This window comes from Limosilactobacillus vaginalis (assembly GCF_025311515.1).
Lineage (GTDB): Bacteria > Bacillota > Bacilli > Lactobacillales > Lactobacillaceae > Limosilactobacillus > Limosilactobacillus vaginalis.
The window spans coordinates 1,093,777-1,151,447 of sequence record NZ_CP104399.1; the positions used below are offsets into that span (position 1 = coordinate 1,093,777).

At 41.6% G+C, this 57,671-nt stretch carries 56 protein-coding genes and 2 pseudogenes (2 of these 58 only partly in view); 8 read left to right on the forward strand and 50 right to left on the reverse strand.

The genetic code is table 11. The features are described 5' to 3' along the window. The 5 genes and pseudogenes from tnpC to N4627_RS05395 form a co-directional block, all read right to left on the reverse strand. A pseudogene (gene tnpC, locus N4627_RS05375) lies at window positions 1-888 on the reverse strand (IS66 family transposase) (its annotated part extends 537 nt beyond the left edge of the window); the annotation flags it as partial. 375 nt (window positions 889-1,263) lie between these two features. Next, window positions 1,264-1,764, reverse strand: coding sequence for a hypothetical protein (locus tag N4627_RS05380; RefSeq protein WP_003717468.1), 501 nt, complete (start codon window positions 1,762-1,764; stop codon window positions 1,264-1,266). Window positions 1,765-1,801: 37 nt separating this feature from the next. Next, entirely contained in the window at window positions 1,802-3,307 is a 1,506-nt protein-coding gene (glpK, locus tag N4627_RS05385; RefSeq protein WP_260964090.1) for a glycerol kinase GlpK, read from the reverse strand. A gap of 84 nt (window positions 3,308-3,391) precedes the next feature. Beyond that, complete coding sequence (locus N4627_RS05390) at window positions 3,392-3,577, reverse strand: 2-hydroxymuconate tautomerase (RefSeq protein WP_124031687.1); 186 nt, start codon at window positions 3,575-3,577, stop codon at window positions 3,392-3,394. Window positions 3,578-3,646: 69 nt separating this feature from the next. Continuing rightward, on the reverse strand, window positions 3,647-5,479 hold the full coding sequence (locus N4627_RS05395) for a monovalent cation:proton antiporter family protein (protein WP_260964095.1): 1,833 nt from the start codon (window positions 5,477-5,479) through the stop codon (window positions 3,647-3,649). A 192-nt stretch (window positions 5,480-5,671) separates the two neighbouring features. On the opposite strand from N4627_RS05395, the gene N4627_RS05400 reads away from it, so the two are divergent. After that, window positions 5,672-7,075, forward strand: coding sequence for a C69 family dipeptidase (locus N4627_RS05400; RefSeq protein WP_260964097.1), 1,404 nt, complete (start codon window positions 5,672-5,674; stop codon window positions 7,073-7,075). 15 nt (window positions 7,076-7,090) lie between these two features. Here the strand turns inward: N4627_RS05400 and N4627_RS05405 are convergent, their stop codons facing one another. From N4627_RS05405 to N4627_RS05475, 15 genes are all read right to left on the reverse strand, one after another. Then, complete coding sequence (locus tag N4627_RS05405; protein ID WP_003717463.1) at window positions 7,091-7,222, reverse strand: hypothetical protein; 132 nt, start codon at window positions 7,220-7,222, stop codon at window positions 7,091-7,093. Between the two features lie 337 nt (window positions 7,223-7,559). After that, window positions 7,560-8,417, reverse strand: a complete 858-nt coding sequence (locus N4627_RS05410) for a transporter substrate-binding domain-containing protein (RefSeq protein WP_260964099.1) — start codon at window positions 8,415-8,417, stop codon at window positions 7,560-7,562. A gap of 15 nt (window positions 8,418-8,432) precedes the next feature. Beyond that, window positions 8,433-9,173: an amino acid ABC transporter ATP-binding protein gene (locus N4627_RS05415; RefSeq protein ID WP_260964101.1), complete on the reverse strand. Its 741-nt coding sequence runs from the start codon at window positions 9,171-9,173 to the stop codon at window positions 8,433-8,435. Between the two features lie 17 nt (window positions 9,174-9,190). Continuing rightward, window positions 9,191-9,868 (reverse strand): amino acid ABC transporter permease, encoded by a 678-nt coding sequence (locus tag N4627_RS05420; RefSeq protein WP_003717460.1) that lies wholly within the window; start codon window positions 9,866-9,868, stop codon window positions 9,191-9,193. After that, window positions 9,849-10,508 carry an amino acid ABC transporter permease gene (locus tag N4627_RS05425; RefSeq protein ID WP_260964105.1) on the reverse strand — a complete coding sequence of 220 codons (660 nt, stop codon included), beginning with the start codon at window positions 10,506-10,508 and terminating at the stop codon, window positions 9,849-9,851. Before N4627_RS05425 ends, N4627_RS05420 begins: the two co-directional genes overlap by 20 nt. 334 nt (window positions 10,509-10,842) lie before the next feature. Next, window positions 10,843-11,028 (reverse strand): hypothetical protein, encoded by a 186-nt coding sequence (locus N4627_RS05430; protein WP_003717458.1) that lies wholly within the window; start codon window positions 11,026-11,028, stop codon window positions 10,843-10,845. Then, complete coding sequence (locus N4627_RS05435) at window positions 11,012-11,446, reverse strand: glycosyltransferase family protein (protein ID WP_199160736.1); 435 nt, start codon at window positions 11,444-11,446, stop codon at window positions 11,012-11,014. The genes N4627_RS05430 and N4627_RS05435 overlap by 17 nt, the downstream gene beginning before the upstream one ends. A 25-nt stretch (window positions 11,447-11,471) precedes the next feature. Beyond that, window positions 11,472-12,305, reverse strand: coding sequence for an accessory Sec system protein Asp3 (gene asp3 / locus N4627_RS05440; protein ID WP_260964108.1), 834 nt, complete (start codon window positions 12,303-12,305; stop codon window positions 11,472-11,474). Next, a complete protein-coding gene (locus N4627_RS05445; protein WP_260964110.1) occupies window positions 12,269-12,772 on the reverse strand; it encodes a glycosyltransferase family 2 protein in 504 nt (167 codons plus the stop codon). Before N4627_RS05445 ends, asp3 begins: the two co-directional genes overlap by 37 nt. Continuing rightward, complete coding sequence (locus N4627_RS05450) at window positions 12,765-13,325, reverse strand: nucleotide sugar synthetase-like protein (protein WP_260964111.1); 561 nt, start codon at window positions 13,323-13,325, stop codon at window positions 12,765-12,767. The genes N4627_RS05445 and N4627_RS05450 overlap by 8 nt, the downstream gene beginning before the upstream one ends. Before the next feature lie 248 nt (window positions 13,326-13,573). Continuing rightward, on the reverse strand, window positions 13,574-13,792 hold the full coding sequence (locus N4627_RS05455; protein WP_003717451.1) for a hypothetical protein: 219 nt from the start codon (window positions 13,790-13,792) through the stop codon (window positions 13,574-13,576). Window positions 13,793-13,937: 145 nt separating this feature from the next. Beyond that, window positions 13,938-15,602, reverse strand: coding sequence for an FAD-dependent oxidoreductase (locus N4627_RS05460; RefSeq protein ID WP_260964114.1), 1,665 nt, complete (start codon window positions 15,600-15,602; stop codon window positions 13,938-13,940). Between the two features lie 19 nt (window positions 15,603-15,621). After that, window positions 15,622-16,185, reverse strand: a complete 564-nt coding sequence (gene ahpC / locus N4627_RS05465; RefSeq protein WP_040531529.1) for an alkyl hydroperoxide reductase subunit C — start codon at window positions 16,183-16,185, stop codon at window positions 15,622-15,624. A 669-nt stretch (window positions 16,186-16,854) separates the two neighbouring features. Next, window positions 16,855-17,124, reverse strand: coding sequence for a 30S ribosomal protein S14 (gene rpsN / locus N4627_RS05470; RefSeq protein ID WP_003717448.1), 270 nt, complete (start codon window positions 17,122-17,124; stop codon window positions 16,855-16,857). Between the two features lie 266 nt (window positions 17,125-17,390). Further along, complete coding sequence (locus N4627_RS05475) at window positions 17,391-18,245, reverse strand: metallophosphoesterase family protein (RefSeq protein ID WP_003717447.1); 855 nt, start codon at window positions 18,243-18,245, stop codon at window positions 17,391-17,393. An 87-nt stretch (window positions 18,246-18,332) separates the two neighbouring features. Here N4627_RS05475 and N4627_RS05480 point away from each other — a divergent pair, with 87 nt between their 5' ends. From N4627_RS05480 to ubiE, 3 genes are all read left to right on the forward strand, one after another. After that, window positions 18,333-19,745: an MFS transporter gene (locus N4627_RS05480; protein ID WP_224758338.1), complete on the forward strand. Its 1,413-nt coding sequence runs from the start codon at window positions 18,333-18,335 to the stop codon at window positions 19,743-19,745. Window positions 19,746-19,808: 63 nt separating this feature from the next. Then, entirely contained in the window at window positions 19,809-21,020 is a 1,212-nt protein-coding gene (locus N4627_RS05485; RefSeq protein ID WP_251951101.1) for an MFS transporter, read from the forward strand. A gap of 13 nt (window positions 21,021-21,033) precedes the next feature. Beyond that, the gene (gene ubiE, locus N4627_RS05490; protein WP_260964121.1) at window positions 21,034-21,738 is read left to right on the forward strand and encodes a bifunctional demethylmenaquinone methyltransferase/2-methoxy-6-polyprenyl-1,4-benzoquinol methylase UbiE; all 705 of its coding nucleotides are present in this window, start codon (window positions 21,034-21,036) and stop codon (window positions 21,736-21,738) included. Between the two features lie 332 nt (window positions 21,739-22,070). Here ubiE and N4627_RS05495 read toward each other — a convergent pair whose 3' ends face one another. Beyond that, window positions 22,071-22,970, reverse strand: coding sequence for a prenyltransferase (locus N4627_RS05495; RefSeq protein ID WP_260965079.1), 900 nt, complete (start codon window positions 22,968-22,970; stop codon window positions 22,071-22,073). Window positions 22,971-23,043: 73 nt separating this feature from the next. On the opposite strand from N4627_RS05495, the gene N4627_RS05500 reads away from it, so the two are divergent. From N4627_RS05500 to adhP, 3 genes and pseudogenes are all read left to right on the forward strand, one after another. Next, window positions 23,044-24,021, forward strand: a complete 978-nt coding sequence (locus N4627_RS05500) for a polyprenyl synthetase family protein (protein ID WP_098045180.1) — start codon at window positions 23,044-23,046, stop codon at window positions 24,019-24,021. A 21-nt stretch (window positions 24,022-24,042) separates the two neighbouring features. Further along, a complete protein-coding gene (locus N4627_RS05505) occupies window positions 24,043-24,759 on the forward strand; it encodes an ion transporter (RefSeq protein WP_040531460.1) in 717 nt (238 codons plus the stop codon). Between the two features lie 119 nt (window positions 24,760-24,878). After that, window positions 24,879-25,904 (forward strand): annotated as a pseudogene (gene adhP / locus N4627_RS05510) (alcohol dehydrogenase AdhP). 89 nt (window positions 25,905-25,993) lie between these two features. Here the strand turns inward: adhP and N4627_RS05515 are convergent. The 3 genes from N4627_RS05515 to N4627_RS05525 are packed head-to-tail and all read right to left on the reverse strand — an operon-like array spanning window position 25,994 to window position 29,162. Continuing rightward, window positions 25,994-26,911, reverse strand: coding sequence for a dihydroorotate dehydrogenase (locus tag N4627_RS05515; RefSeq protein WP_098045178.1), 918 nt, complete (start codon window positions 26,909-26,911; stop codon window positions 25,994-25,996). Further along, complete coding sequence (locus tag N4627_RS05520; protein WP_003717438.1) at window positions 26,911-28,206, reverse strand: dihydroorotase; 1,296 nt, start codon at window positions 28,204-28,206, stop codon at window positions 26,911-26,913. Before N4627_RS05520 ends, N4627_RS05515 begins: the two co-directional genes overlap by 1 nt. Then, window positions 28,206-29,162, reverse strand: a complete 957-nt coding sequence (locus tag N4627_RS05525; protein WP_098045177.1) for an aspartate carbamoyltransferase catalytic subunit — start codon at window positions 29,160-29,162, stop codon at window positions 28,206-28,208. Before N4627_RS05525 ends, N4627_RS05520 begins: the two co-directional genes overlap by 1 nt. Window positions 29,163-29,455: 293 nt before the next feature. On the opposite strand from N4627_RS05525, the gene N4627_RS05530 reads away from it, so the two are divergent. Further along, window positions 29,456-31,273 carry a heavy metal translocating P-type ATPase gene (locus N4627_RS05530; RefSeq protein WP_260965080.1) on the forward strand — a complete coding sequence of 606 codons (1,818 nt, stop codon included), beginning with the start codon at window positions 29,456-29,458 and terminating at the stop codon, window positions 31,271-31,273. Between the two features lie 83 nt (window positions 31,274-31,356). Here N4627_RS05530 and N4627_RS05535 read toward each other — a convergent pair whose 3' ends face one another. From N4627_RS05535 to N4627_RS05660, 26 genes are all read right to left on the reverse strand, one after another. Further along, window positions 31,357-32,076 (reverse strand): matrixin family metalloprotease, encoded by a 720-nt coding sequence (locus tag N4627_RS05535; RefSeq protein ID WP_373369910.1) that lies wholly within the window; start codon window positions 32,074-32,076, stop codon window positions 31,357-31,359. A gap of 70 nt (window positions 32,077-32,146) precedes the next feature. Further along, the gene (locus N4627_RS05540) at window positions 32,147-32,974 is read right to left on the reverse strand and encodes an exodeoxyribonuclease III (protein ID WP_260964126.1); all 828 of its coding nucleotides are present in this window, start codon (window positions 32,972-32,974) and stop codon (window positions 32,147-32,149) included. Between the two features lie 13 nt (window positions 32,975-32,987). After that, entirely contained in the window at window positions 32,988-33,308 is a 321-nt protein-coding gene (locus N4627_RS05545; protein ID WP_040531457.1) for a MazG-like family protein, read from the reverse strand. Window positions 33,309-33,373: 65 nt separating this feature from the next. Next, the gene (locus N4627_RS05550; RefSeq protein ID WP_260964128.1) at window positions 33,374-34,396 is read right to left on the reverse strand and encodes a serine hydrolase domain-containing protein; all 1,023 of its coding nucleotides are present in this window, start codon (window positions 34,394-34,396) and stop codon (window positions 33,374-33,376) included. Window positions 34,397-34,987: 591 nt separating this feature from the next. After that, entirely contained in the window at window positions 34,988-36,184 is a 1,197-nt protein-coding gene (locus tag N4627_RS05555) for a hypothetical protein (RefSeq protein ID WP_260964130.1), read from the reverse strand. Window positions 36,185-36,349: 165 nt separating this feature from the next. Continuing rightward, the gene (locus N4627_RS05560) at window positions 36,350-37,603 is read right to left on the reverse strand and encodes a GH25 family lysozyme (protein WP_390893927.1); all 1,254 of its coding nucleotides are present in this window, start codon (window positions 37,601-37,603) and stop codon (window positions 36,350-36,352) included. Further along, entirely contained in the window at window positions 37,584-37,850 is a 267-nt protein-coding gene (locus N4627_RS05565) for a hypothetical protein (RefSeq protein WP_225356899.1), read from the reverse strand. The genes N4627_RS05560 and N4627_RS05565 overlap by 20 nt, the downstream gene beginning before the upstream one ends. Next, window positions 37,847-38,155, reverse strand: coding sequence for a hypothetical protein (locus N4627_RS05570; RefSeq protein WP_260964134.1), 309 nt, complete (start codon window positions 38,153-38,155; stop codon window positions 37,847-37,849). Before N4627_RS05570 ends, N4627_RS05565 begins: the two co-directional genes overlap by 4 nt. A 50-nt stretch (window positions 38,156-38,205) precedes the next feature. Further along, window positions 38,206-38,562 carry a hypothetical protein gene (locus N4627_RS05575; RefSeq protein WP_260964136.1) on the reverse strand — a complete coding sequence of 119 codons (357 nt, stop codon included), beginning with the start codon at window positions 38,560-38,562 and terminating at the stop codon, window positions 38,206-38,208. Between the two features lie 248 nt (window positions 38,563-38,810). Further along, window positions 38,811-42,647: a CotH kinase family protein gene (locus N4627_RS05580; protein ID WP_260964138.1), complete on the reverse strand. Its 3,837-nt coding sequence runs from the start codon at window positions 42,645-42,647 to the stop codon at window positions 38,811-38,813. Further along, window positions 42,647-43,651, reverse strand: a complete 1,005-nt coding sequence (locus tag N4627_RS05585) for an apolipoprotein A1/A4/E family protein (RefSeq protein WP_260964140.1) — start codon at window positions 43,649-43,651, stop codon at window positions 42,647-42,649. The genes N4627_RS05580 and N4627_RS05585 overlap by 1 nt, the downstream gene beginning before the upstream one ends. A 16-nt stretch (window positions 43,652-43,667) precedes the next feature. Next, window positions 43,668-44,138, reverse strand: coding sequence for a hypothetical protein (locus N4627_RS05590; RefSeq protein WP_260964141.1), 471 nt, complete (start codon window positions 44,136-44,138; stop codon window positions 43,668-43,670). 4 nt (window positions 44,139-44,142) lie between these two features. Continuing rightward, the gene (locus tag N4627_RS05595) at window positions 44,143-44,445 is read right to left on the reverse strand and encodes a hypothetical protein (RefSeq protein WP_260964142.1); all 303 of its coding nucleotides are present in this window, start codon (window positions 44,443-44,445) and stop codon (window positions 44,143-44,145) included. 10 nt (window positions 44,446-44,455) lie between these two features. Then, complete coding sequence (locus N4627_RS05600) at window positions 44,456-46,594, reverse strand: phage tail protein (protein ID WP_260964144.1); 2,139 nt, start codon at window positions 46,592-46,594, stop codon at window positions 44,456-44,458. Continuing rightward, a complete protein-coding gene (locus N4627_RS05605; RefSeq protein WP_260964146.1) occupies window positions 46,591-47,505 on the reverse strand; it encodes a phage tail family protein in 915 nt (304 codons plus the stop codon). The genes N4627_RS05600 and N4627_RS05605 overlap by 4 nt, the downstream gene beginning before the upstream one ends. A 64-nt stretch (window positions 47,506-47,569) precedes the next feature. Beyond that, on the reverse strand, window positions 47,570-51,604 hold the full coding sequence (locus N4627_RS05610; RefSeq protein WP_260964148.1) for a tape measure protein: 4,035 nt from the start codon (window positions 51,602-51,604) through the stop codon (window positions 47,570-47,572). Window positions 51,605-51,607: 3 nt separating this feature from the next. Beyond that, entirely contained in the window at window positions 51,608-51,961 is a 354-nt protein-coding gene (locus N4627_RS05615; protein WP_260964149.1) for a hypothetical protein, read from the reverse strand. 23 nt (window positions 51,962-51,984) lie between these two features. Then, the gene (locus N4627_RS05620) at window positions 51,985-52,470 is read right to left on the reverse strand and encodes a tail assembly chaperone (protein WP_260964151.1); all 486 of its coding nucleotides are present in this window, start codon (window positions 52,468-52,470) and stop codon (window positions 51,985-51,987) included. An 85-nt stretch (window positions 52,471-52,555) separates the two neighbouring features. Next, complete coding sequence (locus N4627_RS05625) at window positions 52,556-53,242, reverse strand: hypothetical protein (protein WP_260964154.1); 687 nt, start codon at window positions 53,240-53,242, stop codon at window positions 52,556-52,558. Window positions 53,243-53,273: 31 nt separating this feature from the next. After that, entirely contained in the window at window positions 53,274-53,669 is a 396-nt protein-coding gene (locus N4627_RS05630) for a hypothetical protein (protein ID WP_260964156.1), read from the reverse strand. Continuing rightward, the gene (locus N4627_RS05635; protein WP_260964158.1) at window positions 53,669-54,190 is read right to left on the reverse strand and encodes a hypothetical protein; all 522 of its coding nucleotides are present in this window, start codon (window positions 54,188-54,190) and stop codon (window positions 53,669-53,671) included. The genes N4627_RS05630 and N4627_RS05635 overlap by 1 nt, the downstream gene beginning before the upstream one ends. Then, complete coding sequence (locus N4627_RS05640) at window positions 54,177-54,515, reverse strand: hypothetical protein (protein WP_260964160.1); 339 nt, start codon at window positions 54,513-54,515, stop codon at window positions 54,177-54,179. Before N4627_RS05640 ends, N4627_RS05635 begins: the two co-directional genes overlap by 14 nt. Beyond that, window positions 54,509-54,862, reverse strand: a complete 354-nt coding sequence (locus N4627_RS05645; RefSeq protein WP_260964162.1) for a phage head-tail connector protein — start codon at window positions 54,860-54,862, stop codon at window positions 54,509-54,511. Before N4627_RS05645 ends, N4627_RS05640 begins: the two co-directional genes overlap by 7 nt. A 194-nt stretch (window positions 54,863-55,056) precedes the next feature. After that, window positions 55,057-56,070 (reverse strand): replication protein, encoded by a 1,014-nt coding sequence (locus N4627_RS05650; RefSeq protein WP_260964164.1) that lies wholly within the window; start codon window positions 56,068-56,070, stop codon window positions 55,057-55,059. Between the two features lie 13 nt (window positions 56,071-56,083). Then, window positions 56,084-56,695: a DUF4355 domain-containing protein gene (locus tag N4627_RS05655; RefSeq protein WP_260964166.1), complete on the reverse strand. Its 612-nt coding sequence runs from the start codon at window positions 56,693-56,695 to the stop codon at window positions 56,084-56,086. A 134-nt stretch (window positions 56,696-56,829) separates the two neighbouring features. After that, window positions 56,830-57,671, reverse strand: the 3' portion of a protein-coding gene (locus tag N4627_RS05660) for a minor capsid protein (protein WP_003717403.1). Its footprint extends 103 nt past the window's final position; the window shows 842 of its 945 coding nt (coding positions 104-945); the start codon falls outside the window, past its right edge — the gene reads right to left on this strand; it ends in the stop codon at window positions 56,830-56,832.

Here is a 57,671-nt window from a genome sequence, read left to right on the forward strand (position 1 = left end):
AATAAACTCCCGACGAATATGAACTAAGCACGATCCAAATCGGGCATTGGGATATAAACCATTACTGTAACCGCCATAGCCATCACACATGATAAAGCCCGGATAGCCCTGTCCGATAATATCGCCAATTACTTTTCCTGAGCGTGTATTACGATAGTGAAAAATCACCATCTGATGACGACTAAATTCGCTCGTGGTCTTGGTTGCCCAAAAATAGCTGGTATTTTTAGCTTCGTCAATGACCTTAAATGGCGTTTCATCCATTTGAATTACGTTTTCACCTTGCATTAATTGGGTTAGCCGTTCATACAGTGGCTTCAAGTATGTTTGACTAACTGTAATGATATTAGTGGCGAGTTGACGACCGCTAACTGGCAAGCCAACGGCTTGCCAAAGCTTTACTTGTCGATGAAAGGCTAAAGCTAAGGCAAATTTATATTCAGCTACTTTAGCCAAAACACTACTGGAAACATAACTGTGAGGCAATAATGATTGTGGCATCTGGCTACTAATGATCATATCTTTACCATCTTCGTCACAGTCATTACATTTATAGCTTTCTTGGTATAAATTCACACAGTACAACTCGGCAGGCTTTAGCCGGACTTCACGGCTATACAAATGATTACCAATCTTTTTCATCTGTTCATGGCACTTTGGACAATCCGTATTAGTTAAATGAATCGTCTTATCCACTTGAGGTAAACCATCCAAAAAAGCGGTCCGCTGACCAGAAGACTTGGCTTTCCGGTGACGCACCACTTGTTTTGTCTTCTTTTCAATCACTTCCGTGATTGAAACATTAGAATCTTGCAGCTGAGCTAGTTCATCATCACTAAACAATGATTGCTGACCATCAACTACGGACTCAATTACTTCAGTTTTTTCCCGTTGCGGACGTAAATGCCGTCGCAACAAATAAAGATTGTGAATCCTTATTAGCTGATAAGTCTTTAGGTGCTGATCCGCTTTCTCTTTTGAGAGATTGTGTCGGTGCCTGACTAGTCGTTAAGACTTATTTGTCGTTTGTTGACGTTTCAGATTTATTTTCCATAATATTACCACTGCCTTTGCTAAATCATTATTCCGTTAGCAGAATCGCGGTTATCTTATGGATAAAATCCACAAGAATACAGTAATTATTTTCGATTAATTACTGTAATAGAAGCTAACCCCTTTTTCATAATTCAGTTGATAGATTAATTCATTACTCAACTATTACTATAACCCTAGTAAACTGATTTCGCAATGTGCAAATTTAACCTAAAACTTTCTCAATGCATCCCCAAGGAACTTCCAATAATCTAACAGAAGTGACATATCAACAACGTTCAGGTCATCCAAGCTTAATTTAGTCATATCATTTAAGCTGACCCGTAAAACATTGATAAAACTGGTCATCCGCACGATTTTAGCCTGCTGAACCTGTGGTAGCCGGTCTAAAATAACGGCTTGAAGTTCTTGAAGGACGCCATCATAAAAGCCAACCTTATCCGTTGCCCGAATCGGAATCGCCTCGAAGATTTCTTCACTCTGCTGGGCGAATGATTGATGCCATTGATCCATGGCTGTCCAGTATAGCTGGTACAATCGCTGATCTTCTGCAGTCCCGTTTTCAGGACGGTAACGATTAACTGCTTTCCACTGGGCGAGGACTTCAAGGTATAGGGATTCATGCTGTGTCCATACCTGATCCTCACGATTAGCGGTAATCCAGTGTTGAAGGTCATCAATTAACTTTTGCGGATTAATGTTTTGATCCACTCAAAAAACTCCTTTCGGTCTCCGATAGTATTAAATTTTATTTTCCGTGACTAAAGAATTGCGCAGCTTTAATTGCCTGTTGCCAGCCGGCATAAAGTGTTTCTGCCTTTTTTGCTTTCATTTGCGGGGCAAACTCATCCCCAATTTTCGAAAGCTTCTTGACCTCGTCCTGGTCGTGCCAGAAGTCAACCGCAAGACCGGCAAGAAAGGCTGCACCTAATGCAGTCGTTTCTTCCATTGCTGCCCGTTTAATTGGTGTCTGTAAAATATCAGACTGGAACTGCATCATGAAATTATTCCGAGATGCCCCACCATTTACAGTTAAGGCTTTCAATGGCAGGTTCGTATCCTTGACCATCGTATCAACAACGTCCCGAGTCTGGTAAGCGATTGATTCCAGAGTTGCCCGAACAATATGGCCCCGGTTAGTTCCCCGGGTTAACCCAAACATAGCACCACGAACCTCTTGATCCCAATATGGTGCCCCAAGTCCAGTAAACGAAGGAACAACGTAAACACCACCAGTAGTCTTCGCGTCAACAGCCATCTGTTCTGACTCGCTCGCGTGCTTAAATAACTGCAGACCGTCACGCAACCATTGCACAGCAGACCCAGCAACAAAGATACTTCCTTCAAGGGCATAGTATGTCTTGCCGTCAATCCCGTAAGCAATCGTCGTCAGCAGGCCGTTATCTGAAAGGGTCGGTTTCAGTCCCGTATTCATCACGATAAAGGCTCCGGTCCCATAAGTATTCTTAACCGATCCCTTCTCGTAAGCTGCTTGACCAAATAGGGCCGCTTGTTGGTCCCCCGCAATTCCGGCAATTGGGATTTGCACACCAAAGAAGTGATAATCACCAGTGTAGCCATAGATTGCTGAACTCGGCTTTACTTCCGGCAACATTGCTTCTGGAACATCTAATAGTTTCAGGATATCCTGATCCCACTTTAGATCGTGGATGTTGAAGAGCATTGTCCGGCTCGCGTTAGTAACATCCGTGGCATGAACCCGTCGACCAGAAAGGTTCCATAATAACCAAGTGTCGATCGTTCCAAAGAGCAGATCGCCATTAGCTGCCTTTTGTCGTGCACCGGGAACACGATCCAAAATCCACTTAATCTTGGTTGCCGCAAAGTACGAGTCGATTACCAACCCGGTCTTTTGGTGAATCATGTTCTTATAGCCATCTTTAATTAGCTGTTCAGCAATCTCACTAGTTTGTTTTGACTGCCAAACGATTGCATGGTAGATCGGCTTACCGGTGTGGCGGTCCCAAATAACGGTGGTCTCCCGCTGGTTAGTGATCCCGATAGAGGCAATCTTATATGGCGGGATCTGAGACTTGATCATTACATCAGAGATCACTGACTGAACAGCATCCCAAATCTCCATTGCATCATGCTCAACCCAACCAGGCTGCGGAAAGTATTGGGGAAACTCCCGCTGACTCATTGCTACCTTATTCCCTTGATGGTCAAAGATGATCGCCCGCGTACTAGTGGTCCCTTCATCAATCGCCATTACATATTGTTGTTCATTCAAAATTCTCATCCTTTTCAAACTAAACTCAGGAACGGTCGAAAAAAGGGAGCCAAGCTAACTGCCCAGCCCCCTCTAATGCTTTGTTTACTTGTCGCTAACCATCTTGCCAGCAACACTGTAACGGTCTTTTCGCATTTCATTTAAAACGATGTGAATTCGTTCAGCTGGGACATTAGCATCCTTAGAAATAGCAGCTGTAACATCCTTTACCAAGGCCTTTAATTGTTCGTCAGTCCGACCTTCAAGCAAGTCAATATGTACTAATGGCATTTGTATGCCCTCCCTTGTTAAATTTATTTAATCTTACCATAATCGACTATCTTCCGGCAATCATTCTTATTAACCACGACGACCAAGCCGTTGCCGAACTTCATTAACAATTTCATACGGTCCGGTGTAAAGAATGTGATCACCGTATTCAAGAACGGTATCTCCACTTGGCGAAATTGGCTTATGCTTGCGGTAAATTCGACTAACCGTAATTTGATCGATAAATGGCAGGCTTCGTAATTCAATCCCAACATAGCGCTGATTATGAATCGTCACTTCGAACAATCCTGAATGAGCACTCATCAGCATTTCAAAGACCGATGGCGATTCAATTAGCGAACGCAGAACACTATTTTGGACTACGAAACTATTGAAAATTTCTACCCCAAGTCGGTTAAGCTCATCAATATGGTCCGTTGATACTTTCGGGTTCTGGACACTAGCGATAACCCGCTTAACGCCATGTTTCTTTGCTAAAACGGCCATTTGATAATTCTTGTTATCATTGCGGAATCCTAGAACCATCACGTCAGTATCAAAGTACTTTCCTGCATCAAGCGCCTGCTCATCAATCTCTTCAATATACTTCAGATCATTAACCTCGCTGTTGAAGGTCTTGTAGTTATCCTGATTATCGGTCAGCATCCGCACAACATACCAGTTATGGGACAACTGCTGAGCAACTGGGACAGTTAAGGTGTTCGCACCAACGATGACCACTCGCTCTTTAACCAAATCTTCCTTATTCAGCTTATAGGTTGAATTAAAGACAATTGGTGCCAGAACACAGACAATCACAGCCGCTAAAATAAAGGCATCCGACTGGGTACTCGTAATTGCGTGAAGGTTCTTGGCAACTTGCAGCGATGGCAATACTAAGGTAATTGTCGTCACGGTCAGAAAGCCACCAGCAAATGAGTTCCGGGCGTTAAACCGCAGCCGGTAAATCAATGTTGTTGGCAATTTAGCGATAATAAAGCAGGCAACCAAAATCGGAATCAACGCCAATGCAGTCTTATTAGCAAATAACGATTTCAAATCAAGCCGGACACCCGTCATGATAAAGAAGATCGGGATAAAGAAGCCGTAACCGATTGAGGTCAGCTTTTCCTGAGTCGCCTCGCTTGGTTCTAAGAGCTTCATTACCATTCCGGCAAGAAAGGCACCTAAAATGTTTTCGGCCCCGACTGATTCGGCAACCGTTACCAGAGTAAAAATCAGGAAAAAGGCCAGTCGAATATCAAGCTGGGTTGTGGCTTTCGAAACATTATTAAACCAAACGTATGGCTGACGGAACCGGCGCAAAAGAATGATTGCTGCCAAGAACAGGAGAACGATCAACCAAAGGCGGCCCGCATTATGCCCGTAGATTGAGGCATAGAATGTCAATGCCAGCATCGGGATCACTTCACCGAGGACAGCGGTTAACAAGATCGTTTGCCCCATCGGCCGACCAAGGATCTCCTTTTCCTTAAGGGTTGCGATAACCACTCCCAGAGCAATCGTTGAAAAGAGGATCGTAGCCAGGAGAATATCGGAGAATAACCCCATAAAGTACAAGATAACCCCCAAGATAAAGGCGGTGATAATAACTGCCGTAAAGCTTAGCACCGCAATTGAGACTGGCGACTTAGGATCACGTTTTTTCTGTCCGGGCGCTTTCTTAAAGAGGTCAAAGTTAATTTCCATTCCAGAGAGGAACATTAAAATAATTACCCCTAAACTAGAAAGCAGCGTCAACGAAGACGTTTCCTGGACGATATTAAAGGCACTCTTCCCCAGGAGGATCCCCGCAACGATTTCTGCAACCGCGGTTGGAACACTAGAAACCTTAAACCGTGCCATCGCAATCGGGATAATAAGTGCCGCTAACATAATAATTAGCATTGATAACTGTTGCATAATTTTCCCTCTCTCACGAAAAAATAATCAACCTATTATAAGATCTTTTCCTGGTCCACGGCAAAAAAGATTCACCGGGTGAAATTTTCAGCTTCAACCTAAGCGGTGTATAATTAAGAAGGAATGTTCGTGAGTAACGAGTAAATCGTGCTCGCATTTTACTAGCTTAGAAATTAAAAGGGGTTCTTAAATATGCCAAACAAATTATCCGCTTGTACGAGTATTTTGATTGGGAAAAAGGCCAGTATTGATGGTTCAATCATGATTGGTCGAAATGAGGATGCTAAGGCTGCCTGGCCAAAGCACATGGTTGTTCATCCGCATGGTGCGGTGCCACGTAAGTTTGTCTCCAAGGAAACTAAATTAGAAATTGAGCTTCCTGACGACAGTGCTCGCTACTCGGCCACGCCTGAATGGACCGACAAGTACGGGCTATTTGAAGAAGACGGGATTAACGAATACAACGTTGCAATGAGCGCGACCGAAAGTGCCTATTCAAACAGCCTGGTTTTAGGTGCAGATCCATTAGTCAAGAACGGGCTAAACGAAGAAGCAATGGTAACTGTTGTTTTGCCATTCGTTAAAACTGCTCGTGAAGGGGTTCTCCGCCTTGGTAATTTAATTGCTAAGTATGGAACTGGTGAAACCAACGGAGTACTGTTTGCTGATGATAATGAGGCTTGGTACTTTGAAAGCGGTGCTGGTCATTACTGGGTTGCTCAACGGATTCCTGATGATTGCTATGCGGTTGTCGCTAACCAATTAGCAATCCAAGAAATTGACTTTAACGACCCGAACAACTTCATGTTCCACCCTGGGATTCGAGAATTCGTTGAAAAGAACCACCTTAACCCGGACCCAACGACATTTAACTTCCGCAAGATCTTCGGAACGGCTGACCAGTCAGATGCCATTTATAGTGAACCACGGGTTTGGATTGGTCACCAAATGTTTAGTTCTCATCAGGCTAAAGGTGAAACGCCGGAATCAACTGAATTGCCGTTCTTGATGAAGCCGGATCGCCTTCTTTCAGTAATTGATGCACAAAACTACTTGAGCAATCACTATGAAGGAACTGGATTTGATCCATTGACTAACAGTCCGAGTGCCCACAAATATCGGCCAATCAGCTTGGCTAAAACTCAAGAATCACATATTCTCCAAACCGGCTGTAAGGGTCCAGATATTCACTGGCTTGCCATGGGGGTAGCTAACGAAAGTACCTATGTTCCATTCTTTAATGGGATTACCAAGTTGCCGGCCGCGTATGGTCGAGGAAAATTACCGGCCCAATTAAATTCCGCTTACTGGATCTTCAAACATGCCAGTGTCCTGGTTGATAGTCATCTTCATGATTTTCTTCCTCTACTCCGGGATGTTCAAAAAGAACGAAATGCGGCCGCACAAAAGTTAATTCGCGAGACTGACAATAAAGCGGCTGCATTGCAAGGGGATGCATTAACCGACTACTTAAACGACCAAAGTGATAAGTTTGCTAATGATACCCTAACCGCTTACCGCAACCTCGCAATGGAATTAATTACGAAGATGACTGATTACTGCGAGTTAAACTTTAAGACGGATGAGAATTTGTAAAGAGTATTGTTTAAACTACAAAACCAGCAACATCGAAATTGGTGTTGCTGGTTTTTTTTGGTGTGTTGGATGTTTTGCTGCAACATTGCCGAAACGTTGGAGTGAACCAGAAATTGATTTATCAATTTCGTCTGTGAACCCACGCAAGGATGAGTAGGCTTTTGACTATCAACTTGTTGATGACGAAAGCCACTCAGCTACTGCGCTTCGCCATGACCCCAACTTCCGCCTAGTGTTCTACTGCAGCAAAGTCGAAACGTGCTCGCAGGAAAAGCCTTATAGACAACAAACTCCCTCCCAGATGCTTTCAGCATCCAGTCGGGAGAAATTGTTTCTACTGCAACAGAGCCAAAACGTGCTCGCACTCTACCTCAAACGTGCTTCGCCCGAGTTCCCTAGAGCTAGCAACCTCTCTCCTAGGCGCAAGTCGCCTTCGTCGAGAGAAATTGCTAGCTTTCCGGGAACTCTTTAGGGCGAAGGCACTCTATTTATTATTCAACACAATATCTGATGGCTTTACTTCGCTGCCGAAGTAAGGCTTGAGTTGGCTATTGTAGTCTTTGGTGAAGAAGTCTTCCTTGTTTAACTTGGTGATTTCCTTATTGCTCCAATTGAGGAGGGACTTGTTACCTTTCTTAACGGCTGGGGAAATGTATTGCTTAGGACCGATGCTCTTAATACCAACAGTGTACTTAGGATTATTCTTTACCCAAGCGTAAAGGTATGAGTTATCATCGGCAAGTGCTGCGGCCCGGTTATTCTTCAAGGCATTAAATTGTTGGGTCTTTGAATCGAACTTCAGCAGTTGAACACCTGGTTGCTTACTGGTGAAGTAGTTTTCAGCGGTGGTTCCCTTAGTAACGATAACCTTTTTGCCCTTTAACTGACTAACCTTAGTGATGGCCTTCTTCTTTGGTGAAACAACCCCAACGGATACCTTCATGTAAGGCTTGGCAAAGTCAACAACCTTTTTCCGTTCAGGAGTAACGGTGAAGTTAGCCAAAACAATATCAGCCTTATTAGAATTTAAAGTGTCAACCCGGTTGTTAGCGTTAACTTGGATAAACTTCGGCTTAACACCAAGGTCCTTAGCCATCCGCCGTGCTAATTCAACATCGTAACCAACACGCTTACCATCCTTGTTAACCCAACCATATGGCGGCAAATCGCCAAAGACGGCTACTCGCAAAGTTCCCCGCTTCTTAATGGCGGAAACTGAACTGGAATTACTAGCAGCGTTTACGGTTGCTGGCTTAAGATAACTTGAACCAGCAATCAAGGCAACCGCTCCTGCTACAGCAACGGCACCGGCAATAATCTTTTTCCAATTAATCTTCAACATATCAATTCTCCCTTTCTAAAACTCCATGCTTGATAAGAATTCTTCTGCCCGCGCAGTCTGTGGATGTTCAAAGAACTGCTTTCCTGGTGTCTCCTCTAATATTCGACCATCTTCCAGGAAGAGAACCCGATCCGCAATCTGCGCTGCAAAGTTCATCTCATGAGTAACAATAATCATCGTCATGTGATCCCGATCAGATAACTCCTTAATAATTTCGAGAACCCCCCGGACCATTTCTGGATCGAGGGAAGCGGTGACTTCATCGAAAAGCATTAATTCAGGATGCATTGCTAGCGCCCGAACAATGGCAATTCGCTGCTTTTGACCACCTGACAACTGCCGAGGATATGAATTTGCTTGGTCTGCCAAGTCAACCCGTTCCAACAGAGCCATTGCTTCCTTCTTAACTTCTTCCCGATTCCTCTTTTGAACCTTCGTCGGTGCTAAGAGGATGTTATCCAAGACAGTCAGGTTAGGGAAAAGGTCATAACTTTGAAAGACCATCCCGATCTTTTGGCGCAACTCCTGCCATTTCTTTGGTGAAGGATTAACTTTATTTCCTTTGAAATAGATGCTCCCATCCCGAAACGGTTCCAGTCCATTCAGGGTTCGGATCAACGTACTTTTTCCAGAACCAGAGGGACCGAGGAGCGTAACAACTTCGCCCTTTTTCAATTCAAAATTGATGTCATGCAGGGCTTGCCAATCGCCATAGAATTTATTTAAATGTTCAACTTTAAGAATTTCTTCTGCCATATTACCACCTACCAAAATTAATGCTCTTCTTTTGCAGTGAGATGCTTTGCCCAGAGGGATAATGGATAATCAACAATGAAGTAGAGGATGAAAATCAGACCATATACCCAGAAAATACCAGTCGGGTGCGTTTGGTTATTTGCTTCGATGATCTGTTGACCAACATTGATGACATCCATAACACTAATCATCAGCAAGAGCGAGGTTGTTTTGATGACCCGCGTTGCTAAGTTAATCGTTGCCGGGAGTTCCAACTGGATTGCTTGAGGCAGCAGAACATAACGGAACAGCTGCCATTGATTGAGTCCCAATGCTAACCCTGATTCACGCTGGTGCTTGGGAACTGACTCGAGTGCTCCCCGAACAATATCGCTAAATTCGGCTGCAACCCATAAGGAGAACGCCAGAACCGCCATCCAAGTTGCCGGCAAATTGACATTAAATTGTCGCGGCAAAATGTAGTAAACCAGGAACAAGAGAACTACTGTCGGCACAATCCGGAAGAACTCGAGGTAAAGGAGTAGGATAAAACGGATAATTCGGCTAGGCAGGGTTCTTAAAAGGCCGAAAATGGTTCCTAACAACAAACCAATTGCTAACGAAACAACCGCGATCCAAACCGATGTCCACAATCCGCCCATTAACCGGGCAAAGTTTGTTCCTTCAAATAAAACGCTAATCCCCGAATGAGCCATACCGAACCCTCCTTTCAAGCCAGTCAAGCAGTAAGATTACCGGAATCAAGACAATTGCGTAGGCGATTACCAACACAAACAAGTACTCGTTCGACCGGTAGTACATCCCGATCAAGTCAAGAGCCGTGTTGGTCAGCTCTGGAATTGCAATTACGGAAAAGATTGACGTTTCCTTGATTAGGAAAATAATGTTGGCCGCTAAAGCCGGAACACTTAATGACAATCCCTGCGGAAGAATAACGTACCGTGCAAGCTGATACTGATTCATCCCCAGTGCTTCACCAGCATCAATCTGGGTTTGACTAACCCCATTAAAGCCACCGGTGAATCCTTCAGCCATGTACGCCCCGCCAAGGAATATCAAACCAATAATCCCACAAGTCTCGGCAGTCATCTTAATCCCCATTACCGGAAAGGCATAGTATAAGAAAAATAGCTGAATTAGCAATGGAGTATTTCTGGCAACCTCAACATAAACGTTAAGAACCTGCCGGAGACCCGGAACGCGAAAGTACTGTACTAAACTGGTGATAATCCCAACAATGATTGAGCCGACAATCCCAACTAGTGAAAGCCAAAGAGTTAATTTGAACCCTTGAGCAAAATTGGGAAGACTCTGCTGGATAATCGTCCAATCCATATATAGATCATCCTCTCTTTTCTTTTACCGCGAAGTGAAAAAAGGCTTACAATTCAAATTCAGAATTGTAAGCCTAGTTTATTAGTAATCAATCCAAAAAAGCTTGATTACCCTTAATTTTTACTAGAATACAAATTACTGAATTTTAATCACGCCAAAAAGCTTGTTACAAACAACGCAACAAGCAGAACAGAATTCGTTTGGCATGACATTATTCAGCATAATTTGTACTCCCTTCGTGATGAATTATCTAAATTTTACCCGATAATAATTAAAAGTCAATAGGATATGCTAACTTATTGTAAGTTATTAGTTGAACAAGGTGCCATTCTAGCTAAAAAATACTTACCAGTGAGGTTAGCAGAACAACAATCAGGATAATCCCCATAATAATCTTGGCCGGACTAAACTTTTCGGGCTTCTTAGCATATGCTTTCCGGTGTTCCTTTTCAACATGGTTCAGCCGGTCAAGGGCATGTTTCTCTACCATTGACTCATTATCTTTATCTTGCTTTGCCATTTGTCAACGCTCCAATCACTTCTTTGTACTGTTCAACAGTCGCATCATTAGCATGTTCACGCTGAGTATCGATTAGTTTCTCCATCAATGCTGGCTTAAGCAATGCTGTCAAAATCGTTTGGGTCATTTCTTTAGCCTGGTTTTGTTCAAAAATATTTTGTGGTGCAACGAATTGCGGTTCGTGCAGAGTATCCTTAAAGCCAAGAATTAACATGTTTTGTTCAAACGCCGCCCGGACACTATCAAGGATTTCGCTTCCCCGGTTAATATCAAGGTAGATGTCACAATCTTTCAGTAATTGCAAAGCTCGTTGACGGCTAACGTTTGGATAAACCGTTACATTTGGCCACTCACCGAATGCGAGTAGCTTCCCGGACATTTCGGTAACCGCGGCAATGTGGAATTGAATATTTGGCATTGCCCGAACTAGTTCGTCTAAGTGATCAATTTCGTAAAACCTTGTCCAGATCAGCAGATGTACTAATGAGGTACGCATAGAGCTGGTTTTTCTGTTCAATCCAGTGAACGATCGCTTCAGCCAGGTCACCATCATACTGCCATCCAACACTGACGATCTGGAGCGGTAAGCCATTGAGCATCTTGCCAACTGTTTCCCAGGTTTTCTTCACCCGCTTTGGATCATGCATCACGACAATGTTAACCGGCTGATCAGAATCTGGATTAACCGGCTTGTGGAACCATAAATCATTGTGAACACTACGGGGAAGATTGGCTGGACAAATTTCAAGTCGTTTAAATTGTAAGCTGGTGCAGCCCGTATTAACGAGACTTACTTCGTAATGGACAGTACCTTCTGGAAACGTAAATGCCTTTTCAAGGTTATGAAATTCAAGCCGATTAATTTCATCTCCCTGTCCATTAAAGAAGACGATTCGGGTAAAGAAACCCTGTGCCGGTTCAGATGACGCCTTAATTGAAATCCGGTAGCGCTGGTTAATTCGTAACAATGGTAATTGCGGATCGTAGCCTAAGATATGAAGAAAACTAATCTCCTCTTCCAAGCTTCGCAGCGGCCGAATGTCTTCTTGGTTTTTACGGTGTGAAAGGCCATCTTGATTAAGCCGATAAATATAATCCTCGTCATCCAAATAAACAATCTTGCTTGCCTGCAAGTACGTTTTCCAGGTTGTAAATTCATCGTCAATTTGGGTATCTTCCGGACAGTAAATTTGATTAAAGGCTTCTTGTTGAAAGATTTTCCCCCAGAGAACTGTATAGATCAATTGGAAAAAGTCATTTTTATTAGTGTAAGCCATTCCCGTGGAGTAAAGGTGCGCTGACTGACCTCATGATCCGGCATGTGAACCAGTAATTGACCATTCCCCTTATAGGATTGAAAGTCACTGATAGCGATTTGACTACCAGTTGACTCCAAAGCCGTTATTAGTTCCTCCAGATAATTAGGCATTACATAGTCATCGCTATCCACAAAAGTAATTAAATCTCCAGCAGCAACATCCATTCCATAATTCCGGGCCTTACTTACCCCTTGATTGGCCTGATGAAACACCCTAACTCGTGAATTTTGTTGCTGATAACGAGTACAAATTGCCAGTGAACGGTCCGTTGAGCCATCATCAGCTAAAATTAATTCAAGATTGTGGTAAGTTTGTTTCAAAATGCTCTGAATGCATTGATCTAAATATTTTTCGGTATTATAAACCGAAACAATAACTAATATTTGTTCTTCTTCCATTATTGTTTGCCTAACATTACTAATCATAAAAAGCCTTAAAGATTGCTTCAGTTAATGCTCGTTTTACAAAGTAGCCCCCACGGATCAGCTTTGCAAAGTCATCAATCGAGTTAACCATTTGATCGTACTCCGTGGTCGTCATTGTTTGAACCCGTTCGATTGCTTCAGGAAGCGAGTCGGCAATAATTCCCAGTTTCTTTTTCTCAATAATGTCACGAGCAGGAGTTCCACTATTGACAATGACTGGTAACCCAGCAGCCAGGTAGGTTGAGAGTTTAAATGAACAATTATACTTCATATATTCAAGCCAGTATGGATCTCCGGACCAAATTAGGCCAAAACCACCCGTCCGCCGAATATCATTCAGCAAGGCAATATCTGGCATACTGCCAACGAATTCAATGTTACGACCGACTCCCCAGTCCTTTGGCGATGTAAAGACCCGGAGCTTAACGTCAGGGTTAAACCAGGTTCCACCGAAGCCGTATTTCTCTGGATTGGTTGGATCGCCAGCAAAGTTAATAATTGGGGCATAGTGCGGCTTTTCCTTCCCCGATCGCTGCCAACGATGTGATCCCACATTTTTTGAATAACAACTTTTTTAACAGTTAGGCCATGTTGACGCAAAAGATCAACCATGGATTGGGATGGAGCAATAATCACATCAGCCATGTTGTAATATTTAACCCACTTGTCCAGCAAATAGCGATTACTTTCCCACATTAAAGGAATCACGTCATGGATAAAAATAATCCGTTTTAACCCGTCATAAATAAGGGTTCGTTCAGGGAGTGCCGTATCCCATTCAACTGAATTCCAGGATGGCGATTAGAATACGATCACATCGCCCAATTCAACTCCCGCCAGCATCCCATCAAAGCGGGCAATTAATGAACTCTTACTCTCATTTTTATCGTTGTATTGAAAAACCCCAATTTCACGAAAGCCAAGTTCTTTCGTTGCAATGTCCGTTACCATATTCTGGGCCAATCTAGCAACCCCAATCATATGGTGCGTGTTGGTAATGTGTACTCTCAAATCGTCCATCCTTCTTTCTGAATCCAATTATAGCAGACTTAATCTTTTTTATAAAAAAAGCTCCAGCATTTTAAAGTCAAAATGCGTGGAGCTTTGTTCTGATACATGTTTAGTCATTATCTAATATAAAATGAAACGACTATTTTGGAAAAATTTAAGGACGGGTCTTTTCAACAGCTGTAACAAGCTGATCCATCGTCTGACTGCCGAAAATGACAGGTCCACCGTTAATCATTGTTGCAGGGACACTCATGATATTCTTCGCTTTCCGTAATTCAGGGAAGTGTTGCAAGTCAATCATCGTTGCCGTAATCTTTGGATTTAATGCAGCCATCCGTTGGCAAGCAGCGACGACATCAGGACAGAAGTGACAGGTTAGTGAGACACCAATTTTAATGGTTGCTTCGGGAAGAGCTTTAATCCGTTCAACCATTTCTGGTGAAATCGTCTGTCCGGGTCCCGCAACGTTATAGATACCTAAAACAAGTGAATTTAACTCATGACCTGTTGGAATGCCTGCATAGTGAAGTCCGGTGTCATTACCAGTATCATCAAGCAGCCGCAATTGTGGGAGGTACTTAACATTTTGCGGAGCGGCTTGCTTTTCGACCTTCATGTGGTCCGCATCCAATCCTGCAAATTCCGTTACAAAGCCAAGCAACTGGTCACTTAATGGCGTCCCATTAGTTAGGACTTGTAAAGTAACCGTCTTTGTCAAGCGAGCAAAGATTGGTTTCAACTGTTGATCAATATCTGCTGATAGCCAATTACCAGCGTGTGGTGCAACCTCTTCTTCGTTGTCAAGAGAAGAGGTTTGTCCAATTGTCTTGGTTGGCTGTTTGATTTCTGCATGAATTGGAATCCCCAACCGTTGCTTCTGATCAGCAATATACTTTTCAGCAGCCGTCGCGGCTTCGGCACCGTCAGCAGTAGCCGTTACTATTTGCCGAAGTGACTTTTCAATAATGTCACCAGCCGCAAAGACTCCCGGAATGTTTGTTTGCCGTTGACTATCAGTAATAATATAGCCTTGCTGATTAAGCTTAATGACTCCTTCAAGGTTCTTTGTTGCTGGTTGGGTCCCGATATAGATAAAGACACCAAAAGTTTGGTCGCCATCATTAAGGTGGTAGACCGTCTTTTCACCGGTCTTATTATTAACCAGAGTGGCTTCCGTTAAGTAATCGTCACCAGAAACACTTTCTACTTCAGTATTGTACTTAACACTAACCTTTGGATTATCCAATGCTCGAGAGGCGATCAGTGGTGGACAGGTAAAGTGATCACCACGAACCAAAACGGTAACGTGTTTTCCGTAACGGCTCAGGTAGTCGGCTTCTTCCGCAGCAGCATAGCCACCACCAATAACGAAAATTTGTAGGCCGGTAAAAAGCTCACCATCGCAAGTCGAACAGTAGGCAACGCCCCGGCCACGGAACTTTTCTTCACCTGGGAAGCCAACCTTCTTTGGGTTAGCCCCGCCAGAAATGATAATGCTCCGTGCCTGATATTGCTGTCCATTAGCATCAGTTACGGTTTTAACGTCAGCGGTTAAATCATCATACTTGGCAACTTCAGCGTGTTTGATTTCAACACCGAAGTCCGCAACCTGCTTTTGCATTTTATTCATCAATTCGGTACCGTCAACTTCTGCTACTCCGGGATAGTTATAAACAACGGATGTGGTCGTTACTTGACCGCCAACACTGTTTCCTTCAAGGATTAGCGTATCAAGGGTTGCCCGACCGGCATAAAGACCAGCCGTCAATCCTGCTGAACCGGCACCAACGATGATCAAATCATAGATATGCTCGCTCATCGGTGTTTCCTCCTATAAATTAAAGCTTACCAACAAGGTCAAGGCTTGGCTTAATTGAATCTTGACCTGGCTTCCAGTTTGCAGGGCAGACACGATCACCATGTTCACGAACGAATTGAGCAGCTTGAAGAGTCCGGAGAATTTCATCAGCGCTACGACCGATTCCCATGTTGTTAATTGTGTAAGATTGGATCTTACCGTCGGGATCAACAATGAAGACACCACGGTAAGCTTGACCAGCGTCTTCATCCAAGACATCAAACATCCGTGCAAGCTTACCAGCAGGATCGGCTAACATGTTGTACTTAATCTTGCCAATCTTTTCTGATGCTTCAGCCCATGCCTTGTGGACGAATTCAGTATCTTCGGAAACTGAGTAAATATCAGCATCAGCCTTCTTAAAGTCATCATACTTATCTTGGAGAGCTTCAAGTTCAGTTGGGCAAACAAATGAGAAGTCAGCTGGGTAGAAGAAGAAAATACTCCACTTACCCAAGACATCATTCTTAGTAACTTCCTTGGTCTTACCATCTTGGTATGCGTTTACCTTAAAATCATCAATTTCGTGACCAATAAAATTCATCATAATAACCCCTCCTTAATTTAGAATCATTCTTAACTACACCTTCAGTATAACTAATTTTAATTTAAGATCAAGGCTAAATTAGAATTATTTTAAATCAAATAATTTTTAAACTAAAATGACCCTATCCGAAATCGAATAAGGTCATAATGGTTGTTTATAAAAACAGTTCTCTCAAACCAGTAAAATTACTGATTTAAGAAGACTGTCATACTCTCTATCTAAATTAAATTCTTATTTACTTAACTATTATGCATACCAGTATAGCACATGATCGTGATCACGTTAACAATGGTTTAGGGGAATGCATACTAGGGAACTGAGTAGAAATGGGCGCAGTAGCTGATTGACTTCTTTCATCAACAAGTTGATAGTAATAAGCCTAATCATCCTTGCGAGGGTCCACAGACGAAAACAAGTTTTTTGGTTCACTCCTTCGCCAGGAACTTGCTAGAGCTAACGACCTCCGACTCCGATACAACATAGCCAAGATCTGCTCGCCAGGAACTTGCTAGAGCCAGCAACCTCAGGTTTTCTAATGCAACTGAGTAGAAATGTGCTCGCCCTAACCTTCCTCGAGCTAACGACCTCCGACTCCGACGACAAGACGTCGTTCGTCGGAGAAATCGTTAGCCACCGGAAGGTTTTAACGGGCTTGCACTCTGTTGCCTACCAACTAGCCTTTCTTACACCTGGGATTTGGCCTTTGTGGGCGAGTTCACGGAAAGTTAACCGGGACATGCCAAATTTGCGCATGTAAGCGTGAGGACGGCCATCGTAACGGTCACGGTTGTGTAAACGAACAGCGCTGGAATTACGTGGCAGCTTGGATAATGCAATGTAGTCCCCTTGTGCCTTTAATTGTTTCCGCTTTTCAGCATACTTCTTTACCAGTGCTTCTTGGTGCTTCAACTTAGCAATCTTTGACTTCTTTGCCATAAATTAAAGATCTCCTTTGTATTCATATTATTTGTAAATTAGATATTAATAACAAATAAGCGAAACATTAACAAACTAATGGTTAAGGCCCGTATTAAATTTTTCCGATTAGTTTAGCTAATATTTCAAAGCGACTGTAACAGCGTAACGTGCTCTCATCAGATTGTAGTGAAAATGAGAACCCACATCATTAATCAACATTTGCGAACAATTCATTAAATATAATTATACTAACTTTTTGTAAGACTTACAAGAAAAAAGTCTGACTAATTTTGACCAAGCCGTTTGCAGTAGTCTAAATACTGAGTGGCATAACCATATTTTTGATTCAGCCGGGTTAATTTTTCGGGATCATGCGTATAGGCCCTCCCGGTATGCATCATCAAATCGTATAGCTCAACATAGGGAACAGCGGACTGATCCGCAATCGCCTGCTCTGCCTTTCGATCGTAGCCAACATGACGGAAGTTGACGGATGCCATCCCGAGATCATCAACCTCGATTACCAAGTAATGGGCCCGCATGTCTCGGTGCAATTTATCCCAACCGTTAAATGGCTCGCCAACAGCTCCAGGATTCATGACAATTCGCTCGTCACTTGCATACCGCATAATTTCATGGTGGACATGGGCATAGATTGCAACGTCAATTGGCGGGTCAGCTGGGGTAAAGACCTGATCGAAATTCTTAGTTGATTGAGTTGGAAATAGATCCTGTCCCATATTTAACCATGGTAAATTATGGGAAATACCAAAATTCAGGGGGCCAACCTTCTTGGTAACATGGAGAGGCCAGCTAGCGATTTCATCAACCATCCCCCGCGGAGCACTTTGACCGACATATTGGGCTAACCGAGCAAAGTAAATATGAGACGGATACTTAACATCAATCTTTCCCCGGACACCATTAACCACCAGATCATCCCAGTTTCCCCGAACGATCACGCTTGGATTAATGATCTTAAGCAACCGCCAGATTTCGCTAACACTTGGTCCTGGCATCAACAGGTCGCCCACAAACCAATACTGATCAACGTGCTGTTGGCGGCTATCACGGTACATTGCACGCATTGCACTCAGGTTTCCATGAACGTCTGAAAAAACTGCAATCCTCGTTTTCATTAAGTCTGCTCCTTCTCCTAAAATTACACTTCACCAATAATTGTACCAAAGAATTCGTTAAAGAAGCAGCAATTGATTTGACACTCCATGGTAAACTATTTTAGTAACCTTAAAAAGCAAAGGAGTAATAGTGTGAATCAAAATGGAGAAGTAAGCCCACGGGTCCGGAAAATTATTACGATCGTCCTGCTTGGCTCATGTTTTATCAGTTTAGCAAGTCAAACAATGATGGTAACAGCGCTTCCCGTTATTCAGGAAGATCTTCACGTTTCATTGAATGCCGTTCAATGGTTAACAACCGGGTATACCCTGATTATCGGGATTGTGACCCCGCTTTCATCAAACATGTACGAAAAGTTCACTAACCGGCACGTCTTTATTGGAATTATCGGGACCTTTCTTGTCGGGACACTAGTGGGCTGTTTTGCCAATAATTTTGCAAGTCTTTTAATTGCCCGGTTGATCCAGGCATGTGCTAGTGGAATGCTAATGACCTTTCAAATGACGACAATGATTTCAATTTATCCAATCGAAAAGCGCGGATCGATCCTTGGTCTTTCAAGTCTCGTCATTTCTGCCGCTCCGGCCCTCGGTCCTACAATTTCGGGATTAATCCTCGAATTTCTTTCGTGGCGCTGGCTATTCATTCTCGTCCTGCCACTAATGATTCTGGCCTTTATTATCGGCTACTTAAAGCTACCTAACTTCTCCACTCCACGACCGATCAAGATCGATTACATCTCCGTCATCATCTCGTTAGTTGGTTCTGGATTAGCCCTCGGGAGTTTAACAGTTTTCCAGATCAATCTTTGGTACGGCTTAATAATGTTAATCAGCGGTTTCATTGTTATTGGCGGCTTTGTCAAACGGCAGCTTCACCTAAAGAATCCGATGCTTAAAGTCCAAATTTTTGCTTACCCATCGTTCCGCTGGATGACGATTGTTGGTGTATTTACTTTCATGGTCCTGTTAGGAACTGAACAGTTAATTCCAATCTATACGGAAAAAATTATTGGAATGGGAAGTTTCCTTTCTGGATTAATTCTGCTTCCAGGAGCAATCGCTAATGCCATTACCGCATCAATTGTCGGCCGGCTCTATGATCAATACGGTCCGAAATGGCTGATTACGATCGGGGCAGTCATTATGCTGGTTGCTTCGGTTCCGTTGGTTCTCGTTAACCGCCATTCGTCCATTGTCTTCCTTACCTTAACCTACATGCTCCGGATGATTGGGAACGCCTTTGTCTTTAGTCCGGCACTGTCAGAAGCATTTTCTGACCTGAACCAAGAAGAAAATAGTCACGGTACTGCGCTAAACAACACTCTGCGTCAAGTCTTCGGTGCTGTTTCAGTTACCCTCTGCGTAGTTATTGCTAATACACCGGCTTCATTAGTAACCGGGATCCGCTACGGAATGTGGGCAACCGTTATCATGGTTGTTCTCATGATCCTTAGTTTCTACCATTATTTAAGAATCAAAAGCGCTAACCAGAATTAGCTTCTTTACCGTGAACTTGTTATACTCATAGTTACTACGACTAAAAAAGGAGCAAATATTTATATGGATTCTGAGCTATCTCCCCTGTGGCGCAAAACATTCTATTCATTATGGATTGGCTGTTTTATAACCGGGATGGGATTCTCAATGACGATGCCATTCGTTTCACTATTTATCAATGAGCTTGGTAACTTTTCAAAATTTCAACTAAATTTCTACTCAGGATTAGCATTTGGGGCCACCTTTGTCAGCCAGGCAATCGTCTCACCGCTTTGGGGCAGTTTGGCCGATCAAAAAGGACGTAAATTAATGTGTATGCGGGCCTCCGGAGTAATGGCGTGCACAATTTTTATCACTGGTCTTTCACAGTCAGCGTGGATGGTTATTGGAATGCGGTTTTTACAAGGGGCCTTTTCTGGGTATATCAACAATGCGGCGGCCTTAATTGCCGGAGAAACTCCCCATAGCAAGTCCGGTTGGGCGATGTCGGCAATTTCAACCGCTGGGATTGCCGGAAACCTTGTTGGTCCGCTACTTGGTGGGGTCCTCTCGGGAGCATTCGGCTACCGGGTTCCATTCTTCATTACTGGTTTCTTGATGTTCTGCGTCTTTCTCAGCACGACATTCCTAGTTAAGGAACGGCATTTCAAACCAATTAAGAAGGAAAAGATGCGGCCAATCAAGGAAGTTATGGCTGAAATTCCAAACCGCAAATTGATTTTCGTTACTTTCCTAACGACGCTTATCGTTATGGCTTCATCGATGTCAATTAGTCCAATCATTAGTCTGTATGTTCGTCAGTTAATGCATAACCACGGTAACATCGCCTTTGTTGCTGGGATCGTTGCTGCAACCCCGGGATTAGGAACCCTCATTGCTGCTTCAAAAGTTGGTCACACGATGGACGAAATTGGCCCGGAAAAAGTCTTGCGAATTGGTTTAATCACCGCATTTATCCTGTTTGTTCCAATGACCTTTACCCATTCACCATGGTCATTAGCTTTTTGGCGCTTCCTTCTCGGTTTAGCCAATGCAGCATTAATGCCTGCCGCCCAGACTGTGTTAACACTGAACGTGCCAACAGAAGCCTTTGGACGGGTCTTCAGCATTAACCAGTCGTTCCAAGCTGGCGGAGCTGTTTTTGGTTCCCTTCTCGGCTCGATTATTTCTGGACTTTCCTCATACCCAATGGTCTTTGCAATTACAGGACTAACACTGTTAATTAATTTTATCTTGATTGTATTAGTGCAACCAAAGAAGCCAGCTACCAACTAGAAAGGTTATCAGTATGACAAAAACAAATCACCTTAAAAATGAATCTGAAGTTAATGAAATGTTTACCAGAGTTGCGCCTAACTATGACAAACTTAACAATATTATTAGCCTTGGGACGCAAAAACTCTGGCGGAAAAAGCTTTTAGCTGGTTTAGAATTCAAGCCAGGAATTAAAGCCCTTGATGTGTGCTGTGGAACCGGTGACCTAGCAATTGCACTGGCTAATCGCTTACCACAAGGACGCGTTACCGGTGTTGATTTCAATGCGGCAATGCTAAAAATTGCTGAACAAAAGGCCAAGACAATTCCGAACCTCATCTTGATTAATGGGGACGCAATGGACTTGCCGTTAGAGGACGAATCATTTGATATTGTTACGATTGGTTTTGGTCTGCGGAATGTTCCAGATGCGGATAAAGCATTAAGCGAAATTTATCGGGTATTGAAACCTGGTGGCCAATTAGGTGTTCTGGAGATGTCACAGCCGACAAATTCACTGATCAGGGTTGGCTGGAAAGCTTACTTTAAGGCATTTCCTTACTTGGCCAAGCTTGCTGGCGGCCATGTCAAAGATTATCAATACCTCAAGAAGACAAGTCAGCAATTTGTTTCCTCTGAGCAGTTAGCCAGAATGATGGCTGATGCCGGATTTAAGGCCGTCAATTATTCATCACTTAATTTTGGTGCTGCAGCAATTCATTTTGGGATTAAAGAATAAACAAGCTACGAATTAGACTCAGTAAATTCGGAAATTACTGGCAATAGTTAAGGACCAGAAAGAAACAAATTGTTTCTTCCTGGTCCTTTTCTTCGTTTGTTCACTTATTGAGTTTTAGGGCAACGGGATAGAAAGAAAGGTGCGCAACCTAACGTTCTACTGCTACAGAGCCTAGATCTGCTCGCCACGACCGCCACCCCCAATGCAACATAGCTAAGATCTGCTCGCCCTAACCTTCCTCGAGCTAACGACCTCCGACTCCGACGACAAGACGTCGTTCGTCGGAGAAATCGTTAGCCACCGGAAGGTTTTAACGGGCTCGCACTCTAACTCTATAACACTCCCACCCCATATGTTATTACTTGGGCAAGGGAGCCGACGAGGAGAATTTTAACGGCACAGGGGAAGGTGCGTTTTTTGACTTGTTCGTGGTACAGAAGCTTTGTTTGTTTGACGACGAACGGGATGATTAACAGGGTAAGCAGCATAGTCCAAGGGGCTAGGCGTGCCATAACGGCTGTAATAATTGCTAAAAAGGTGATCACGTTTTTAGTGGTAAAACTATTTAATCCCTGTTGAACACCGATAAAATGAATAATGGTGTGACGATGATTATCCTCATCTTCCTGAGCATCACAAATATTATTAGCAAGCATCAGGTTTGAAATCCATAGTTCACATGGCAAAGCGACTAACCAAATTTTAAGTAGGTTGCTCCAACTCCAATCAAAGATACCGGTTTTATTGATATAAACCGAAATCAGCATGATCATGAAACCCATCGTAAAGCCAGAAAAGAATTCACCGACCGGTAACCCGTTCATCGGAAATGGTCCTGAAGAATACAAGATCCCCACAGCGAAACAAAAGATTCCCATCCAAAGCAGGGGTAACCCCACTCGGGTAACAAGATAAATTCCAATCCCGGCAGCGATAATGCTAAAAATTAGGATCAAGGTTAAGACAAGACGTGGGGAGATCTTTTCCCGACCAATGATATTGGTATTCTTCTTGTAATCCTCAGTATCAACCGCATGATTATAATCGTTATAATTATCCATCATATCAACGGCCATATTAAAGAGGAGCATTGCAATAAAAAAGAGAATTGAGTTAATAAGGTTAAATGAGTGATAGTAATAAACACTCATGCAGACCCCGAGAAGCATCGGGAGAATACTAGCAGTTTTGGCTTTAATCTCAACTAACTCTAAAAAGACATCTAATGACACATTCATACTTCCCATTCATTTAAAAATATTGTTACAATATGATAGTACACCAATACAAAGGAATTATCATTCAATGGACAAACATTATTTCCGTAGTGACCCACAGCTTAATAACGCACTTGAGGAAGTCAATCACCTGATTAATCAGCGAATAACCGTTAATAATACTGATTTACAAGCAGCACTAAAGCAAATGGCTTCAAAGGGCGGTAAATACCTCCGCCCTGCTTTCTGCCTAACCTTTGCCCGACTAGGTGGCAAGAATAGTTGGAACAGTTCTAAATTAATCAAAATTGCTTCCTCATTGGAAATTCTCCACATGGCAACCCTAATTCATGATGATGTAATTGATGACTCCCCTAAACGACGTGGTGCCCCAAGCATTCAAAAAGCTTTTGGAAAAGACACAGCGGTATATAGTGGCGACTTATTATTTACTGTTTTCTTCGACCTGTTAGTTGAAACCATGGAGAGTTCACCTTACCTAGCAACGAACGCTCAAGCAATGCGTAAAATTCTTACTGGTGAACTTGGACAAATGAATCAACGTTATCAACAACAATCACTTCTCGAATATTATCGGAATATTAACGGTAAAACAGCGACCCTCTTTAGTCTGGCTGCCCAAGAAGGAGCACACTTTGGCGGTGCTGATGCTAGAACTGTTCACCTTGCTAAACATATCGGGCAAAATATCGGAATTACCTTCCAAATTCTAGATGATATGTTGGACTACACCACCAATAAGAAATTAAACAAGCCGATTCTTGAAGACCTCGCTACCGGTGTTTATTCCCTACCGCTTCTCCTGGTCTTAAAAGAGCACCATAAAGAACTTGACCCGTACCTCGCTAAAAAGCAGGAAATGACGGTTGAAGATACTCAAGAAGTTCAGCGATTGGTTAATCAATATGGCGGTGTTAAACAAGCACACGAGCTGGCTGGTAAGTTTACTAACAAAGCATTACAATTAATTGATGAATTACCAACAAGTCCTACTCAAAAGCTTCTCAAAAAGGTCACCATCCAACTCTTGGACCGCTCAATGTAAGAATAAGGAAGTTAAGCTAAATTGAAACGTCAAGTATACATTTTATATCTTCTTACCATGGCCCTCTTAGCGGTTATTTCGATTCTATTAATTGCATTTGACTTTGCTCATGAGCTTAATATCAATAACGAGCCATTCAAGACGGTTAATGATGGGATTCTGGTTATCTTTGCAATTGATTACTTTACCCGATTTTATCTTGCCAAGGATAAGAAAAAGTTCTTCAAGCATAATATCTTTGACCTGCTCTCAATTATCCCCGTGAATGGTCTTGCCTGGATCTTCCGGTGGAACCGGGTTAGTCGGGTTTTCACCTTTTTACGAATTGTTCGTCTTATTGGATTAACTGGACGGTTAAACCGGTTTATCGAAAAGGATGGTCTCCTGTACTATCTTTATGTAACCTGCGCAGTCCTTTTGATTTCTGCTTCAATGTACAGCATCTCTGAGGGTACTCATTTTTCCACCGCTCTTTGGTGGGCAATTACTACAGCTTCAACTGTCGGTTATGGTGACATTTCACCTACCACCACGATCGGCCGAATTGCTGGTGTCCTATTAATGCTAGTCGGGATTGGTTTGATCGGGGTCATTACCAGTACAATTACCGACTACTTTTCTCAAGAAGACAATAACCAGATTCAAGATAAATTGGATCAAATTGAGAAGGAAAACCAGGAATTACGAAAAGAACTGCAAGAGTTAAACGAACATTTGAATCACATTACTAAAGGCTAAGAAAAAATGTTTTTTCTTAGCCTCTTTCCATATTTAGCGCTCTCCGATGTTACATTGACCATAGTGATTCGGATTATAATTATTAACTAACTGTTTTACTAAGTTGGGAGGCTAACAAAATGAAAGCTGCCGTTGTTCGTAAAAATTGTGATGGATACTTTGATGTTAAAGATGTTACTCTTCGTGATTTAAAACCAGGTGAAGCATTAGTAAAAATCGAATATTGTGGTCTATGCCATACTGATTTACACGTTGCTGCTGGTGATTTTGGTAAGGCTCCTGGCAGAATTACCGGCCATGAAGGAGTTGGCCGAGTTGTTAAGGTTGGACCAAATGTAACCAGCCTCAAAATTGGCGATCGGGTATCAGTTGCCTGGTTCTTCTCTGGTTGTGGACACTGTGAATACTGCATTACCGGTAATGAATAACTTTGCCGTCACGTTGAAAATGCTGGTTACACCGTTGATGGAGCAATGACTGAATACTGTATTGTGAAAGCCAATTACGCCGTTAAAGTTCCAGAAAACTTGGATCCTATTAAAGCTACTTCCGTTACCTGTGCTGGGGTAACCACCTACAAAGCAATTAAGACTAGTCAAATTCGCCCTGGTCAATGGTTAGTAATCTATGGTGCTGGGGGCTTAGGTAATCTGGGCGTTCAATGGGCGAAGAATGTTTTTAAGGCTCACGTAATTGCCGTTGATATTAGTGATGAAAAGCTCCAAGCCGTTAAAGAGGCTGGTGCAGATATGGTTATTAACTCTGCCAAGGTTGATCCTGCAAAGGAGATTCAAGATAAGATTGGCGGCGCACAAGCAGCAGTTGTTACTGCTACTGCAGCAATTTGTTACGATCAGGCACTTGCTTCTGTTCGTGCCGCCGGGAAGGTTGTTGCAATTTCACTGCCAAAAGGAAACATTGACGTCCCAATTGCTAAAACAGTTCTTGATGGGATTGAAATTGTCAGCTCATTAGTTGGTACCCAGCAAGACTTAGCTGAAGCCTTTGAATTGACAGCTGAAGGAGCTATTAACCCAATTGTTCACACACGGAAATTATCCGAAATCAACGATATTGTTGACGAAATGAAGAACGGTAAAATTGTTGGTCGAATGGTTGTTGATTTCACTAATGGTGCCAATTAAACATTAATAAATAATAAAATCACCTTTAACTATACTTCTGGATCAGTTAAAGGTGATTTTATGTCTATAAACATGTTCAAAGCCACAATTTACATTCTTAATTCTGCAAGTGAGCCAATTCCAACCCGGGCCATTGCTTGCGGTAATTGCTCAATAATGTGTGGCATTGCTAAAGCATCATGGAAGTGTGCAGAACCAACCTGAACAGCTGAAGCACCGGCTAAGAAAAATTCAATAACGTCTTCTGCAGAGGAAATTCCCCCTTCACCGATGATCGGAATGTTTACTGCGTGGGAAACCTGATAAATCATCCGAATAGCTAGTGGTTTAATTGCGGTTCCTGAAAGACCACCCATGATATTTCCCAGAACCGGCTTCCGGGTTTTTAGATTAATCTTCATCCCCAGTAAAGTATTAATCATGCTTAAGCCATCAGCGCCCCCTGCTTCAACTGCCTGCGCAATTTCCACAATATCGGTAACGTTAGGAGTTAGTTTAACATAAACCGGGACATCGCCACTAGCAGCCTTAACTGCTTTGGTTAACTTTTCAGCGACCTGCGGATCAGTTCCAAATGCCATCCCGCCATGTTTAACGTTGGGACATGAAATATTCAGCTCTAATGCATCAACTAATCCAGTTGCGGCTAAGCGTTCAGTAACCATTACATAATCCTCAACACTTGCGCCACCAATACTTGCTACTAAAGGAAGGTCAGGATATTGGTGCTTAAGATGAGGAATCTTTTCTCCTGCAACCACATTTACCCCAGGATTAGTTAAGCCGACTGAGTTTAACACTCCATCGTTCAATACAGCAATTTGTGGCTGAGGATTTCCCGTCCGCGCTTGGGGAGTCGTAGTTTTGATTACGATTGCGCCCAGTCGGTTAAGATCATACTTCCGTGCTTGAGGAACATCGCCAAAGCCAAATGTTCCGGACGCTGGCATTACGGGGTTCTTCATTTTTAGGCCAGGCAAATTTACGGCAAGACGAACATCAGTCATTATTCTTCCTCCCCATTTCGTGAATAAGCAACCTTTCCATCAACTAGGGTTAAATCAGTGGTTCCATAAACTCGTTGACCGGTGAATGGGCTGTTAACGCCCTTGGAAAGGTAAGAATCTTCGGTGATTTTCCGCTCTGTATTCAAATCGAAAATTGCAATATCAGCTGGCTTGCCTGGTTCGAGGTGTCCAGCCTGGTCTAAGCCGAATTCTTCTGCCGGAACCGCACTCAGCCAGTTTAATAATTGAGCTAAACTAAAGATTCCCGGACGAACAAACTTAGTGTAAAGCATCTCAAATGCGGTTTCACTACCGGTAATTCCGTTAGCTGCCCCGCGCATGTCATCTTGTGGCTTTTCCTTTCGTGAATGAGGAGCATGGTCGGTCGCAATCATATCAATTGTCCCGTCAAGCAATCCTTCAATAACGGCTTGGCGATCCTCTTCATGCCGTAATGGCGGATTCATCTTAAAGTATGAGTTATTTGCTGGAATGTCTTTGTCAGCAAGCAAGAGGTGGTGGGGTGTCACTTCACAAGTAACGTTAACCCCCTCTTTCTTTGCCAAACGAACAAGTTCAACACTTTCCTTCGTTGACACATGGCAAATATGATAATGAACTCCGGTTGCCTTTGCAAGGACAAGGTCACGCGCTACCTGAGCTGATTCGGAAACACTCGGTGCCCCAGGTAATCCTAATTCCTCAGCCCGCTTTCCGGCAGTCATTACGCCACCAAAAAGAAGTGAATTATCTTCAACGTGAGCTGCTAATGGCAGGCCAACCTTAGCGGCACCTTCCATTGCCCGATACATGGTTCCAGCAGTCTGAATTCCGCTACCGTCATTACTGAAAGCAAAGGCTCCCGCATCCTTCATCGCTTGAAAATCAACCGGCTGATCACCCTGGCGGTTAACCGTGACGCTTGAGTATTGAGCCACGTGAACAACCCCAGTCTGCTGATTATGCTTAATCATTTGCCGCATCTTTTCAGGGGTATCTGGAACCGGATCAACATTTGGCATTGCACCAACAGTAGTAAAACCACCATGGGCAGCGGCCTTACTTCCGGTTTCTACCGTTTCCTTATAGGTAAGGCCCGGATCCCGGAAGTGAACGTGAACATCAACTAAGCCAGGAGCAACTAATTTTCCGCTAGCATCAATTAGCTTGTCAACACTATCTTCAGCAACTAAATTCTTGCCAAGTGCCTGGATCTTACCATCCTTAATCAGGACATCCGTATCTATTAGCCGACCGTCAACAAAACAGCGGCCACCCTTAATTAGCATTCTCATTAGTCTAAGCCACCTAACTTGCGACCGCGAAGAACTGCTTCTAACATTGCCATTCGCATGAAGACACCATTTTGCATTTGTTCATAGAACTTGCAGTTAGGTGCTTCAACCAAACTACCCGCTAATTCAACATCGTGGTTGATCGGACCTGGGTGCATGATGATTGCATTCTTTTTCATCCGGTTGTAACGGGCTTCATTAATTCCGTACTTTTCATGGTAGGATTCAGCAGAGAATTTTGCTTCGTTAGCATCCCCGGCATGACGTTCGTGTTGAACCCGAAGAAGCATCAGGACATCCATTTCACCAACCAAGTCATCAAGTGGCATAAACTTACCGTACCTGTCGTAGGCATGGTCATACCAGTAATCTGGGCCAGAGAAGTAAACAGAAGCACCAAGGCGGTTCAAGATTTCCATGTTACTTCCTGCAACCCGTGAATTAGTGATGTCACCGATAATGCCAACCTTTAAGCCATCAAAATGACCAAAATGTTCATGAATGGTCATCATATCAAGCATACTTTGTGAAGGGTGCTGACCTGAACCATCACCAGCGTTAACAATTCCCATGTTCAAATGAGAACCTGCTTTGGGGTGAATCAATGGTTCATAATAAGCATTGGTTGAGTGACGAATGACTGCTAGATCAACACCGAGGGCATCCATTACTAACATGGTGTCATACATGGTTTCGCCCTTTTTGACTGAACTGTGTTGAGGGTCAAAGAAAATATCGGTTAAACCAAGGCGCTTTTCAGCAACTTCAAAACTTGTGTGGGTCCGAGTTGAGTTTTCAAAGAAGGCGTTGGTAACGTAAACTGGTTTAGTTAGCTTTGGCGTTTCACCACCATCTTTGTAAAATTCAGCACGGTGAATCAATGACAACACTTGTTCAGAAGATAAATCTTCAACAGTTACAAAGTGGGGGAGCTTAACTAATGGTAATTCAGTCATAATTGAATTAACTTCCTTTATCTAAAAATTTGTCCTAAAGAAAAACACCAGGCGTAATGGAGGCCTGGTGTTAACGAAATTTTTTAAAGTTAGTTAATATTACTTTGAAAAAGTCGTCTTTCTAGCCTCACGGGACTAAATTAAAGGACATTGATTGTTGCTAATAATGTACTCTGATTGATAGCAAATGTCAAATGAATTTTTAAATTAATTACGCAGGAAGGAATAATTAAAAGAACAGTCTCCCTAACTTAACGTATAATAAGAATAAGAAGATTATGGGAGGAATAATGGTGAAAAAATTATCAAATAAGCAAAAGCTCTGGTTAATCATCATCATTGCTGCTGTTGCTGTTATTTTACAGTATGCGTGTGGTTACCCGCTTTTTGCACAAATATTAGTAACGGTGGTTGGTGCAATCGTTGCTCTTTCAATGTTTATCGGGATGGTCAAGTCAATTCGTACCGGTGATTACGGTGTTGACCTCCTCGCAATTTTAGCTGTGGTTGCCACCTTAGCCGTGGGTGAATATTGGGCCGCCATGGTAATCCTGGTAATGCTAACGGGTGGGGATGCCCTTGAAGACTATGCGGCCAGGAAAGCTAACACTGAACTGAAATCGTTGCTGGATAATACTCCTCAAATTGCTCATGTTGTGACTGATGGGATAACCAATGATCTTGCAGTAAAGGATGTTCAGGTTGGCGCTGGGGTAATCGTTAAGCCGGGAGAGATTGTTCCGCTAGACGGAAAAGTAATCACTGGTCAAAGTGAGTTAGATGAATCATCCCTTACAGGTGAGTCACGACCAGTAAGTAAAATTCCTGGTGATGAAGTGATGTCAGGAGCAATTAACGGTGCTAACTCAATCACAATCAAGGTAACTAAACTTGCTAAGGATAGTCAGTATCAACAGCTGGTTAAGTTAGTTAAGACTGCCGAAGAATCTCCCGCCCGCTTTGTCAGGTTGGCAGATCGTTACGCAGTGCCATTTACTATTGTTGCAATCGTGATCGCCCTGGCCGCTTGGTGGTGGTCTGGAAACCCAGTGCGGATCGCAGAGGTTCTTGTAGTTGCTTCGCCGTGCCCATTAATTTTAGCTGCACCAATTGCCATGGTTTCGGGGATGAGCAGGGCCTCCCGAAACGGGATTGTGGTTAAAACCGGGACCGTCTTAGAAAAGCTCGCTAATGCCAAAACCGGGGCTTTTGATAAAACCGGGACAATTACCAATGGGCAACTAGCCGTTGGGGAGATCATCCCTGCTTCCGATAGCAACTTTTCTCATGACCAGCTCTTACAACTGGTAGCGAGTGCTGAAAGCGAGTCCTCCCATATTCTTGCCCGGTCACTAGTTGACTATGCCAAAAAACAGGCAGTTTCCCTTAGTCCGGTTCAAGATCTCCAAGAAGTTACCGGTAAGGGAATCACGGCTACAGTTGACGGCTATCAAATGAAGATTGGTAAATTATCATTCGTCGATCCTGACGGGAAACAAGCCATTCTCTCTTCGACCGCGGTTTACATTGAAATTAACGGTCAATATGCTGGAGCAGTAACATTCGTTGATCATATCCGTCCAGAAGCACGGCAGACAATGAATGTACTCCGCAAAATGGGAGTTACTAATCTGATGATGTTAACTGGTGATCAGGCTGCTTTTGCAAAGGAAGTCGCTAAACAAGTTGGCATTACAGACGTTAAAACAAACCTACTGCCACAAGGAAAGATTGCAGCACTGAAAGCAATTCCGTTAGATCAGCATCCGGTCTTTATGGTTGGGGATGGTGTCAATGATGCCCCATCGTTCGTAACTGCCGACGTTGGAATTGCCATGGGTGCCCATGGTGCTACGGCTGCTAGTGAGTCTGCCTCAGTGGTGATTATTCGCGATGACCTTTCACGGATTGCCAAAATTGTTGAAATTGCTAAAGACACAATCAAAATCGCCAAACAAGCAGTCTTAATCGGGATTGCAATCTGCATAATTTTAATGTTAGTTGCCTGCACCGGGATTCTTCCTGCCTTTGTAGGGGCAATGTTCCAGGAAGTAATTGATACAGTTTCAATCTTGTGGGCATTGAAAGCACGGAAAGTCAAATTGGATTAGAATGCTTTAGAAAGTACAAATAAGGGTTCCAGAGTTCGGTCTTGCCGAGCACTGGAGCCCATTATTTATGTACTGTGTTGTTTTTATTTTGTTGCATACAATTTTTTTACCGCTTGAACATCGGCTGGCTGAATAGTATAGAAAGAACCAGCAGGCTGCATTACGGAAACATGATTTGTGTGATCGAGGCCGATTGCGTGACCGAGTTCATGCTCTGCTGTATTGACTATTCGTTGTTGATCATAACCGTAGTCAGGATCAAGAAGGTATCGTTGGTTTAAATAAACATTGGCGTGAACAAAGTGGTTATTAATTGAATTCGATGAAGTTTTAGTCAGACCAGCTGCATTAGTACTATCGTTATTCATTGCACTCACAACAATTTCTGCTTGTTGACGGTTATTAACTTGACGAAATGTAAATGCTCCGGTTTGATTCCACTGTTGAATTGCCGATTGGGCTGCTGAATCAAGGGTTTGATTGCCAGTATTAACATAAATTGTTGCGGTATTGCTTGCCCAGCGCCCATTAGTGGGAATCGTTGTTGAATCGGTTTGTTGCTGACCCGTTTGCTGGTTCTTTTGAGAATCCGAATCACTCAGGTTAAGGTTCTGGGTAGTCGAATCATCCCCATGACCAATCAGATTGACAATTCGTTGCCGAAAGTTCCAAATCATTGCGGTTGATGCCGCTTGGATTCGTGAATTGTTAAAGTAAAGCCAGCCGCCACCGATAATTAGCGTCAAAACGACCAATCGTTTAAAAAGACGAAAGATCCTGATCTTGGCCACCTTCTTTCTCAATGACTAACATTCTAACTAGCAATATTTACTAAATTGTGACCAAGTTATTAATTTTTTATTAATCATGACTTTAGAGATCAATATCTAATTCAATCGGTGTATGGTCACGCCGTTCACCAGAATCAATCATCGTTGAATTCTTAATCTTATCGGCAAGCCGATCACTAACGAGCCAGTAATCAATTCTCCAGCCGGAATTGTTTTGCTTACTAGTGATTACCCGTTGTGCCCACCAAGAATAGGCGCCTGTTTTTTCTGGATTAAGGTGACGGAAACTATCGGTAAATCCAGCCGCAAGCAATTTAGTAAAGTGTTCCCGCTCCTCATCTGTAAAGCCGGCAGAATGGTGGTTATTTTCTGGATGAGCTAGATCAATTGACTCGTGAGCTACATTAAAATCACCACTCGCGATCACTGGCTTTTGCTGATCGAGCTTCTGTAAATATTCACGATAGCAATCGTCCCAAACTTGGCGATCAGCTAACCGTTTCAACCCGCTCCCGGAATTGGGTGTATAAACTTCGGTAACGAAAAAGTCGGGGAACTCAAGGGTAATGATTCGTCCCTCATCATCCATGGTTTCTGGCGCACCAATTTGGGGATAAGTAACTGTTGGTTCATATTCCTTTAGGTAGAGGTACATTGTTCCAGCATACCCCTTTCGTGCAGGCTCTACCGAACTTCGCCAGGCAACCTGGTAGTCAGGAAACAATTCCTGCAAAACCGCAAAATGCTTTTTTGTTGGCCCATTTTTGGATAATTTAGTTTCTTGAATTGCAATTACATCCGGATGCTTACCTGCGATCTTATGGAGAACGCTTCTCGTTTCTTCAGCCCTTGTTGATGTCCCGGTTAAAGCCGCGTTAATTGAATCAATATTCCATGAAATTAACTTCATAAATAACTTCCTCCTAATTTTTCTTTTCAAGATCGCTTTGCTTAATGAAAACACCGGCAGAAGTAGTTTCACCCTGACGATCCGCAATTTCCCGATAAGCAGCTGTTAATGCTTTCTTATGGTCAACGCCAACTAGCTGGCTAAAAATTAATAAAGCAATTTGAAGATCACCAATACTATCAACCAAGCGCTCGTGATTTTGTTTATTATAGGCAGCGGATAATTCCCCAAGTTCCTCAGCCATCTTCATAAATTCAACCCGTGGATCCGCCTGATCAATCTTTCGTTGGTGCGCCCAATCATGGATCCTATTAATTAGTTCTTCATACTCCACCACGATATTCCTCCTCAGTCGATCATATTCTTCTTGTCTATTTTACATTATTTCTTACTAAAATATTATGCTCCTATATAGTTATGCATTAAGTCATCTGATACAGTCTTTAAGGTCAGATAATCGATGTTGTTAGAGAAAAACATTATCATTTTCTTGGTCTTGTAATTAGCGATAACGCAAGCATTGTAACCTGGAATACTACCGTTAGCACGGATAATGTCACCATCAAAATATACCCCGCCAAAATAAGCAACTTCCTGTTTTTGCGATTCTTGATAGAATTCGGTGATCATCTTTGGATCCTTTAAAACATAATTGTAAATAAATTTCCAGTAATTATTTGGTGAGATAAAAAGGTTCCCTGCCCCAAAATCTGAAGAGGTCGTAACAGTTACCTGATGCCAATCAACAGCGGGATCCATTGGTTGCGGAACTTCCTTTTTGGCAACTTCAGAGAAATCCTTAATTTGGTGTAGGTGAAGCGGCTTAGCAAAGTTTCTATGAATATAAGCATTATAACTAGAATGAGATTGCTTACTGATAATCGCAGCTAATAGTTCATAATCAACGTCCTGGTAATCCCAGGTATGAACGTGATCGTTTCTCATGTGTTCAAGCATATAAGCAATTTGCTGTTTTTGCCCTTTTAAAGGAACTGCCGGGCGATCATTGTTAACGAGGCCACTGGTATGGTTCATTAATTCACGAATCGTGATATCTTCGCTTCCATCAATCTGCGGAAAATAAGTGTTTAGGGACGTGTCCCATCCCAATTGCTTTTTCTGTGTTAGTTGATAAATTGCCGTCCCGGTCACAATTTTCTGAAGTGAAGCAGTTGGAAATAGTCGGTTGGCCTTAACAATCTGCTTCTTATTAGTAGTTTCATTGTTTGCAATGGTAACCGCTTGGCTTCCCTTACCATTAACCAATATTACACCATTAATATGGTGCGATTTTAAATAATCATGAAGTTGTGTTTGCGTCTGCTTATCTACTGCAGCCGCATTAGCTTGTTGCTGAGTTGATACCAAGAATAACCCAAAGGAACAAAACATTAAAAATATAAATAAATTCAATCTTTTCATAATCATACCCCAGATAATAAAAGCCAAATAGTATAATTTTATTTTAGTCTTATTTAATAATCCGGGCAAGAAAAGGAGAGCTTTAGGATATGAATAAGCTTCTATTCAGTTTTTTTTAAAACAAAAAAAGAACCCTTGATACACAAGGGTTCCAAGCTACTACTTATCGCGACGCTTTTCAGCGATCCGAGTAGCCTTACCAGTACGTTCACGGATTTACAATTGTATTTCTTCAGTATTTCGCACATATCTCGAACTACTATCATTACAAGCTTTTCATTGATTTCACGCTTTAGTATTTGCACAGTAATTTCAGTGATTACTCAATTTAAACCTACCATTCGTCTACCGGTAGAACGAACCCGACACCTCAAATGAAGTGCCGGGTTATTTTGTACGGAAGTAAATTACTTCAATAATTGACTATTTTTTTTAACAATCTGTTTCAAACAATTCATATTTTCCTTATTAGTATGTTTATTAATTTTACGTATGCGTTCTTCTGCATTCTTTTCTTTTTCCTTAGCAAATAATGTGTTCTGTGGATAGTCATTAAATTCTGTTATTTTATATGTCATTATATTCATAAGTTTACCTTCTTCTAAGTTGATATCCTTCATTCATATCCAAATCGAAATATTTTTTTCTTTTAATCCATACAGGACCTTCACCCTTTGAAATTACTAAAACATCAATTGGACCACCAACGGTTTGAAGATCGCCAGAAAATTTTCGTTTAAACGAAGTAAGACTAACAAATGTTTCGGCCATTGTCCCTAACTCATCTAAAGATAAATTATTAAGCATACTAATAATCGGTCCAGATATATTTTCTTCTTTGTATTTTGCAAGCGCCTTTTCATTGTTTTCAAAAATATTATTTATTATTTTGCTTGACTTGTTTCCCAAGACGCTAATCAAATTTTGTTGTAATTCACTTAACTGATTAATTCTAAAATTATCTAGATTAGGATCTATACCAGTCATAATAGTATGAACCATTTCTTGTTGTGCAAAGGGAAGTAAACTGGCTCTTGCATCACCCCCTACAATGCTAGTAGAGGTATTACTGGTTTCAGTATATTTAAGTTTTCCATTATATAAGCCATCAACATCAAGTTGTACTAGCCTTGGAAAAAGTTCATCTTTTCCATATCCAGCAATTACAATTCCTGTCTGACTTCTCGAAAAATTTTTGCTTCTAATGAAATCATAAAGTTTATCTTGAATTAATCGTTGGAGTTCCTGAGATATTTCATTACCAACATAGTTATTTATTAAGTCCACTGTTTTAGCTTGAAACTCATTATGAGGAATTTCAAAGAATATGTCTTCTTTATTTATTTCTATTGATTCTATAGATTTTTTTAGCAAAGAATTTTTGTTTATCTTTTTACCTTCAGAATTTAATGAATTTACTTTATTATCATAAATTTTAAAAATAAGATCCATTAAATCAGACAAGTAATTCAGTATCATATCATTTGAATTAGTTCCCTGCCATAGTTCTTTCTTGTTCTCAATAAATTCTATTAATTTATCTTTATACGAATGCAAAGAAACCAATGGCTCATTCTGGAGTTTTTCTCTAAAACCTTTAATTATTACTTCCCAAGGAATATGCATTATATCGGCATTTCCATAAATCATTACTCCAACATAATGCGCACTATCCATCGTAAATAATTTAGTTGCATTATTGAAAGTTCTTGTCCCGCCAATAGTAACAGCACTGTCCGCTGCTAACGCAATCCCGCGTTGATTCATAACACATATTTCTGCTGTCATTTACACTTTACCTCACTCATAACTTTTACGATTAAATTATATCATTACGATATTATTGATTCATCCTAAAGTCATAATGGTCATTGCAAATTACGCAACTACCACTGATACGCAAAAAGCCCTAGTGATTGTTGAGTTTTCACAACAGTCACTAGGGCTAATATTTTATTCAAATTTTCCGTATGCTTCGTTTGTGTAGGCGTTTCGTACTGCTACATAACCATACTGACCATTGCCACGTGGTTGACGAACATAGACGAAACCATTGTGACGTGAATAAGCATCATATTTGATAACAGAACCTGGTCCAATAAGCGCAATCGATGAAGAACTTGGCTTTGCTCCCCAACGTAGATGGAGCCAGGTATTAGCCACAAAAGTCCCTTTTTCAGAATGCCAAGTATCACCTAAACTATCTCGCCAAGACGATTGTTTGGGTGAGGCAATCGGCTGTTGAACCTTGTTGCTTACCTTAGAGCCTTGACCACTATCAGCCACCCGAAGAACTTGTCCCGGATGAATTACGGTTTGAATCGTTGCTCCGTTCAATTGGGCAAGAGCATACATATTCATGTGATGTTCAGTTGCAATCTTCCACCAAGAATCGCCCGGCATAACTGTGTAGTTATGACTATCACGATGAAGTTGTTTTCCGATTGTGACAGCTGGCGTGTTTGTCTTTGGCTTTTGTGGATTACCGTTCTTGTACCCATTATCAGTGATACCCGTTAGGTCAACATCGCCATCAAGACCGCCTGGCATATACATTGAGGTGAACTGGAAAATACCGATATTGGCATAACTTGGAAAGTAATTATAGTTAGGGTACCGCCGTACTTGGTAATCTGGATATTCTGCTAACCATAATTGTTCTCGGCTAGCTAAGTAGCTTAAATCAACATGGTTCAATAAGAAGTTCTTGTAGCCATATACCATGGGGGTGTAGCCTACTTGACGAATACGATCACAAGCATATTGAATTACTTGCGTATTCTGATTACCACTCTCAACGTCAAGGGCAATAATTGAACCTTTTGGTGTTTGTACCTTTGGAAGGAAGTAATTCAACACCTGGTCCGCTTGCCAGTTAGTTGTGACATTTTGCCACCAGATGTAATTATGGGCCCGCATTCCCCGAGCAATCGTTGCTGCCGTTTGAGAAGCATAGGTTGATTGGTCGTACATGTTATAACCGTCAACTGTTCCGCCCATCTGATTAATTTGGAACTTCTCGTCACCATATGCTGTTCGTCCTTGTGGCCCTTGGTACCGAGATTGGTCAGTCCCTCGCTCACCCTTAGCTGCTTGAACAACTGGTAATTGTTGACTATTAAGTTCAACCATTCCTGTCGCAATTGGTGCAACTAAAAAAGCGGCTGCTAATGCAACCGCTATTTGTTTACTTCGTTTGTGTTTCATCGTTTTCACTTCCTTTATTTTGAAGTTCAACTTCACCGTTCCCTTCAACAAACCCACACAACCCTAAAATTGTTAGCACCGTGTTAATGATTGCAACAACCTGGTCCCAATGACCATAGCTAAATCCGCAAGCCATCATGATTTGCTGAATCAAGACAATTAGAAGCGTAATAAAAGACGCCACAACCGTTTTATTGATTGTGCCGTCCGCATTCAGAAACTTCTTCTTTAATTGTTTAACATTCATTCGCCTTTACTCCTTTCAAAGACTTCATGCTCCAGTGCTTTAATCTTTTGATTCCGCACTTTTGCCTCGCCAATATGCTCCTCAAATCGATCTTCAATATGATTGAGGCGAATTTTTAAATCACGATTGTCATTAACTAAGTTATTAAGCGTGGCATTCAAAGTATCAATTGAACTTTCTAAGCGATTCATAATCGAGGTCATTTTCACAATTAAAGTAACCACTGCCCCTATGCCACCAAGAATTGCTACCACAGAACCCCATTCATCAATGCTTAGCCCTCCGAATACGTGCACACTGCTCATCTCCTAAATTTGTACAAAATAAAAAGCGCCCTAAAGAGGGCTCTAACTTTTTATTGTTCTTCAACCTTTTTATGCATTTCATACAATCTTACTGCATCAATAAATTCATCTAAATGTTTTACTTTACTTCCTTTGTTAAGATTAGTATATTCATCCGTTACCTTATCCATTGCTTTCAAAACTTTTTTCTCATATCTATCATAATAGCTTTGATATAAACATAATCTTAGTAAACTGGTTTGCTTTGCAAACTCGTTTGTTATTTTATCTAGTTTTTTTATACACTTATTAAGATTTGTTTGAGATAAATTGCTACTTTTAATGTATCCATAATCAAAACTAAGCTTTACTAATTTAGCTGCAATAGTTCTAATCATTGCTATCCTATCCATTTCACGTTCTCTCATTAACATATCTCTTCTTAAATGACTTTGATTTAAATATGTTAACCAAAGACTAAAAAGTGCAACAACGCCAGTAATAATGGACCCTATTATTCCTTCATAAACATTAGAGTCCAGTGAACATGCCAACATCATAACAACTACTATACCTCACCTTTTTTAGGCTAAGTATAACATAGCCGCCCATAAAAACCATTCATTCGAGTGAGGATTCTCATGCACTGTTTATTTCTTAGGCGACTATATTTTTGCTATTTAGTTTTAATCCACTTGTCCATTTGATTAGACCGCTGAACGATTACTTGGTGCAACTGCTCATACGTATTCGTTGTGACTGATGGGATCTGTGGCCACAACTCTTGGTCCTTCTGGTAAGCTTCTTGTGGAATGCCATTCATGAAGTCACGGTAAGCGTTGAGAAGCCGGTCGGTCTGCCAAACGTTTGAGCGAAGGTACGTGTACTGCTCTTTTATTTCGGGCATGAAAAGATTGTACATCCGCTCGAACAGCTTGCTCCAGCTTGCGTTGTTGATGAACAGTCCATCGGTCTTAGTTGATGTTTCAGTTGCAAACCGCCACTTGTCATCTTCGGTGGGATTGCCCTCAATCTTACCATCAGCACTCTGACCCCAGTTTGAATCAAGGTCATAAGGTACCAGATAGAAGTACTTACCGTTATTCCAGGTCAAATAAAGTACAGACTTTGTATTGTAGTCATATTCACGACTCATTATACCGAAAAGGTAAAGATTGATTGCCGATTTAACATCAATGTAGGAAGATAACTTATTTTTGAAATCTTCATCAGATGAATTGTTTAAGAAGTCTAGCCACTTTGACCAGTTAGCTACTAATTCGGGATCTGGTGTATCGTGTAGTTCATCGGCATAAGCAACGTTGTCTAGCTTGGCAGTTGGTACAGCAAGCAATTGGGTAGTCGGATGGGCTACATTATCTAGGACAGATACAGCGGCATTACCCGGTTTATCGGCATCTAATCCAAAGACTTTATCGTCCTTCTTAGTGTTGAAAGTATAAAGACCGTTGTAAGCACCGTCGAAGTAAACTTCAATTGGGAACCCTTCCATCTGTCCGAAGTTGGAAGTCTTAGCAAGATGGCTTTCCACTGTTGGGTCAGCGATTGGTGTGACGGCAGCAGCGTCCGCCACCAGTTTTGCTGAAGCTAAATTACGCGACTGTGTGGCATCAATGAAATTGGCTTTGAGGTTAAACTTGTCTGTTTTTGGCCAACTAGGCATTAAACGTAGTTTTAATTTTTCCTTGCAGTCCTTATCACTAAATACTTTTATTTTGTAATTTTTCTTATCATGAAATCTAGAACTGTCACCCTGAATAGTAATCTTAACAAATCCATTTATTTCTTGACCATTTCGCTGAAAAGAGAAGGGTGCTTTTACCATTTCATCGCTGACCTTACTTACACTAATTCCAATATTAAATTGCGGAAGAACACTATTAGCTTTGCTTTGCTGCTCAGTCGTAATCTCGCTTAATGAGTAAGGGATAATCTTTTCATTAAAAACAATTTGTGGGCGACAAATAATGACTACTCCTGTTCCCTCAAACGAAATAGTGAAAGCAGCCGTCGCTGCATTATCAGGAATATTAATATTTTCAATCTTAAATTTTTCAAATCCATTAAGTGTATGTGAAAATTCTAGTGAATGCATGCCATCAGCTAGAACTTCTCCTTGGGAATTTCTGAAAATGATTTGTAACCCAGCACGGCAATCATTCGATGTGGTAATTGCTTCTACTGCGGCTGATAAGACCGTTCGATTTATAACCGAAATATCTTTCTGGTAAATGATTGTCTTTTCTGTTGATTTTTCATCTCGTGAGCAACCATAAGCCATTGATTTTCCAATTGAATGTTTCGGGTCCTCTTCCCAACCAGATGTAATTGCCCAGCCTTCTGCATCATCAATCAAATCAGGGTTGACTAGAATGTTATCAACATCGATTCTTTCGTTATTAATTTCAAGAGTAGAATAAGGAATTAGTTTTTCCCCAAAGTTCATTTGTGGACGACAAATAATGACTAATCCCTTACTGCTAGTGGATATTGTGAAATCGGCCGTCACTGCATTATCAGGAATCTTAATGTTTTCAAGCTTCTTTTGCAGCCCCCTTTTTTCGATAGTTGAAAAGATTATGCCAGCAGAAGCGTTTTCAATTATAGAATCACTTTCATCTCTGAAAATGACTTGCATTTTTGCCGTCCCTGTATTATCAGCGATAACCTGCACACCCATAGACAATTTTTGCTTCCCTTTTACTGGAATACCTTCTTGATAAATAGATATTTCTTTTTGGGGGTCTTCAGTAAGCGAGCAACTATATGCCATTGATTTTCCAATTGAATGTGCAGGATCTTCTGCCCAGTCAGATGTAATTCCCCAACCTTCTGCATTATCAATCAAATCAGGATTGACTAGAATGTTGTTAACATCGATTCTTTCGTTATTCATTTCAAGAATAGAATAAGGAATTAGTTTTTCCCCAAAGTTCATTTGTGGGCGACAAATGGTGACTAATCCCTTGCTACTAGTGGATATTGTGAAAGCAGCCGTCACAGCTTCATCAGGAATATTAATGTTTTCAACCTTCTTTTGCTGCCCTCTTTTTTCGATAGTTGAAAAGATTACACCGGCAGAAGAGTTTTCAATTATAGAATCATTTTCATCTCTGAAAATGACTTGCATTTTTGCTGTCCCTGTATTATCAGCGATAACTTGCACACCCATAGACAATTTTTGCTTCCCTTTTACTGGAATACCTTCTTGATAAATAGATATATCTTTTTGGGGGTCTTCAGCAAGCGAGCAACTATATGCCATTGATTTTCCGATTGAATGTGTGGGGTCTTCTACCCAGTCAGATGCAATGCCCCAACCTTCTGCATTATCAATCAAGTCAGGATTGACTAGAATGTTGTTGCTCGATCTCTTGTAAAGTAACTCTTTATCCTTAGGATTCAAATCATTGAAGACAAACTGTCCCTTATCTTCCCACTGATTATTAAGATAAACGTACTTATGTTCAGTATCAGCAGTAATCATCATTCCCGGTGCACCGTTTGGATACTTAGCTTGTAATGCGGCTAAATTTTCGAAAACTTCTGGATGAATATCCATCTGTGCAAGCTTGGCTTCCAGCTCAAACTTCCCTGCTTTTTTAGCAATCTCTTTATCTTGTGCGTCATCACGCATTTGCAATGCTGCATAATTTTCATTAGCGTTTTGTCGATCTTCTTTACGGTTAATCTCATCGTCCTGGGCATTTTCCCGATCAGCAAGTTTCATATAGCGACCACGAGCTGCGCTGATTTCCTCATCGTGATCATGAAGTAAGCCAGCATTCATGCTAGCTTGTTCCTTTGCTTGCTTAGCGGTTGCTGCAGTATCGCCTGCCACATTTCCTTTAGCTTCGTTGCTAAGTTGTTTAATTTCATTAAGACTCTGTTGCGCTTGAGAAGTAATATCCGCTAATGACTGCTTAGCTTTGTCTTTAACATCATCAAGAGTAGCTTCTGCTTTAGCCTTCGCATCATCAGCTGCCTGCTGTCCCTCTTGATTAATACTTGCAATTTTCTTGTCGTGTTCTTCTTTGAAGTCATTAAGCATGTCTTCCATGCGGCTGTTATATCCAGTCTTGGTGGGATCAAAGTTAAACTCTGTTGAACCATCATCAAGCACTGTCAACTTAACATTAACGGTGGAAATAACACTATTATCTGATTTATTAACAATTCGGAACATTGTCTTATTCGTGTCATAGGTACCCGCTTTCTTAAACGTCCCGTTTGGGAATTTGAAAGTTACATCACCTTGATAAGCATTATCACCAGGAGTAGAGGTATCAACTGTTCCAGATACATAAATATCATGACCGTCAGGGTCTTGACTGATGAATTCAATATCCTTGTCGTGCATATCAACAACGTTATCATCATATAAAACATGGAACGGCAAGGTTAGGCCACCGTCACCAACACGGGGATTTAATTTGCTAGAAAGATCAACAATTTCGGTTGATGCTTTAGTTAGATCAACGGTAATTCTCATTAGTTAACTCCTCCTTGTAATTTCTTTACAGCGACTTTTAAATTATTTAAGTCATTAATCATCTCAGCTAAATCAGTACCATTGACGAGTACCTTACCTTCAGCAACTAGTCCTCCATTAAAGACGGTTGACTCTGAAAAAGTATTCGGTGCTTCAAAAACATTACTTTTGTTCATGACAGGTGCTAATCCGTTGCGAACTGCTTCTGAATTAGCGTCAACCGCTTCAGATAACGTATTGTTAGCATTGGCGATTCCTTTAGCCAGTTGATTGGCAAAATCAAGTTTGTCGTTAATTTCCTTCATTTCATCATCAAAGTTTTTTTCATGATCTGCTAATGACTTATTGAAATCAGCAGTCATTTGTTGCTTTAAAGTATCAGTATCCTCACCAAACTGAGCAGTCATTTTCTGAACGGTTTGATCAAAATCAGCTAGTTTAGCTCGTAAATTTTGTTGAGCTTCTAGTTCAAGCTTTTCCAGATCATTAATATATACTTGCTTAGCAGTCCCCATTCGAGCAATCCCATCAAGTACCCGGAACCAAATTGTGACACCAGATACTCGACCTTGCTTATCTTGGATTCCAATAAACCCTTTAAAAATCCCACTTTGTGGAAACATCGCATCTGGAAAATGATAGTCTACTCGACCACCATCGCCGACGTCTTCTGTTGAACCCGTAAAATCTACTGGAGCCGTTCCCGGATCCAATTTAATTTGATTATTACTATCAATCGAATAATTACCAACATTTCCTGAAATAAAGGGTTTAGCTTCTTCAACGTTATTGAAGTTCATTAAGCGTCCTTGGTGATACCAGACAACACTAAGAGTAGCGTTACTATCCCCAACCCGAGCTTTAAAGAACGGATCAAGGTTCCAAATAGCAGCACCTTCCTTGGCATCATCAATTGCAATTACATAGTGCTTACGATCATTATTATGCGTTACTTTAACCGTGCTCTTAACCAGTCCTGTAGGAGGTACAATTTCTTCTACCACTCATGATCATTCCTTTCTAATTAATTTCTTCATTTGCCGTTACATAATCATCACGTGAGGTATCAATCTCCGCTTGATTATTATCAACAACATTTGTTTCGTTAACTTCAACATCCGGTTCTGGTGTCGTACTGTCACCAAGCGCTAGCTCATCCGTATCGTTGATATATTCAGTACCAAAGATAACCTCATTAAGCTTCTTGATTTGTTCTTCAGCCGTGCTCATTCGTGTTTGCAGATTGCTGATGTTGCTTTCAGCTTTATCCATCCGACCACTGAGTGTATTAATTTGATTTTGTAAATTAACATCTTGATTAATTCGTTCTGAACGCTCATTATTATCAGCATTTATTCGTGCACTAGTTTCGTTACTTAAATCACTTTCAAGCTGGGAGCATTCGTGTTCGATTAATTTAAAATTTTCAATTAAGTCTTTATAGAAGTCTCGATTTAGTAGTAAGGGAAAATCATCCGTATGTAATTCCATTCATTTATCCCTCCTTACCTACTTTTTTCTCAATATCATTGCTAATTTCCGATTTGACTTTATCCATAAATTCATCTTGAAACTTATCCTCAACCAATTTCTCAATCATTGGCTTAAGAAACTTCCACAGCCGATCCGCATCTTCTTGACGAAACTTCCGTCCCTTTATCGTGTTCGTAACAAAAAAAGTCTTACCGTTGTCAGGAGAATAACCGTAACCTATCTGACCGGATTCACTATCAATTCCTTTATCCATAACAATGAGAAGTACATTACTTGTTGATTTCTCATTAGTGTTATCTGGCATTAGCTCCCTCCTAACTGTTTACAAAGTTATCAATTGCCTTTACTTGTGATGAACTAAGCTCAAGTGGACGATTAGCCTGTCCCTTCGATGCTTCAGTCTGCTTTTGTGATTCAACATTTTTAAAGTGATCTTCTAGTTTGGCTCCAATTAACCCGTAAGTGTTATTGCGGTCAAGGCTGCTATTAATCTGATGGATGTCATGATACAAAGCATAGATGGCATTTTTTAACGCTAACCCGGTATTATTCCAAGTTAGCGTTACATCACCATCTGTTTGAAATGGGTTGTAGCTAATCCCCATTAAAGTCATCTCTTGACTAATATTTGCTTCTGGAGCAATGACCTTGCAGGTATTACCTAAATGAAGGTCACCCACACCGATCTCGTTGTTTTCAATCGTGGTTGGTGGTGCAGTTGTTACTGTGTTCTTGACATACTGTTTCAACGTATCCATGTCATAAACTGAATCAGCGAGCACCTGTGGCCCCCTATGAAGCCCAAACATCTTAATACTCTCTTCATCATGATAGTGATAATGCAAAGCATAGTAGGTTTCAGTCGTAGTAGTCGTTGTGCTATCTCCATCACTACCATTAGTTGCATTACCGCTACTAAATCCTGGAACGCGGACAGCAAAGCTCGGTGGCCAACTAGCAATAGTTCGATAAACTGTACCATCTCGTTCGTTATCAGCTCCAACCCGATAAGTTGAATCCATTGCAATTGAAACGTGATAACTGGCGCCACGAGATCCCCAAAATAGCAAGTCACCAGTTTGATAAGGTGGTCCAACAATCGTCCCCTTGCTTTCCAAGCCAATTGTATTAGTACGTGGCGTATTAATACCAAAGTGATTCAATACATAGCAAACGAATCCTGAGCAGTCCCACCCAGAGGTTGACGAACCACCCCAAACATACGGAACTTTGCCAACAAAAGAACGACAAAAGCTAACAATATTATTAGCTCCTGCCGTTGATGATGTTTGTTGTGCTTGAATTGGTGCTTTAGAAATTGGTGTACCATGTGGAGACCAACCAGAGTGACCGGTAATTTGATTACGCCAATTAGGAATATTAAACAACGCAATAATCTGGTCAAGTCCATGCATAATATTGGTGTATGGTGACCGGCAGTAGTAATTAAATGTACTGTCAATGAACTGTAACAGTCCCTTAGAGGGGTGTCCTGCTGCTGCGTTTGAATCCCAATTATTAACAGCATCCTCTTTCCCATTTGACTCCAAATTAATCTGCGCTAACACAAGATTAATATCAGCTTGGGAAAGATGCTCACCGACTAAGCTAGCAGCATTCTGAATTACGGGAGTCCAATCACCATTTACCGGTTCATTAACTCCATTACCACTACCTGCAGTCGTGATGTCTTTTTCCATCTTTCCACCGTAGACATCAAAGTCATTATAGAAATCATTACCGTCCGACTGAATATCAACGCTTGTTACGTTATGTAAATACCGTAACTGTACGTCAGTAGGCAGTTTTAACGATTCAAGATCATAAATCTTTAATACATAGTTGTGCGGAATATAATAGGCACCGAAAGAAGTTAAGTTATTTCCTAACCATTCATACAATGACCCAGAGCAGTCAATCGCCTGTTTAGGAAAATTACCATGCAGTTCATAACTGATACCCTGATCATTATCCTTGAAGAACTTATCTAGTAATTCCTGAAGACTATGGGTCTCTTGTTCGTCCGTCTTCTTTACAACCGTTCCTGTTTGTTGGGAATCATCCGAATCACTACTATCCGAAGAAGAATCACCACTAACTTCTGGGCTATCTTCAGTCGGTTGTTTAGGATCTATCCGGACGTTCTTCATCAGGTCAATTAAGATTGCATGAGCAGTGACTTGTTTAGTTGCTAAGCCGTTTTCATCAAAACCATTTTCTAATTGGGTGATGTAATACTCTCTACCGTCATACCAGATACCTTGCCCCATTTTCAGCATGTTATAGGCATCCTTATACTGCTGAGTATAAGTTGCAGTAAAAGAAATTTCATACGCTGAATTGAGTTGTAGATTGATTTTGAACGAATTATACATATCGTTAAAATCTAAGCGCTCTTCAGTGTCACCGCTTTTATTATTCAGGTTATTAGTAATTTCTACAATTCTACTCATGATAACCACCAGAATGGAAAATCAAATGTAACTTTACCCGTAAAATTATCAATCTGAAATTCATTAATGCCCGGCTGCAGCGTTAGAACACCGTCATCGCATTGCATCTGATCAGATTTTCCATTAAGCAAAAGGCGAACACCATCAACGACAAATTGACCATTAAAGGATGAATTATTCTCCGTTTTATCCCCGTCCTTGCTAGTGTTAACAGTTCCTGTTCTTGAAATTGAATCACCGGTGGTCTTGTTAGTAATCTTCAGTTTTCCTGAAGAGGAACCATCAAGAGTTAACTTAAATGGATGTCCTCTCCATTCGGGATCAATAATCGTATCTGATAAGTTGTTCACCTTAAACGAATTAGTCGTGAAGATATACTTCAATGCATCGACCGTTGTTTTATTACCAAAGCCATTAGTATCTTCGTAATCTAACGAAGTACCAATGCTTCGACTTAAGCCTAGCAAGTCTGTAAAAGTTACTTCACACGTCCATATCTTTTCGTTAGCGAATGTTGGCGCGCCTAATTTAGCCCGAACGTAATACATTCGTTGAGCCCAGTTAGCAAAGCAAATCCAATATGCATTACGGGAAACTAAAAAGCGCTGCAGTGCATCATAAGCTAGCATTGCATCGCTTTCGTTTATTCCTTCAAAATACATTTCCATCTTCATTTCACGAGTACTATATGACGTTGACAATAGCCTTGAACCATCTTGTAGGCCAACCTTTTTAAGGTTGTCAGTGTAATTAGCTGGCTGAACGTCAGGAGCACGATAGCAGTAGACACCACTTAAGTCAGGAATATCAAAGCAACTAGTCCATTCTTTACCATCTTTAGAGATTGAAAACTCAATAGGATCAAATGGTAAATACTTTTTAGCTCCAACTCCAACACTTGCTGGCTTCAAAAATGGGTAAGAAGTAGGCTTTTCCTTTTGAGAGAAAACTTGAATAATAAGACATCATCTCACTTTATTTCATTCTGCTAATCTGCTTTGCGTTGTATTTATTAACCGGTTTAGCGATTTCTTCGACTGAAACATGAGGCTGTAAATCAATGCTATTAATTGAATCAATAGCAACTTTCATCAATTCAACAATTTCACTGTTGTATGAGCTATTGATTTGTCCTCTCCATTCAGGGTGATTATTACTCATTACTGACCAAGCTTTAGTCATCAATGGTAAAGCATTGCTGTTATAAGGATTAATCACAAATTCGTGATGTTGAGCATTATCACCGACCCAGCCGAATTGTTGAGAGGTGATTTCTCCACCAGTAGCCCAGCCGTGACCATTACCGATATTGCCCCAGCCACCTTCGCCACCGTGATTAAGGGCATTAATAGCAGCTAAGATTTGGTCAAAACCTTTGTTAATGTCACGATACTTACCAACTGCCCATGTATTAAATGTTGATGGAATAAACTGAAGCAAACCTTGAGATGGATGCCCAGCTGCTGCGTTGCTATCCCAGTTGTTAGTAATAACTTCACGCCCACCTGATTCAGTTTGAATCTGCCGTAACAACTTGGCGATTTGCCAACCGGCAATGTGGAAATGAAGCAAACGAGCAGCGGACTTAATTACAGGCGTCCAATCACCATTGATTGGTTCCTTAATAATTCCAAGCAAATCTTTCAAGACGTTAGCGATACCACGTGAGAAACCAATAGCTGTTGCTTTACCAAGATCAGCAATTACAGGAACACTAGAATTCCAATTAGTAACTTTCAAAACCAGGTCACGTGATGCCTTAATTGGATTGTCGATAAACTCTTCAGCCAGCTTGTCTTGCTCATCTTCTGAAAGTGTACCAGTTGCATAATGAGGCAACTCGCCGCCACGAAGATAAGGTGCAGAATGTTTAGCATCTAAGACCATAGAGCCAGCTTCAAGGTCACGAACAACATACTGTCCTTGCGCTGTACCCCATCCTTTACTTGGTTGCCAAATAAGTTCTGTTTTGCTTGGTTCGGGTCCATCATTAACAATGGCTTTACCACCAGGGTGTGCAAATGTACCGCGTGCATAATGAATAGAACCTAGTCGCTTATCACCACCGAAGTCTGAAATAACTGCATTGATAGCTGAAATACCAGAGTTTAACCGGCTAACTATTCCTTGCATTGCTCTCCTAGCAATCCCAGGTAATTTGCCAAAGCCTGAACGCATTGCACTAACAACATTGTTAATCCAACTGTGCCAGCTTGATAAGAAACTGTGTGAAAAACTATGTTCACGATTAAGCACAGCATTCAATCGACTTGAAACAATGCTTGCAGTTCTTGACAAGCCACGACTTGGATAACCGTCTAATCTTGACCACGTGTTTTTCCAATCGCTATCAAATGATCTTCTAAATCTTCTTAATTGAGAAATGACTCTTTTAGTCATTGACTCAAATTGACCGACAAAGGAATGCTTACCGTTCATAGACTTATCAGCAATCTGCATCTGCTTTGCAAGCAATTTACCGAACTGTTCTTTCTTGACTGTCTTAGTCAGTTTTTGGACAGAAGAATTAAGGCGATCCATTGGATTGTTTTTGCGTTTGAACGTGTTAAGAGCCTTATCAACCACTTTGAACGCCTTAGCTGACGTTTCTAAAGGCTTTACCAAGCCCTTCCAATATTTAGCTGATTCCTTCAAAGCTGGATTAACTTTACGAAACTCTTTACTCATATTGCGTAATTGTTTCGTCGGATCATCTTTTTTAACGACAGATTTCAACTCTTTAAGCGACCGTGTATAAGCTCGTACCGCAGCATTCATCTGCTTAATATTTGCTATATCAGTCTTTGAATAATGATTTCCACCAAGAGATTTAATCTGCTTACGAGATGGTTCTTTACTGTTGTGAGAACCTTTTTTACCAATAGTTTGATCCCACCAGTTACCCATACCTTTCCAGAATGATTGCCAGCCTTTACCGATAGTTGACCAAACTTTATTCCAATCATGCTTAACAAAGATATCTGTAAGAATTTTACCGATGCTATTACCAAACTTACCAATCGACGGGCCAATCTTTCCACCAACAACTCGACCAATCATCCCTCCAAGTGCAGCACCTGCAGGGCCTCCGAAGAACAATCCAATTCCGGCACCAATTCCAGCGCCTACTGCTTTACCGGTATCCCGTGACCTTGTAGTTCCATTGTGTGATGTGAATGCTCCGTGAATGTCTTTAACCATGTCATACGCTTCAAAAGCAAGACCTACACCAGAGACGATCCGTCCACCTAATGAACGACCAACTTGTGCAAAGCGACTAGCATTAGTTTTAGCTGCAAAGCGGGTAATAAAATTACCACCAGCGGCATCACCAGTTCGTAAAGCTTCACTTGGTAAAGGCTTAAATAGATTTTTAGCCCATCCGGCACCACCTTTAAACCAGTTAGCAGGATTGATTTTGATTTTTGATAACCCTTTTAGGCCATTAGTTAAATCACCTAATAGATGTCCTTTAAGACTAACCTTGCCAATGCTAAGCAAACCATTTTTTACAAGTCCTAAGCCACTTGCAATTTTAAACAGTTTTCCGTAAGCAAATTGGGTCATTAAGACCATTCCAATTCCTTCAAGAATTGTCATAGCAACTTTGTTTTTACTGATATGGTCTAATGCATCAGCAATGGCGTCAAGCGCATCCCCATGCTTGCCTGACATTAACTGAATCACACGTCCAATTAGTTCAAATGGAGCCATTGCAGCTTTCCAAACGCCTTTGCCAAGTACGATTGCCATTCTGCCAAACGCAGTTACAATCTTTCCTAAATCTTCGGCATGCTTAGGTGTTAACCAATTGGCAAATTTAGTGGCTAATTTTGCTACAGCTTCTCCAGCTTCTTTGAACTGTGGCTGAAGTTTATCTAAAGCCTTAGAAAGAGCGCCGAATCCCTGACCAGATGATTGAGCTAGTGGCGACATCATGGTTTTCCATGATTGCGCCCAGGTTTCTTTTATGTGCTTCATGGCACCTTCATTGGTATTTATCCAACTTGATGCATTCTTAGCATAGTCCTTAGATGCCTTTTCCAGAATCTCGTTGAACTGTTTGCTAGTCATCTTACCTGACGACAATAAATCATCAAATGACTTCTTAGACATACCACTAGCTTTTTGCAACGCTGCAGTAATACCTGGCGCCTGTTTTTCAAGACGGCCAAGTGAACGAGTTGTGACTTTTCCTGCTGATTCAATCCGAGTTAAACCACCAGCAAAGGCATCGGCAGCAGGGCCAGACAACCGCAACGAATCAGAAATCGATCCAACACCTTTGGCAAGTGCAATTGCTTGTCTAGCGCTACCTGTTAACCCATAAAACCGAGTGACCAGATTACCAACGGCCGCACCAGACATCGCAGTGTTTTCCTTCAAATCTGCAACTGCTGCACCAACTAATTTAATTTGCCCCGCTGTCATTCCTAACGATTTCCAGCGAGCAGCAACTTGCTGACCGGCGGCAGCGGCCTGAAAACCTTGTTTAGCAAAGCCAATTAAGCTTGTTGTAGCCGATTGAATACCATTACTAATCAGACCACCAAACACAAAACTTTTTGTTAATGAATGGCCTGCCTTCTCTGTTTTATGAGCAGTCCCAGTGAGCTGATGCAAGTGTTCTTGAGCTTCACTAGTATCAGCGTGTGGCTTAACGATTGGTTCTTTGTTCTTCAAAGCATCAACGTTTTTGCTAAACTCATCTAAATTAGTTCGAGCGGTAATAGTATCCGCTTCCACGGTTACTTTTCTTGTTCCGCTTAGTTTATCGATGTTATGGTTCAGCTTTTGAATTGCTTCATTAGTTTCATTAACGGTGGACTTCGTAGAGCTCAAAGCATTCTTGTAAGAAGTCTGTTCATTAGCTCCGGTATTAAATTTCATCCCCAGTTGAGAAAGATGTTGCTCAAGTTGATTAAAAGCCTGATTAGTTTTTGCGATGACGGAGGTAACACGGTCTTCAGCGCTGATGACAATTTTCTTGTGAGCAATAATTTCAGCCATGTTTTACCCTCCCCTTTTTTCTTGATTCTGACGTGAGAACTTATTGAAGAATGAGCCGAATTGCTTTTCACGTTTCTTCCTGAGTTCTTGTTGCTTCTGGTAATCTTCATTGTCAAAGTTATCCAAATCATTTTGGGACTTGTCTAGCATACTTGATAGCTTGTCAGTGTTAATACTCTTTTCAGCCATAAGTACTGGTCTAGAAACCTGAGTTAGCATAAACGAAAACTGACGCTGGTTAAGCTCTTTCTGCTGTACTCCAGTAAGCATGTATTCAAATTCAGGAATTGTTAGTTGGCTTAGCTCATCCGGCTTAAATGGGCCAAAAATTGCATTAGCATCTTTTAACCGCTTCAAAAAGTCCTTATGCCACTCATCAATTATTTTTCGAGCTGCTTTAACTCTTTCTTGATTTGAGTTAACCCGGCTTCCGCTGACTTCAGTTCCATCATAGCCGATTCCTTTTGACCTTTGTCGGTAAGCCCAGACAAGACTTTTTTGGATACGTCCACGATATTTTGACGTGATTTCAGATAGGCTTTTAATTTCAGCATTAAAAAACCGTTGTCCTTCAGTTCCTTGAATAAATCAGAGAAAACATCAGGATTCTTAAACACACCCGCTTCTTCTAAGCCTTGCGCAACATCGCTCAATGAAGGTAATTGCTTAGTTGGAACGTCTAATGCATAGCGATAAGCGTTTGCAATTGCTTCTGGTTGGCAATCAACCAGGTCATTAATTAAGTGGCTAAAACCATCAAGTGTAACTTGACCGTCATTATTCTTTACGGCGTAATCTTCAATTAATCGATTTGCAAATTGCATGTTGAACTTAACATCGTAATCTTTTCCATTAATTTTTAACATTTTATCCTCCATAACAGCCGCCCTTATGTACTGTTTATTTCATAGGCGACAAATTAATCAATTAAGAATGAGATGATTAAGCAAGTTATTTATCAGCGCCTGTTTCAGTTGCAGCCCCCAGCTTAACAGTTGCGGAAGAATCGCCACCGTGAGAATCATCGGTTGAATTTTCAACAACGCTTCCAGAACCATCAGTACCAATTTGACCAGGCAATGTGAAGTTGTAGAACTTGGCAACGGTTGAGAACATGCCATCGTCAAAATCATCTTCACTCATTACGAATGGATTACCGTCTTCATCATACCGACGAGCAATACCAGTTACTTCAAAGGTAACGTTTTGACTAATAGCAGTGTTCAACGCTTCAGTTTCTGGAAGTGCAGAAATCTTAACCTCAGAATATTCCGCATTGACAACCTGCTTGCTTCCTGACGTATGAATGGTATTCCAATCAACACGCCACAAACCAATGCTTTCGTGGTGTTCCCAAGCATAATATAAATCACGAGCAACATCGGTCTTTGAACCGTCACCGTTAGTCAAGATAATGTTGACAACCCGTTGTTGGTTAATTGAACCGGTGTCCTTGATGTTAAATTGCTTAGTTTGAGTGGTCCCCAAAGTAGCCGTGTTAGTGCCTGAAGTAGCCCCTTGTGTACCTAATGGGTGGCACTTATTGGCTAATGGTTCATGTTTAATCAGCTTGTAGTAATACAAAACCTTATCTGAGGACTTTGGTTCTACAAGCTTCTTGGTAGAAATTTGTACCATTTAATTTTTCCTCCTAACTAAAAAGGCACGACTACAAAGCCGTGTCTTCGATAATGTTGTAATTTACTCGAATAATTTGACGATTTAATACCCGGTCAGTGGACGTATCAACCATCGAACTCAACGATGGCTCACCGTTTAGCTCCACTGAGAAGCTAGTTAAGGTGATTTGACGTAGTACCTGCATAATTTTGTAAGCAAGTACCAAACCTTGCTCTAAACCATTGCTAGCGGTCACTACATCCAACTGAAACGAGTAGCTATACCGGCGCATGTTCTTCACCAACTCATTAGCATCACCGTTAAGAATACTTACTCGACAAATGGGTAACTTCTTTGGTACTTCCTGCGATGGTGTATACGTTGGTATCTTCAAATCATTTATTTGATTAAGAATTGCTTTATACAGCTCAAAGAAAGGTGCCATTAATCAAACCCCTTTCTAATAGCTTCATCGACTTGACTATCTAACTTACCATTCATTTGATTTAATCCCAAATGATTAGCGGCATCTTGAAACGGATGATGAGCCGGATAATTTTTAGTCAACAAACCAAACTCGAATGCTTGCGAATAGTTGTAGCCCTTATTAGTAATATCGGTATAGATGCGATGAGTGTTGCCATCTTTGTGGTCCTTTAAGCGGTCAACCATATGTTGGTTATTCACCTTATGGTTAAAAGCATAAGTCCCTGGATGGTAGCTCTTTTGTCTGTACTGACGGTCACGCATGAGGCCAGCTACTTCTTGTACGGTTTGGTCAGCCATGCTATTGACTGCTCTATCGCCTGCAATTAATGCTCTAGCTGTCCGAATGCGCAATTCACGTCCGGCATCCCCAAAGCCATTTTTATCAAGCATTGCCGAAATTTCAGCCATCGTTTGCTTGGCATCATCAGTTTCGTAACTCAAATCGATTTCTGGAACATAATTGTTATTCCAAGCCATTCGTATCCACCTCCCTATCAGATGAGAAGTAAATATCAGTGCGGTTAGCATGCTTACGAACTTGAATCACATCAAGTTCAGGCAGGTCTTCACTGTTAACCTCATCGATTGGGAAAGCTACCGCATCAGCTTGCTGATTGCCACGTAAGCGAGCTACCCAAGTCATGCCGTATTGCTTGCCAAAAAGATTAGTTTGGACTTGAGCTCCATTGACTTCCGTAAGGTGCGATAAGACTCGCTTGTAACTCTTCTTTACCGTGTCATCAACTAACCCGTGTTGAGTTTCTTTAGTGATTAAGATTAACGGTCTAATTCTGCTTACCATGACCATGCACCGCCTCTAAATCCGGCTCCGTCACGATTACTGATGTACTTATTCAGTAACGTCATATAAGGGTCCAATTCGTTGTCTTGGAACGACCAACTGGCGCCTTCTTCGCTATATGACTTAACGCCATCGGCATCGTTAACGGTTTGCACATAGTGAGCTTCAGTAATCCTAATGACAATGACTTCCAACTGCTGTGGCAAGTGGTCTTCACCAACGTATAAGCAGACCATATCGCCAGCTTGATTGATAAAGCTTTTCAACACTTCATCGAGTGAATCATCTGTGATTCCTTTATCCGTTTTGACGGCCCTTAACACGTCATCAGTCATATTTGGAAGCATAGATTAATCACCTCACCCGATAGCATTTAGCAAGTCCGCTTTATTCATTGTGCTTGTATAGGCGATATGGTGAGCGTCCATATAAGCCTTGATTTGTTCTACAGTCTGGTCATTGGTTGGCTTCACATTGCCATTAGGGTCAAATGCCCCGTCTGTAGATGATGGAGTATTTCCCCCATTATCGGACGGGGATGCTATTTTCCCAAGCCACCGGCTGCTGGCTTTGCAGGGATAAATTCCTTATCCAACTTAGCCTTGTATTCAACAATCTTGATGTTACGTGGGTCAACAATTGAAGCCCAAGTAGTACCCTTTTCAAGTTCGTCATAAGTAACCGTTTGACCAGCTGGCACAAAACTCTTAGATACGGAAGTACCAAGAACGTGAGTAGTAACAACCCGACGGTTGATAACATTAGTCCGACCGCCTTGTGTACGTGCTTGACGTTCGGTTTCAACGGCATCAGATGGTGAAGCAACAGAGTAACCAACAGAACCATTGCCGAATACGTATGAAGTTGATACGCCATCGTCACTGATTGGTAAATCATCATCAACAACAATTTGCATGCCATTATACGTGTTGATAGGTACAACCGCATTAGCTGGTTGCACGGTTTCAATCATTTGTTGAGCCTTCATTTCAGCATAAGTAGCTGAGTTAACGGCAATCTTGTTGAAGGTGCTGTCTTGCAAGTCACCCAACCGGCCAATAGCCGCTAAGAATCCCTTAGGGCCAAAAGTATCAGTATCAGTGAAGCTCTTAGCAGTAGCAATGTCAGTGTTGCTGAAGACACCCTTCAAAATGTGGTTCAAAATCTTTTGGTCTTGGAAGTTCCAGTAAGGAGCGAACCGTTGAGCAATTACTTGTTGTACTGGTGCTCCAGATACTAATGAAGAAATATCAGTGTAGCCGAATGCCTTAGCTTGACGGAACTTAAAAGCTAATTGCTTACCGGAAGTAAGACCTTCGACAGCGATATCGTCCGTATCAGTCCAAGGTTGTGGGTCATCGGCGTCAGCAATATCGTTAACAAATGGCATGTTAACAAAATCGCCTGGTGCCAGTAATTGGGAACCAAGCGATGGGTCATTTGTTAAAATACCTGATTGAATCAAACGGTTAGTCTTAGTTGATAAATTCATAACATAATTGGCAAAGACTTCAGGCACAATCATGTCAGATAAAGATGTAAACTTGTCAGCCATTGATTAATTCCTCCTATTTCTGTTGACTGAGTTGTGCGTATAGTTCAGGATTCTTGCGATAGAGTTCGGTTTGTTCGTCTAACGTCATGTCACTGAACTTTTTAGTTGGAACATCACTGCCAGAACCACCATTCTGTGGTTCTGATTGAGCAGAACTACGGTGAATAGCGTTCTTTACACCTTGGTCAACTAAAGACTTGTACTTATCGATGTTTTGCTGAGTTTCTTCGTCATCTTTACCAACGAGCATTTCAGCAGCATCGGTTGGCAGATTAGCTTTAGAAAGCATGTTGCGGGCTTGAGACAACCGATCACGTCGTTCTAATTCAGCAAACCGCTTATCAAGTTCTGCGCTCTTCTTGTCTAACTCCGCTTCACGTTCCTTGGCATGCTTATCAGCTAGTTCCTTCGCAGTCATCGTGGCTTCGTCCTTGCCATCTTGTTTGGCTTTAGCAACCGCATCAGCAGTCTTTTGTTCCCACTCAGCCTTCTTGGCATCTAACTGCTCTTTAACGAGCTTAGCTAAATCGTCACGAGTAAACGTAGCTTGCTTTGAACCTTGTTGCTCTTCTTGCTTGTTTTCTTCAGTATTCTTTGGTGTTTCTTTTTTTACGTCTTCTGGCATATAAATGTCCTCCTTAAATCTCGCTTTACGCCCGGCGGCGAATCTAGCCATCTCTTTAACGACTGTTGACCGCTGAAGTCATAAATTTAGTCAAAATAAAAGCAACTATCCGTTTCCGAGTAGTTGCTTATTTGTTATTCAAAATCATCATCGTCCATCATGTCGTCAACCAAAGGTAAATCATCGGCATCAGAATCATGAACTTCTACAATCCAACATTGGCAATTAGGATGCATTGGCGGAAGATTAACGCCTTCCTCAGCATCATCAACGTCATACGTGTTGCCATCGATATCAGTACATTCAGAACATGAATTCTCTGCCTCAAGTGACATAAACCGATACTGAGAAACTCCACGAGCTTGATAATCAACAATCGTCGAGCTGTTAAGGTCACGGCAGGCTTCCGTTCGTATGATTCGTTGAGCCGAACCACTAGCGCCCTTTGAAACGTTATTGCCAGTCAAAATCTTTTCAATCCGATTAGCCCAATCAGTATGAGCATCACTAGACTGTGAAGCTTGTTGTGCGACCTGCTTAATCTTAGTAATCACGTTTTGAATGTTGCTATTGATGTTGTTATCACCCGAGTTGTAGTTGTCCACCGCACGACTAGCGGTATGTTGCAGCATCAAGTCATAATTAACTGGTAAACGGTGATATTGAGGCGTTACGTTAGCTTGCACATGGCTAATCTGCTGTACTTTTTGCGGTACTGTGCCAGCCATTTGTCGTAGTTGAGCATGTTGCTGTTTAGCCACTTGAATCATCGGTACTGCAATACGAGCAGTTTCCAAGTCACCATTAGTTGGGTGACCCATCGTAACCATCGCAATTGCTCCATTAACAAGTGAACTAACATCTTCATTGCTAATCAGTTGCAATTCACGTCTAATATCATCCAGGTCGTCTTTTGAAGGCTTACCCGACCAATTAGCTTTAGAATCTAAAAACGCGCTAATTTCGCCCTTAATTT

Bases quoted from the DNA above. Each gene is read 5' to 3' on its own strand.
- N4627_RS05600 (WP_260964144.1), bottom strand. From the start codon at position 46,594: ATGAGTAGAATTGTAGAAATTACTAATAACCTGAATAATAAAAGCGGT.
- N4627_RS05460 (WP_260964114.1), bottom strand. From the start codon at position 15,602: ATGAGCGAGCATATCTATGATTTGATCATCGTTGGTGCCGGTTCAGCA.
- N4627_RS05425 (WP_260964105.1), bottom strand. From the start codon at position 10,508: ATGGATTGGACGATTATCCAGCAGAGTCTTCCCAATTTTGCTCAAGGG.
- N4627_RS05415 (WP_260964101.1), bottom strand. From the start codon at position 9,173: ATGGCAGAAGAAATTCTTAAAGTTGAACATTTAAATAAATTCTATGGC.
- N4627_RS05580 (WP_260964138.1), bottom strand. From the start codon at position 42,647: ATGAGAATTACCGTTGATCTAACTAAAGCATCAACCGAAATTGTTGAT.
- N4627_RS05400 (WP_260964097.1), top strand. From the start codon at position 5,672: ATGCCAAACAAATTATCCGCTTGTACGAGTATTTTGATTGGGAAAAAG.
- rpsN (WP_003717448.1), bottom strand. From the start codon at position 17,124: ATGGCAAAGAAGTCAAAGATTGCTAAGTTGAAGCACCAAGAAGCACTG.
- N4627_RS05480 (WP_224758338.1), top strand. From the start codon at position 18,333: ATGGTAAACTATTTTAGTAACCTTAAAAAGCAAAGGAGTAATAGTGTG.
- N4627_RS05620 (WP_260964151.1), bottom strand. From the start codon at position 52,470: ATGTTAAAAATTAATGGAAAAGATTACGATGTTAAGTTCAACATGCAA.
- N4627_RS05475 (WP_003717447.1), bottom strand. From the start codon at position 18,245: ATGAAAACGAGGATTGCAGTTTTTTCAGACGTTCATGGAAACCTGAGT.
- N4627_RS05570 (WP_260964134.1), bottom strand. From the start codon at position 38,155: ATGAGCAGTGTGCACGTATTCGGAGGGCTAAGCATTGATGAATGGGGT.
- N4627_RS05630 (WP_260964156.1), bottom strand. From the start codon at position 53,669: ATGGCACCTTTCTTTGAGCTGTATAAAGCAATTCTTAATCAAATAAAT.
- N4627_RS05455 (WP_003717451.1), bottom strand. From the start codon at position 13,792: ATGGACGATTTGAGAGTACACATTACCAACACGCACCATATGATTGGG.
- N4627_RS05655 (WP_260964166.1), bottom strand. From the start codon at position 56,695: ATGCCAGAAGACGTAAAAAAAGAAACACCAAAGAATACTGAAGAAAAC.
- N4627_RS05445 (WP_260964110.1), bottom strand. From the start codon at position 12,772: ATGATTAGTAATGTTAGGCAAACAATAATGGAAGAAGAACAAATATTA.
- N4627_RS05390 (WP_124031687.1), bottom strand. From the start codon at position 3,577: ATGCCATTAGTACATATTGACTTGCTTGAAGGTCGGACTGACGAACAA.
- N4627_RS05645 (WP_260964162.1), bottom strand. From the start codon at position 54,862: ATGCTTCCAAATATGACTGATGACGTGTTAAGGGCCGTCAAAACGGAT.
- N4627_RS05590 (WP_260964141.1), bottom strand. From the start codon at position 44,138: ATGGAATTACATACGGATGATTTTCCCTTACTACTAAATCGAGACTTC.
- N4627_RS05430 (WP_003717458.1), bottom strand. From the start codon at position 11,028: ATGGCAAAGCAAGATAAAGATAATGAGTCAATGGTAGAGAAACATGCC.
- N4627_RS05485 (WP_251951101.1), top strand. From the start codon at position 19,809: ATGGATTCTGAGCTATCTCCCCTGTGGCGCAAAACATTCTATTCATTA.
- N4627_RS05635 (WP_260964158.1), bottom strand. From the start codon at position 54,190: ATGGCTTGGAATAACAATTATGTTCCAGAAATCGATTTGAGTTACGAA.
- N4627_RS05610 (WP_260964148.1), bottom strand. From the start codon at position 51,604: ATGGCTGAAATTATTGCTCACAAGAAAATTGTCATCAGCGCTGAAGAC.
- N4627_RS05575 (WP_260964136.1), bottom strand. From the start codon at position 38,562: ATGAGAGAACGTGAAATGGATAGGATAGCAATGATTAGAACTATTGCA.
- N4627_RS05595 (WP_260964142.1), bottom strand. From the start codon at position 44,445: ATGCCAGATAACACTAATGAGAAATCAACAAGTAATGTACTTCTCATT.
- N4627_RS05500 (WP_098045180.1), top strand. From the start codon at position 23,044: ATGGACAAACATTATTTCCGTAGTGACCCACAGCTTAATAACGCACTT.
- N4627_RS05650 (WP_260964164.1), bottom strand. From the start codon at position 56,070: ATGGCTGACAAGTTTACATCTTTATCTGACATGATTGTGCCTGAAGTC.
- N4627_RS05625 (WP_260964154.1), bottom strand. From the start codon at position 53,242: ATGGTACAAATTTCTACCAAGAAGCTTGTAGAACCAAAGTCCTCAGAT.
- N4627_RS05410 (WP_260964099.1), bottom strand. From the start codon at position 8,417: ATGTTGAAGATTAATTGGAAAAAGATTATTGCCGGTGCCGTTGCTGTA.
- N4627_RS05420 (WP_003717460.1), bottom strand. From the start codon at position 9,868: ATGGCTCATTCGGGGATTAGCGTTTTATTTGAAGGAACAAACTTTGCC.
- N4627_RS05540 (WP_260964126.1), bottom strand. From the start codon at position 32,974: ATGAAGTTAATTTCATGGAATATTGATTCAATTAACGCGGCTTTAACC.
- N4627_RS05435 (WP_199160736.1), bottom strand. From the start codon at position 11,446: ATGCCAAATATTCAATTCCACATTGCCGCGGTTACCGAAATGTCCGGG.
- ubiE (WP_260964121.1), top strand. From the start codon at position 21,034: ATGACAAAAACAAATCACCTTAAAAATGAATCTGAAGTTAATGAAATG.
- N4627_RS05395 (WP_260964095.1), bottom strand. From the start codon at position 5,479: ATGCAACAGTTATCAATGCTAATTATTATGTTAGCGGCACTTATTATC.
- ahpC (WP_040531529.1), bottom strand. From the start codon at position 16,185: ATGAATTTTATTGGTCACGAAATTGATGATTTTAAGGTAAACGCATAC.
- N4627_RS05550 (WP_260964128.1), bottom strand. From the start codon at position 34,396: ATGAAAAGATTGAATTTATTTATATTTTTAATGTTTTGTTCCTTTGGG.
- N4627_RS05515 (WP_098045178.1), bottom strand. From the start codon at position 26,911: ATGACTGATGTTCGTCTTGCCGTAAATTTGCCTGGCCTAAAAATGAAG.
- N4627_RS05560 (WP_390893927.1), bottom strand. From the start codon at position 37,603: ATGAAACACAAACGAAGTAAACAAATAGCGGTTGCATTAGCAGCCGCT.
- N4627_RS05565 (WP_225356899.1), bottom strand. From the start codon at position 37,850: ATGAATGTTAAACAATTAAAGAAGAAGTTTCTGAATGCGGACGGCACA.
- N4627_RS05520 (WP_003717438.1), bottom strand. From the start codon at position 28,206: ATGAGAATGCTAATTAAGGGTGGCCGCTGTTTTGTTGACGGTCGGCTA.
- N4627_RS05555 (WP_260964130.1), bottom strand. From the start codon at position 36,184: ATGACAGCAGAAATATGTGTTATGAATCAACGCGGGATTGCGTTAGCA.
- asp3 (WP_260964108.1), bottom strand. From the start codon at position 12,305: ATGGCTTACACTAATAAAAATGACTTTTTCCAATTGATCTATACAGTT.
- N4627_RS05525 (WP_098045177.1), bottom strand. From the start codon at position 29,162: ATGACTGAATTACCATTAGTTAAGCTCCCCCACTTTGTAACTGTTGAA.
- N4627_RS05640 (WP_260964160.1), bottom strand. From the start codon at position 54,515: ATGGTAAGCAGAATTAGACCGTTAATCTTAATCACTAAAGAAACTCAA.